This is a genomic window from Bosea sp. BIWAKO-01 (assembly GCF_001748145.1).
In the GTDB taxonomy this organism is placed as follows: Bacteria; Pseudomonadota; Alphaproteobacteria; order Rhizobiales; family Beijerinckiaceae; genus Allobosea.
Genome location: NZ_BCQA01000001.1, coordinates 111,657 through 167,851, shown reverse-complemented (window position 1 = coordinate 167,851; position 56,195 = coordinate 111,657). Strand labels below are relative to the sequence as shown.

Here is a 56,195-nt window from a genome sequence, read left to right as displayed (position 1 = left end):
GGTCACTGTCTCCTCCTTCGCAATGGGTTCGATCTCTGCAGCCTTCGACTGTGGCGCGATGCGGCGCTCGGGGCGCCCGAGGCCCGAATTTACCGCTTCAACCTACCGGTTCAGCGCCTTCGAAGTCCACCGGCGAGCCAGCGCAAGCGAGCGCGAAGCCGATCACCTTCGCGTCATGACCTGGCCTGCTCTCCACGCGAAAGGTCAGGAATGGCGCGCCGAAACCGGGGCGGCCGCGACGCGTCGACGGGCCGGCGCCTGGCTGTCGGGATGCGAGGTTTCGCTCCGAAAACCCCCGCGGAAAGCCAGGCGCGGGGGCGTTCGAGACATGGCGGACGCTGGACCGCCGTGAGCGCGCTTTGCCTATGGCTGCGGCCCGACGAGCCGTGATCGCTCGGGATGGGGCGCTCTGGAAGGCCCCGCTTCGCCCCTTTGGCGAAGCGTGCGCAACTGGCGTTCGAGAAGCATCAGCCGGATGCCGTGCTGTTTCTGAATGCGGCACATGTCTTCGAGTATGGCCAGCAACTGTGCCATATTGGTACTGGCTGGAGCTGGCTCGGGATCAAGGCCAAGCCGCTGAAACAGTGAGGTATTTTCGACCAGGCGAGGCATATCCGGCATGGTGTGATCCTCGTTTCCGGTGCCCAATGGGCTGTCTTCACGGCATCGAGCTGTTCCATTCCGGGAACAGCTCACGCCCACGCACCGGGCCTCGCAAGAAAGCCGCCAGGCATGGCTGGCCTGTCGCGCGAACCTTCGGCTCAGGACTGCGTTCCGATTGAACGGGGCCAAGGCGCCTGCCGGGAACCAGCCTGCGCAATCCTGGTTCAGCCCAAGGCGCATCAAGCGAGGATGGATCTATGACACGCACGATCATCCGCTCATTCGACGACCCTGCCGATGCCGAGACTGCCATCACGAGACTTGAGGCAGCAGGCTTGCCGCCAGATGACATCAGCATCATTCGCTCCCCCCCAGGGACCATCAGCAAGGATGCCTCCCGGGGAGCCGAGGTCGGCGGCGCTGTCGGCGCGGGGGCAGGCCTTCTGGCCGGGGTGGCAGCGCTCCCCCTGCCTGGCGTCGGGCCGGTTCTGGCGGCCGGGTGGCTGCTCGGCACATTGGCCGTCGGCACCACGGCCGGCGCCGTGGCCGGAGGCCTGATCGGGACGCTGACCGGCGCCGGACTGAGCGAGGACGAAGCTCATTTCTACGCAGAGACGATCCGGCGCGGCAGTACGATGGTCTCGGTCCGCACCTCCGATTCCCATGCTGCAGTCATTGAAAAAATCCTGGATGGGGCTGGTCCGATCGATGCGAAGGCGCGCCGCGGCGAATATGAGCGGGCAGGCTGGACCCGCTTCGACGAAACGACATCGCCTCCGTGAAGCAACCCGGAGCGGCGCCCTCTTAAGATGAAGAGGTCTAAGCGCGGATGCGCACGCGCCTGCGGCCCCCTGATCTTGCTTCCGCTCGCTAGGACAGGGTGGTCGCGCGCCCCGACGGCAGTTCCAGCCGCCGGGAGATGTGCGACGTCTCCAGGAATGCTTCGTCGTGGCTGACGACCACGAGTGCGCCGTCATAGGCGCGCAGCCCGGCCTCCATAGCCTCGATCGAGTCGATGTCCAGATGGTTCGTCGGCTCGTCGAGCAGGAGCAGCGGAGGAGGGGCCCTTCCACCGAGAACGCAGGCGAGGCCGGCGCGCAGCATCTGTCCGCCGCTGAGTTCTGAGACGCGCTGAAGCGCGGCATCGGCCCTGAACATGAAGCGGGCAAGCGCGGCTCGGCAGGCATTTTCGTCGGCCTGCGGATTGATCCGAAGGAAATTCTCCCTGATCGAGCGCGCTGGATCGAGCAGGCTGACGCGCTGGTCGAGCATGGCGAACCCGGTCAGGACGTGCACGCTCCCGGCCCAGGGCTGCAACTGCCCGGCGATCAGCCCAAGCAAGGTCGTCTTGCCGGAGCCGTTGGGGCCGGTGACGGCCAGGCGCTCCGGGCCGGTCACCGTCAGCGAGAGGTCGCGCAGGATCGGCCGCTCCGGCTGATGGCCTGCACTGACGCGATCGATCGTCAGCACAGTTCTGTTCGCCGGCAGCCCTGTCGAGGGCAGGGTTACGGAGAGCGGCTGCAGGATCTCGATGCGCTCGCGCGCGGCACTCGCGGCCGCCAGGGCCTGCGCGCGTCTGTCCTCGGCGAGGCGGGCATTGCCACCTCCGCTGTCTTCGCTGCGATCCTTCAGCAGGCCCAGAGCGATCCGCGGCATGCCGCCCTTCGCTCCTGCCCTGCGGCCGGCGCCGTCCTTGCGGGCCTTGCGTTCGGCTGTCGCCTGAGCCTTGCGGGCCAGTTCGGCAACATGTTTGTCGGCGTCTGCGAGAGCGTGCCGCGCGGCGGCGAGCTCCAGCGCCCTGTGCTCGCGATAGGCGCTCCAATTCCCGCCATAGCGCGTCGCGCCGAGCGAGGTCAGCTCGACAATAGCGTCCATGGTCTCCAGCAGGTCGCGATCATGGCTCACGACGATGGCACCAGTGCGCCAGTTGGCGAGGAGATCGAGCACGGCGCTCCGGCCTTCCCGGTCGAGATTGTTCGTCGGTTCGTCCAGCAGGAGGAAATCGGGTTCCGCGAAGATGAGCGCAGCGAGGCTGGCCCGCGTGCGCTGCCCGCCGGACAGTGCGGTCAGGCGCGTGTCCGGCTGCACATCGAGCCCGACCTGAGCGAGAGCTGCAGACAGGCGCGCTTCAAGCGTCCAGTCCGCTTCGCCGAGTTCGTCGATGCCAGCGTCCCCCGACGCGGCACGGCGCAAGAGCGCCAGCGCGTCCGTGGCTCGAAACAGTCCTGCGACCGTTTCGTTCGGGCTGATCTGGACGGTCTGGCGCAGAACGCCGAGCGTCCCGCTCACCGAAACGCGTCCGGATTGGGGGGAGAGTTCGCCGGCGATCAGCCGGAGAAGCGAGGTCTTTCCGATGCCGTTGCGGCCGACGAGACCAACGCGTTCCGGCCCGAAATTCAGGTCGAGGTCGGGAAGGAGGCGGCGACCGTCAGGTGCGGACAGCGTCAGATGAGACAGGATGATGGAGGCAGGCATGAACACGGATCTCCCCTAAGGCAAGGCGGACTGGCTTTGCGGTCGGGGTGAAATCCATGGCTGCAGACATCCTGTGGGAACTGGTGACCGGCGCCATCTAGCGCCGTGACCCCTTGGGATCAAGCGTCGCACGCAGCGGCAGCGGTCTGGAGGCACGATTCGCTCCGTCAGCGAACCGCCGCCAAGCGGTGAACTGCGGGAGCACGCTTGGGGCTGTCAGCTAAATGTCAGCTTGCCCGGCGTAAGCTGATCTGAGCGCGGCACATCTTCAGCCCCCCAGCTCTTGTGTCGCGCCCGCCTCGGCCCCGCCGTTTCACATGATCCGGCGGGGCTTCGCATGTCGGGGCCTTGGCCGCACTGCCCTCTGGCCTGGCTCAGGCGAAGAGCAGCCCGGGGTTCGGCGTGTAGCGGGCGAGCTTGTCCTGGTCGATGCTGACGCCCAGGCCCGGCCGGTCGGGGATCGACAGCCAGCCTTCGCCGTCGAGCACGAAGGGCTCGGCGAGGATGCCGTCGACATAGGGGCTGCCGCCGATGAACTCGACCAGATCCGCGCTCGGGAACGCAGCGGCCATCTGCAGGTCGGCCGCGAGGCCGAGCGCCGTGTTCCAGCCATGGCCGATATATTTCACGCCGAAATCATCGGCCATCCAGGCGATGCGGCGCTGCTCCGACAAGCCCCCGACCTTGGTGACGTCGGGCTGCACGATATCGACGGCGCCGCGCGCCAGCCAGGGCAGGAAGGCCTGGCGCCGCGTCAGCACCTCGCAGCCCGCGATCGGCACCGGCGAACATAGCCGCAGCTCGCGATATTCCTCGATCGCGTCGGGGCGCACCGGCTCCTCGAACCAGCCGACATCGAAATCCGCCAGCATTTCCGCGGTGCGCTTGGCCCATTTGAAGCCATGCGGCCAGAGCGCATCGCTTGCGCCAGCATCGACGAAGAGCTTGGCCTTGTCGCCGGCGGCCTCGCGCGCCGCCCGCACGATCGCTTCGTCGAGCCGGGTGTCCAGCGCCCGGCCGAACGGCCCCCAGCCGATCTTGAAGGCGGTGAAGCCCTTGTCGCGATAGGTCGCGATCACCTCGCGCATCGCCGCCGGTTCTTCCATCAGCAGCGAGCAATAGGGTTGCACCCGGCGGCGATAGCTGCCGCCGAGCAGCCGCCCGACGCTGAGCCCGGTCGCCTGGCCGAGAATGTCCCAGAGCGCGATGTCGATGCCGCTGATCGTATGGGTGAGGGTGCCGCCACGGCCCATCCAGAACGTGTTCTGGTGCAGCCGTTCGCTGAGATGGTCGGGGGAGAGCGCGTCCTCGCCGAGGAACAGCGGCTCGAGCACCTTGAGCCCGGCCTGCACCAGCCTCCCGTCCGTGAACGAGCTGCCATAGCCGATCAGCCCCTGGTCGGTATGGACGGCGATCAGTGCATGGATCGAGTCGTCGGGCCGGATCTCCGCCGACCAGCCGCCCTTCGGGCTCTCGCCGAAGAGCGGCGCGGCCTCGATCCGTGTGATCTTGAAGGTGGGGAGGGCGGTGGGCCGCGGGGTCGTCCTGGCAGGGCTTATCTCGGAAACAGTCACGCTTCGTCCCTTTCTGCACGGCGGCGGGCAATGATGGCTTCGTAATCCATGGCCTGGTTCATCACGGTGATGTGCTCGTCCAGCGCGGCGCGGATTGCCGCGATGTCGCCGGCCTCGAACACCACGAGCAGATCCTGGTGCTCCTCGACGACGCCGAGCATCGGCTTGCCGAAGGTCGCCAGGCCGAAAATGATGGTGAATTGCCTGGACAGCGTCTCCCAGAGATCGAGCGTCACGCTGTTGCCGCCGAGTTCGCAGAGCGCGCGGTGGAACAGCGTGTCGGCCGCGGCGACGCCATAGGCATCGTGGCGGGCCGCCATCAGCTCCATTTCCGCGACCGCCTTGCGTAAGGGGTCGAGATGGTGGCCGCGATTGCGCCCGGCTGCGGTCGCTCGCCCCATCGCGCTGGCTTCGAGCGCGATGCGGGTTTCGATGAGATCGGCAACCCGGTCATTCGTCACCGGGCGCAGCCGGATGCCCTTGTAGGGCTCGTTGACGACGACACCCTGGCTCTCGAGCAGCCGCAGCGCCTCGCGCACCGGCACGCGGCTGACACCGAGTTTGCGGGCGAGCTCGGCCTCGACGACCCGGTCCCCGGGCAGGATCAGGCCGGCGGCCGCGCCGGCGATGATGGCCTCTATCGCCTGGTCGACCAGGGTCTGCGGCTGCAGCGGCAGCCAGCCCGTGCCGCGCGATACCGGCTTCTGTGGCTCCGCCCTCGCAATGGTTTTTGTCTGCTGCATCCTGCCTCGCCCGGCGGCGACCTCACTTGACTAATCGTAGAATCGTATACGATCATACGATTACAAGAGCAAGGAGGGGGTGGGAATGGTGACCGTTGCCGAGAGCCGCATTCGCTGCGAGATCGATCTCGATGCGCCAGGGCGCCAGGCCGGCTACCTGAAGGCGCCGCTCTCGCGAAACACCTCCGGCTGGGGCACGGTCGAGATCCCGATCATCTGCGTGCGCAACGGCGCTGGGCCGACCGTGCTGTTTACAGGCGGCGTCCATGGCGACGAGTATGAAGGTCCGATCGCCATCTCCCGGCTCGCGCGCAGCCTGGATGCTGGCGCGATCCAGGGGCGCGTCATCATGATACCGGCGCTGAACATCCCGGCCGTGATGAACGACACGCGGCTGTCGCCGGTCGATAACCGCGACATGAACCGCTGCTTCCCCGGCAATCCGCGCGGGACCTTCTCGGAGATGCTGGCGCATTTCGTCGATGCGGTGCTGCTGCCGCATGTCGATATCTCCGTCGACCTTCACACGGCCGGCCATTCCGGCGACTCCGCCTTGTCGACCAACATGCATTACGTCGCCGATGTCGGGCTCCGGGAGCGCACCATGGCGGCGGCCGCGGCCTTCGGCGCGCCCTATAATGTCGTGTTCTGGGGCGTCGACGAGGGCGCGACGCTGACATCCTCGGTCGAGCGCCGGGGCATCCTTTCGCTCGGCACCGAGCTCGGCGGCTGGGGGCGCGTCAATGTCGAGGGCGTGCGCATCGCCGACCGTGCGCTGCTCAACATTCTCAAGCATTTCAAACTGATGGAGGGCAGCCCCGATACGCGCCAGCGCGATGGGGCGAAAGGCACCCGCCACATGATGGTCCGCAACGCCGCCGGATACAGCTTTGCGCCTTCCGGCGGCCTGTTCGAGCCGAAGAATGTCGTCGGCGATATCTGCCGGGCCGGTGAACTCGCCGGGCTGCTGCATTTCGTCGAGGATGTCGACCGGCCACCGCTCGAGGTTCGCTACCAGCTCGACGGCGTCCTGTGGATGTCGGCCGGTCCGGGCCGCGTCCAGCGCGGCGACGCCGTGGCCGTGGTGATGGAGGATTACGACGAGACCCGCGCTGCCCAGTGACGTCCTGAACAATCAAAAAGGGGAGATCAGGCATGAAAAAGCACAGCATTCTCGGCCACGCGCTTGCAGCAATCATGCTCCTGTCGATGCAGGCCGGAGCCTCCGCCCAGCAGAAGGGCGGGGACGTCGTCATCGGCATCAGCCAGGCGCCGCCTTCGCTCGATGCGCAGATCACCTCGGCGCAGGCGTCTCGGAACGTCACCCTGCATGTTTTCGAGACGCTCTATGCCCGCGACGAGAATGCCAAGCCGGTGCCGGAGCTGGCCGAGGGCGTCACCATCTCACCCGACGGCAAGACCTATGTCTTCCCGATCCGCAAGGGCGTGAAGTTCCATAACGGCAAGGAACTCGACGCCAATGACGTCGTCGCCTCGCTCGAGCGCTACCGCAAGATCGGCGCCTCGCTCGCGCTGGTTTCCGCGATCGACAGCATCAAGGCGACCGGCCCGCATGAAGTCACCATCACGCTGAAGCAGGTTCAGGCGACCTTCCTCGACAACCTCTCCTCGCCGCGGGCGCCGCTGGCGATCTATCCGGCGAGCGAGGCGGCGAAAGAGGCCGGCAAGATCGAGATCATCGGCACCGGCCCCTATAAATTCGTCGAGTACAAGCCCGACAGCCATGTGAAGCTCGCCCGCTTCGACGGCTATGTGCCCAATCCGAACGGCACGGGGCGCGACGGTTTCGCGGGCAAGAAGGAAGCCTTCCTCGACACCGTGACCTTCCGCTTCATGCCGGAGGGCGGCGCGCGCACCGCAGCGCTCGAATCCGGTCAGATCCAGTTCAACGAGACGGCGGATGGGCCGACCGCGAAGCGCCTCGGCAGCGATCCGCGCTTTTCGATCCACAAGGTGGTGCCCTTCGGCCTGCAGGTGATCAAGTTCAACCATGCCGAAGCGCCGGGCAACGACAAGAATTTCCGGCTCGCCGTCCAGGCCGCGTTGAACATGGACGACATCATGAGCATCGCCTATTCCGACATCAACCAGATGGATCCGAGCTGGCTCTATCCCGGTGCGCCTTTCTACAGCACGGCCGGCGCCGCCAAATACAACAAGGCCGATCTGGCTGAGGCCAAGGCGCTCCTGGCAAAATCCTCCTACAAGGGCGGCAAGACCACCTTCATCGTCGACAACCTGCGGGCCAATGTCGACACGGCGACCGTGCTGCAGGAGCGCCTGAAGGAGATCGGCATCACGGTCGATATCTCGATCGCCGACTGGCCGACGGTCTCGAAGATCGGCTTCACCCCGCAAGGCTGGACCTTCTGGACCCATGGCTTCGGCATCGAGCCCTTCGAGGGGCCGGCTTCCGTCATGGCGCCCTGGGTCAACGGCCTCTCGCAGCAGGCCAAGGACCCCGTCATCGACGAGTTGGCGGCGTCGCTCGGCAGCGAGATGGACGAGGCGAAGCGCAAGGCGCTGTTCGAACGCTTCCAGACCCATATGTATGACAACGCGGTTGCCATGAAGGCCGGCAATTACGGCGTCTTCCAGATCAGCACCGCCAAACTGAAGAACTTCAAGCCCTACCGGATCCCGCGCATGTGGGGCGTCTGGCTCGAGCGCTGACGCCAGCCTGCAGGCGCGCAATTCCGTGCGCCCGCCGACCGGCCCGCCGTACACAGGCCCGCCGTTGGCGGGCTGGCGGGCCGCGTGACGACGCTTTCTCCAAGCGGAAGCTCTGATGGCAAGCTTTATGATCCGGCGGATCGCCAGCGCGATCCTGGTGCTCGCGCTGGTCTCGCTGATGTCCTTCGCCCTGATCTGGCTGGTTCCCGGCGATACGGCGGCGGCCTTCCTCGACGCCTCGGCCACGCCCGAACAGGTCGCGGCGCTGCGTACGGCGCTTGGGCTGGACAAGGCGCTGCCGCTGCAGATGGCGGAATGGTACGGGCGCGTCCTCAGCGGCGATCTCGGCCAATCCGTGCTGCTGAACCGCTCCGTCGCCGGCGCCTTGCTGGAGCGCCTGCCGGTGACGCTGTCCCTTGCCACCTTCGCGCTTGCCATCGCCATCGCGCTCGGCGTGCCCGCCGGCGTCGCGGCCGCCGTCTTTCATAATCGCTGGCCGGATCAGCTCTTCATGACCACGGCGCTGCTCGGCCTTTCCGTCCCCGACTTCTGGCTCGGGCTGGTGATGGTTCTGGTCTTCGCCGTCTCGCTCGGCTGGCTGCCGAGCGGCGGTTTCACCGCTTTCGGCACCGACCCGCTCGGCTGGCTCAAGACGGTCATCCTTCCCGCCTTCACCCTCGGACTCGTGCAGGTCGGCTTCATCGCGCGCATGGCGCGCGCCTCGATGCTGGAAACGCTGAACCAGGATTTCGTCCGCACGGCCAATGCCAAGGGCCTGTCGCGCGCCTACATCGTGCTGCGCCACGGCCTGCCAAACGCGATGATCCCGATCCTGACGGTGATCGGCATCGTCGCCGGCGCGCTGCTCGGCGGCGCCGTCATCATCGAGCAGGTCTTCTCGATTCCGGGAATTGGCCGGCTGATCGTCGGCGCCATCGCCTCCCGCGACTTTCCCGTGCTCCAGGGCGGCCTGCTCTTCCTGGCGGTGGTCTATCTCCTGATCAACCTGATCGTCGATCTTCTCTACGCAGTCGTCGACCCGCGGGTGAGGCTGTCGTGAACATGACGATCGCCTTTCACAAGCCGGCCCTCAGCCCGCGACAGGCGAGCCTGCGACGGCTCGCCCGCAGCCGTTCCTTCCAGATCGGGGCCGCGATCATGCTCGCGATCGTCCTGGTCGCACTGCTGGCTGATCTGCTCTCGCCCTTCGATCCGCTGCGCAGCAATGCCCGCATGCGCCTGACGCCGCCCAACGCCACCCACTGGTTCGGCACCGACCACTTTGGCCGCGACATTCTCTCCCGCGTCATGGTCGGGGCCCGGATCTCGCTCAGCATCGGCGCGGCGACCGTCCTTCTCACCGGCCTCTTCGGCACCGTGATCGGCGCGGTCGCGGGGTTCTTCCCGCGCTTCGACAACCCGATCATGCGGCTGATGGATGCGCTGATGGCGTTCCCCTCCATCGTGCTCGCCATGGTGGTCAGCGCCGTGCTCGGCGCCTCGCTGACCAATGTCGTGATCGCCCTGTCGATCGCCACCATGCCCCACACCGCCCGCATCGTCCGTGCTTCGGTGCTGGTCGCGCGCGAGCTTGAGTATGTCGAGGCCGCCCGCTCGCTCGGCGCGGGCGAATTGTCGATCCTGTTCCGGCATGTGCTGGTCAACGCCATGGGGCCGCTGATCGTCCGGCTGACCTATGTCTTCGCCGTCGCCATCCTGGCCGAGGCCGCGCTCTCCTTTGTTGGCGCCGGGCCGCCGCCGCCCGCGCCCTCCTTCGGCGCGATCATCGCCCAGGGCCGCGATTTCATGCGCGAGGCGCCGTGGATCACGATCTTTCCGGGGCTGGCGATCGTTCTGTCCGTGCTCGGCCTCAACCTGCTCGGCGATGGCCTGCGCGACGCCCTTGATCCGCGCTCGACCCTATAGCCGCCGCCATTTCCAAGGCGGGCGCGGAGAGCCGCGCCCCGAGAGATAAACCGGAGACCAGACGTGAAACGCATCCTCATCGCCGAATGCAAGCAGGAGATCTCGTCCTTCAATCCTCTCCCGTCGGGCTACGGCAATTTCCACATCAGGCGGGGTGACGCGCTCTATGAACAGCGCGGCACCAACCAGGAGTTCGGTGGCGCGCTCGCCGTGTTCGAAGGGCGCGGGGACGTCACCGTGGTTCCGACGATCAGCGCGCGGGCCGGCAGCGCCGGCCTGCTCTCCGCCGAGGGCTGGAAGCGCCTGTCACAGGAATTCCTTGACGCCGTCTTCGCGCGTCTCGACGGGGTCGACGGCATCTATGTCTGCCTGCATGGCGCGATGGCGGCCGAGGGCGAGCTCGACCCCGAGGGCTACCTGCTCGAGGCGCTGCGCAAGCGCGTCGGGCCGGACATGCCGATCGTTATCTCGCTCGACCTTCATGGCATCCTGACCGATCGCATGCTGCGGCAGGTCAATGGTTTCGCGATCTACTGGACCTATCCGCATGTCGATTTCGCCGATACCGGGCGCCGCGCCGCGGCGCTGCTGCTGCGCCTGATGGAGGGCGGGCTTCGCCCCGTCGCCGCGCGCGTCGTCATGCCGACGCTGGTCCGCGGCGACGAACTCATCACCAAGACCGGCTGCTACGGCGATCTCCTGCGCGACTGCCGGCGTCTCGAGGAGGAGGGCAGGGCGCTCGCTGCCGGCATCATGATCGGCAACCCTTTCACCGACGTGCCGGAGCTGTGCTCGCAGGTCCTCGTGCTGACCGATGGCGACCAAGCCACGGCCGAACGCGAGGCGCTGCGCCTCGCCGAGGAATTCTGGCCGCAGCGTTTCCGGATGCAGGGCAAGCTGATCGGGCTCGAGCGCGCCATCGCCCAATCCCTGACGATGGCAGGTCCGCTGATCTTCACCGATGCGGCCGACGCCACCTCCTCGGGCGCGTCCGGCGACAGCAACGCCATCATCGCGGCTTTGCACGCAGCCGGTTACGGCGGGAAGGTGCTTGCGCCGCTGGTCGATGCCGCTGCGGCCGCTGCCGCGCACAAGGCCGGTGTCGGCGCGACGATCAAGGTCGTGCTCGGCGGCAGCATCGACCCCGCCCGCTTCACGCCGATGCAGGTCGAGGCCAAGGTCAAGCTGCTCTCGGATGGCGAGGCGTTGCTGGAAACGATGAAGGCGCCGCTTGCGGCAGGCCCGACGGCGGTGCTGACCTTCGGCCCGTTCACGATCGTGGTCATGACCCATTCGGTCAGCCTGTTCGACCGAGCGATGTATTACGCCAACGGCCTGAACCCGCAGGATTTCGACCTCGTCGTGGTCAAGTCGCCCCATACCGAGCACCACATGTTCGAGCAATGGTGCGAGCATAATTTCAACATCGATGCGCCCGGCGCGACCTCGGCCAATCTGAAAAGCCTCGGGCACAGCATCTGCGCCCGGCCGATGTATCCGCTCGAGGCCGATGCAGCCTTCGCACCGAACCCCGTCATCTACACGCTGTGAAGGACAAGCCCGTGCCGACGATCGATGCAGTCGATTTCTTCTACCTGTCCATGCCCGTGGTGACGGACGAGGCCGATGGCAGCCAGGATGCCCTGCTGGTGCGGGTGGCCGCCGGGGGGCAGATCGGCTGGGGCGAGTGCGAGGCAGCGCCGCTGCCCTCGATCGCAGCCTTCATCTGCCCGATGTCGCACGGGGTCTGCCGACCCGTCGCCGATTCCGTTCTCGGCAAGCCGCTCGACAGTCCTGCCGATATCGCGCAGATCTCGGCCGACGTCGCCTATAACTCCATGGACCTGCTGCAGGCGCCCCATACCCTCTCGGGCGTCGAAATGGCGTTGTGGGATGTGCTCGGCAAGCTGCGCGGCGAGCCGGTCTGGCGCCTGCTTGGCTATCAGCGCAGCCACCCCAAGACGCCCTATGCCTCGGTGCTGTTCGGCGACACCCCGCAGGAGACGCTGGCCCGCGCTCGCGATGCGAGAGCGCGCAACTTCCGGGCCGCCAAGTTCGGTTGGGGGCCGATCGGGCGGGGCAGCGTCGCCGCGGATGCCGAGCATTTCGTCGCCGCGCGCGAAGGGCTTGGTGCAGACGGCATCCTGCTGGTCGATACCGGCCAGATCTTCATCGAGGATGTCGAGCGCGCCGCTGCTCGGCTGCCCGCGCTGGAGAAGGCAGGTGCGCTCTGGTTCGAGGAACCGTTCCAGGCGAGCGCCGTCGACGCCTATGCGGCCCTGGCCAAGCGCAGTGCGACCGTGCGTCTCGCTGGCGGGGAGGGCGCGCATAACGTCCATATGGCGAAGCAACTGATCGATCACGGCGGTGTCGGCTATATCCAGATCGATTGCGGCCGGATCGGCGGCGTCGGTCCGTCAAAGGAGGTGGCCGATTACGCGGTCGCCAGGGGCGTGACCTTCGTCAATCACAGCTTCACCTCGCATCTGGCGCTCTCGGCCTCGATCCAGCCCTATGCCGGCCTGAAGGATCACGTCATCTGCGAATATCCGGCGATGCCCAAGCCCGTCGCGCTCGCCTTCACCCGCAACCACCTGGAAAGGGACGGGAATGGCGATATCAGCGTGCCCGACGCGCCCGGACTAGGCCTGGAGATCAACGAGGACGGGGTCCGCCAGTATCTCCAGGACGTCGAGATCAAGGTGAACGGCAAAGTGCTCTACGCGACGCCGCAGATCTGAGACGCGGGCATGACGGGCGCTAGAGGCCCGTCATTTTCAAGGCGGCTGCGGGCAAACGCTCCCCGGTCAAGGTCATGGTCGACAAGGCCTCACCGATCTCGCGCAGATCGCCCGCGGTCAGTTCGACCTGCGCCGCAGCGATATTCTCCTCGAGGCGGTGAGGCTTCGTCGTGCCGGGGATGGGAACGATCCACGGCTTTTGCGCCAGCAGCCAGGCCAGCGCGACTTGCGCCGGCGTCGCGCCCTTTCGCTCGGCGACGCGCTTTACGAGCGCGACCAAGGCTGCATTGGCCTTGCGGGCTTCCACGGAAAAGCGCGGCACTGCGTTGCGGAAATCTGTCGGTTCGAAGGTCGTGGTCTCGTCGATCTTGCCGGTCAGGAAGCCGGCGCCGAGCGGGCTGAATGGTACGAAGCCGATGCCGAGCTCTTCGAGCACAGGCAAGGTCTCCGCTTCCGCGTCGCGATAGAACAGCGAGTATTCGCTTTGGACGGCTGCGACGGGATGAACCGCATGCGCCCTGCGGATCGTCGCCGCGCCGGCCTCGGACAGCCCGAAATGCCGGACCTTGCCTTCCGCGACCAGGGCCTGGACTGCGCCGGCCACCTCCTCGATGGGAACATCGGGATCGACACGGTGCTGGTAGAAGATGTCGATGACATCGGTGCGAAGCCGCTTCAGGGAGGCCTCGGCGACCCGCCTGATATGCTCGGGTCGGCTGTTCAGCCCTGGGCGCCGTTCTCCGGTCCTCTGGTCGATGTCGAACCCGAACTTGGTCGCGATCACGACGTGCTCGCGGATCGGCGCGAGTGCCTCGCCCAGGAGCCCCTCGTTGACGAAGGGCCCATAGGATTCGGCGGTGTCGAACAAGGTCACGCCTCGGTCGAAGGCCAGGCGGATCAGTTCGATCCCGGCTTTCCCCTCGACGGCCTGGCCATAGCCATAGCTCAGGCCCATGCAGCCGAGCCCAAGCGCCGACACGCTCAGGCCGCTCTTGCCGAGTATCCGTTTCTGCATGGCTCACCTCACATTCTGAACAACAATGTTGATGGAGGGTATCTAGCGAGCGCGGCCGGCGATGATTAGGAGCTATAATCCGCAAGAGCTCATAAGGCCCCCTAATCAATGGCGCAGCCGAACTTCAACGATCTCGCCGCCTTCGCCATGGTGGCGCGGGAGCGCAGCTTCACCAAGGCCGGGGCCAAGCTGGGCGTCTCGCAATCGGCGCTGAGCCAGACGATCAAGGCGCTCGAGGAACGGCTGAAGCTGCGCCTGCTGACCCGCACGACGCGCAGTGTCGCGCCCACGGAAGCCGGCAAGAGACTGCTGGAGACCGTCGGTCCGCGCTTCGAGGAGATCGAGGCCGAGATCGCAGCGCTCGGCGAGTTGCGCGGCAAACCCGCCGGAACGGTGCGCATCACCGCCGGCGAACACGCGGCGGTTGCCATGCTGCAGCCGGCCCTGCGAAAATTCCTGCCGGATCATCCCGACATCACCGTCGAGATCATCGTCGATTACGGCCTCGTCGATATCGTGGCCGCTGGCTACGACGCAGGCGTGCGCCTTGGCGAGCAACTGGCGAAGGACATGATCGCGGTTCGCATCGGCCCGGAGATGCGGATGGCCGTGATTGGCTCGCCGGATTATTTCGCTCGCTACGGCATTCCCGAAACCCCGCAGGATCTGACCTCCCACAACTGCATCGCGTCGCGCCTGCCGACCTATGGCGGGCTTTTCGCCTGGGGGCTGGAAAAGGACGGCCGCGAGGTCAAGGTCCGTGGCGAGGGACAGCTGGTGTTCAACAGCCTCGCCATGCGGCTGAACTCGGCCTTGGACGGGTTGGGGCTCGCCTATCTGCCGGAGGATCAGGCCGTCCCGCATATCCGGGACGGGCGCCTCGTGCGCGTGCTGGAGGATTGGTGCCCGCCATTCCCCGGCTATCACCTCTATTATCCGAGCCGCCGGCATGTCTCGCCGGCCCTGGCCGTGCTGATCGACGTCCTGCGCTACCGGGATTGATTTCGCCAACCGAAGCCGGCGGTCATCGCCCTTTCACGCCTGACTCGCCTGACCGGGCTCCGCGCCCGGCAAGTCTCGTTGGCGAGCGCCGCCAAGGGGCCGGCCGGGCTGGGCGAGCTTCAGGCTGTAATAGGTGGCGACCATGAACAGCCCGGCGATCGCCGCGCAATGGATGAAGAAGCCTGCCACCGCGTCCTCGAAATTCCACCAATCCAGCGTCACCTGCATGGAAAGCCTGGTTCCGAGCCCGAGGACGGTGCAGCTCCAGGCGCCATGGATGGCGACCATCACGGCTGCTGCCCGCAGCAGGAGTGTGCGCAGCCTGCTGGGCGTTCTGATGCCGAACAGGTTGCGGGCCACGCCCATCAGCATCGGCCAGCGCAGCCCGAGATGGATCGCGACGATCACCAGGGCCCAGTAGGCGGCAAGGCTGTGGATCTGCCGAATGGTGAAGCCGCCCCAGGCAGGCAGATAGGCGGCAAGGGCATGCGAGATCAGCACGCTGGTCACGACCACCGCCAGCATCGCGATCAGGAGCGCGATGGTGACGCCGGTGTTGAACAGGCTGCGCGGCCCGTGCCGGGTCCGTGCGACGGCGCCATACCAGCGCCGGTTGAAGACGTTATGTGCGATCAGGAGCAGGAACAGCGCCGTTCCCGCGATCTCATGGATGGGGTTGCCAAGCCACCAATAGGAAAACCCGAGCAGCAGCAGGAAGGCCGCCAGGGCGTCGAGCCAGAGCCGGGATATGAAGACAGAGTTCACTTCGCGCTCCCCTGGACCTATTCGACCGGCTTGCCGTCGAAACGGGGGATGCGGTAGCCGGTGAACAGGAATTCGCTGCCCGACTGGCTTTGGTGGCAGGACTGGCAGCGGGCGGTGTTCTCGCTCGTGTTGATCGTCCGATCCGGCCAGAACCACTGGAACTGCCAGTCGCCGGTGCGGCGGCGCTCATCGTAATCCGCACCCCAGTTCTGGCCCTTCTCCATCACGAAATAGCGGAACAGCTTTCCGTCGCGATGATCGACCAGCACGAAATGCGTGCCGGCCGGGATCGGCTGACGGTTCTTCACGGCCTCGATCGCCGCGGGCGTCGTCATGATATGTTCGGTGACATTGCCGCGCCGGACGGTGGTGTAATGAACCAGCGTGCCGAGTTCGGGAAACGTCACCCTCGTGGCTTCGGCATGGACCCGCCAGCCCACCGTGAGGACGGCGGCCATGGACAGGCTTGCCAGGGCGATCTGAAGCGCAGGCGTTTTCATGAATGCGTTGTTCCTGGTCTGCTCAACGGAGACGCCCGGGGCTCATTTCGGCCTTAAGACATCGCGGGCCACCGCGACGGCCGATACGGCGTTCGGCCAGCCCGTGTAGAAGGCGAGCTGCGTGATCGCCTCGACGAGCTCCTCCTCCTTCACGCCGTTCTGCCGCGCCAGAGCGAGATGGGACCGCAACTGGTCAGGACGGTTCATGGCAATGAGAGCGCTGACGGTGACCAGGCTGCGGTCGCGCCTGGAGAGGCCGGGCCGCTCCCAGATATCGCCGAACAGGACAGTGTCGGTGAGTTCCGCCAGCTTTGGCGCGATATCGCCCATCAGCTGCTGCGCCCGGGAGGGCGGCTTCGGCGTCGCCGGCTGGGCCGGGGCTGGCGCCTGGGTTTGGGCGTGAGCGGCCGTCACCTGGCCTGCAGATAACAGGCATGCGGCGGCGAACAGGGCACGGGTGAGGGGGCTCATGGTGGGTCTTCCCTTGTCTGAATGGATGGCCGCGACAGGCATGCGCAGTCGTTGTCGTATCGGCGGGGATGCTGGGGGCGATCAGTCCAGCTGCTTGTCCGCGAGGAAGCGCGACACCTGGTCCGCGATCTCGATATTGTTCAGGTCCGAGAACGGGAAATGCGTGTTGCCGCGGATGCCGATCTCCGGCAGGTGGACCACAGTGACCTGACCGCCATGTTTGTTGACGGTGTCGCGCCAGATCCGGGCCATTTCCAGCCTGCCACGCCAGGCGTCCTGGGTCGGAACATCGGATGCTTTCACCGGAATATTGTCGCCGTAGAAGATGATGATCGGCAGCTTGGTCAGGGCCATGAAGTCCGACATCGGCACCGGCGTGCCTTCGAGCGTGTCGAACGATGTCGGCACGGGCTTCGGCAGCTCGCCTTGCGGGAAGACGAAGCCGCTGCCCGGCTCGAAGGCGACGATCGCCTTGACGTTTGGGCTCTTGATCGCGGTCAGCCAGCCTGGCCCGCCGCTCTGAGAATGCGTCATCAGGATGCCGGGGCCGATCCTGGCGAACAGCGCCGACACGCCATCCGAGATCAGGTTCGCGTCGAATGGGCCGGTATTCGGCGTCATGGCGCGGAAATACTGGTTCAGCGTCTCCGGCTTGCGGTCGAACTGGACGCCGTCGAAATAGGTCGGCCAGAGGCCGAGGCGGAACTGGCCGAACCAGAACTGCTCGTCCGGCGTCGGCTTGATGGTCGCCTCGACCGTGCTGCGGCCGGCATTGCCGCGCCGCGGCTGGTCGATGAGATAGGTCGCGAAGCGACGGCGCAGGAAGATGTTCTGAAACCCCTCGCGCCCGTCGGGCGTCGTCTCCCAGGTCTTCGAGAATTGTCCGGCCCCGTGCCACATCACGATGGGGAGTGTCCGCGGGGCGACCGGCACCTGATAGAAGGCGTAGAGGTGATCGCCATGGAAGGTCTGCCCGGCCGGCTGCAGGGGCTTCAGCGGATCGAATGTGCCCGGCGCGCTGGCGATCACGCCGCCGACGGCGAAACTGCCCTGGTCCTGAATGACCAGGGGCTCAGGCCTCCCGGCCGATTGCGAAAGCGCGGGCGTCAGACTGAGCAGGCCGGTTGCGATCAGGATGGATGGAAACTGGAATAGCCTCTCGATCGTCGGCATGCGCCCCTCGGTTGCTGCGTCAGCATTGCGGGGAACCTAGCGACCAGGCCGATATTCGATTAGGCGCAATGATCCACTAGGACAGATAAGTACTGCTAATGAATGCCGGCGACACTGCAATCGCCGACTGCGGCGCGGAAACCCAGCTTTCGGCGAGCCGGCTGCCCTTTGCTCACTCGGTCGCCGCGGAGGCCGGCAGAACGTAGCGGCGCTGCAGGATTGTCCCGCTTCTCGAGCGCGAGCTTCGCTCAACGGTGTCCAACGGGCGAAAACCGAGTTTGAGAAGGACATGTCCCGAGGCTGAGTTGTCAGCTGCATGTCCGGAGAGAAGCTGCGAGAGGCCAATGGCTCGAAAGGCAAAATCGACGACGGCCTTTGCCGCTTCCGACGCATAGCCTCGCCCCCAGCTGGCCTGCTCGAACCAGTAACCGAATTCGCCCTCGCCTTGAGATATCTCGTCGACGTCGATGACCCCGATGGCTCTGCCCTGGAGCTCGACCGCGAAACGATACGCTTCACCCGCTGCCCATTCGCGCTCATGGTCGGCGAACCATTGCGCGATTCCTGCGCGATCGGGTGGAAACGACGCCATGCGCAGCATGCGCGTCACTTCCCAGTCCGACTGGATTTCAAACGCGCGATCCGCATCCAAGGCGCTGGTCGGGCGCAGAACCAGGCGATCCGTTGTCAAACGATGCCGAGGGATAGAGGCCATATTCAACCGCCAGTTGATGTCATCGCTCCAACGCGAAGATAGGCCAGCCACTATGGCCTGCAATGGTCGATGCCGGTCTTGCCGATATCCGCAGTGCAAGGGGGCATGATTGATCCTGCCAGCGCGTGGATTGTGCTGAGCGTTAGCCCCTGGCCGTCGTACCCGCGCCGAGCGCAGCCGAGGGGAGGGGGATAAAGCCAGATCAGCCCTTGATCGGGTCCAGCCATCTAATTAACATGATAATCATGTCTCTCCCTTTCATTTGGCATCCGATGGCGGCAACCGATCTCGTTCTCTCGCGGGGCTTCACGGCGCGCGTCTGAAGCTCGCCTTGCCCGGCGGTCTGGCTCTCCACCGTCACTAAGGCCAGCCCGCGGGGCTCCATCCCCCAAGGGCGCGAGGCGATAGAAGGACCGGATTCATGCTTGCTCCCAGATTCGTCAGCTTCTCCGCTGAAAACCGCGCCGGATACGGTCTGGCCGTGGAAGCGGGTGTCATTGACCTCTCCAGCCGCTTCTCGGCCCAGTGGCCGAGCCTGAAGGAGGTCGTCACTGAGGGCGCCTTTGCGCGGCTCGTCGAGGCGGCGGCGGGGCTGTCTCCGGACCTGCCGTTCCAGGCGATCCGCTACGAGCTTCCGATTGCCGCGCCGGAAAAGATCATCTGCGTCGGCGTTAATTTTCCCGACCGTAACGCCGAGTACAAGGATGGCCAGGCGGCTCCCGCCAATCCCTCCCTGTTCCCGCGTTTTCCGCGCTCCTTTACCGGTCATGACCAGCCGCTGATCCGGCCGCCGGAAAGCGTGCAGCTCGATTATGAGGGCGAGATCGTCATCGTCATCGGCAAGCCGGGGCGCCGCATCGCCGAGCGCGACGCGCTGGACCATGTCGCGGCCTTGTCGCTTTGCAATGAAGGGACGATCCGGGACTGGGTCCGGCACGCCAAGTTCAACGTCACGCAGGGCAAGAATTTCGACCGCTCGGGCTCGATCGGGCCATGGCTCGTTCCCTTCAGCAGCGAGGCCCAGATCGCCGATATCGCGCTGACGACCCGCGTCAACGGCGAAATGCGCCAGGAAGATCGCACCAGCCGGATGGTGTTCTCCTTCCGGCGGATCATCAGCTACATCTCGACCTTCACCACGCTCGTGCCGGGTGACATCCTCGTCACCGGGACCCCGACCGGGGCAGGGGCTCGCCTGGAGCCGCCGGTCTGGCTGAAGCCCGGTGACGTCGTCGAGGTCGAGGCCGAGGGGATCGGCCTCCTGCGCAACACCATCGCCGACGAGGCCTGACCGATGCTGACATGCAATGAAATCGCCGCCGCGGCGCTGAGCCTCGACGAGGCCGAGCGGACGCGCCGCCAGACGGGGCTGATGTCGCTCAGGCACCCCGGGATGACCATGGATGACGCCTATTCCATCCAGGGCGCCTGGGTGCAGCACAAGATCGCCGCCGGCCGAAAGGACATCGGCTGGAAGATCGGCCTCACCTCGAAGGCGATGCAATACGCGCTGAATATCGACATCCCGGATTCAGGCGTGCTGTTCGACGACATGATGTTCGCCGATGGCGACACTGTGCCCAAGGACCGCTTCATCCAGCCGCGGATCGAGGCCGAGATCGCCTTCGTGATGAAGGCGCCGCTGAAGGGCCCCAATATCGGGATCTTCGATGTGCTCAATGCCACCGACTACGTCACTCCGGCGCTCGAGATCCTCGATACCCGCATCCTGCGCGTCGACCCGCAGAGCGGGAAGGCCCGCAGCATCGTCGACACGATCGCCGACAATGCCGCCAATGCCGGCATCGTCGTCGGGGGCCGCGCCATGCGGCCGGACCAGGTCGATCTTCGCTGGGTCGGCGCGATCGTCGCGCGCAATGGCCAGGTCGAGGAGACGGGGCTCGGAGCCGGCGTGCTGAACCATCCCGCCCGTGGCGTCGCCTGGCTTGCAAACCGGCTCGCCGTCTATGGCGACCATATCGCAGCCGGCCAGATCGTCCTGGCGGGCTCCTTCATCCGCCCGGTGGAAGCGCGGCACGGCGACACCATCACCGGCGATTACGGCCCGCTGGGCAGCGTCAGCTGCTTCTTCGAATAGGCAGGCGCCTGTCGCTCCCTCTGCCTTGGAGGCGAGGGGGCGGCCTTCTCGGCAGGTGGCCACGGCCCCGCGGCGCCGTGTCGCGGCGGCGCTGGCTTGTCGCGCTTGGCTCCGGTGGAGGAGTGCTGGCGCGGGCCCTGCGCTGCATGCGTTGGGCAGGGGAGCCGTCGGCTCCCCATGCAGTCCCGGTCATGGCGAAGGAGAGGGGGGCAGGAGCAAACCTGTTTCAGCCAGGTTTGCCGGCTTCGACCGTGAGTTCGACAGCCCCGATGCCGTCCAACGCGAAATTGTAGGTTTCGGTCTCGGTCGGGAAACGGGTGGTGACCAGGCTGCCGGTCATGACCACGTCGCCGGCACGCAGGGTCCGGCCTTTGGCCGCCAGCGCGTTCGCCAGCCAGGCCAAGGGCGAGAAGGGGTGGCCGAGCACATCCCTCCCGTGGCCGCGATCGATCTCGACGCCATTGCGGCTGACGACGCCGCTGACCGCGTCCAGCGCGGGCCATGCGCTGCGGAATTCGGAGAGGACGATGCCGCCGTTCCAGGAATTGTCGGCGACGAGCGAGAGCACGTCGAGCTCGGCATAGTCGGCCGCGCGATCGTCGACGATCTCGATCGCGGCACAGACGCCGCCGACATGGGCAGCAACGCTCTCGGGCGTGAAAGCGGGGCCACCGGCGGGAAGATCGTTCGCCAGTCGCACGGCGATCTCGAATTCTAGACCGATCCGCCCGTAGCCGGAAATCGCGACCTTCGCTCCGGAGTGGTGCAGCCGGTCGGCGAGGACGACTCCGGCGATCGGCTGGTCGATGCCGCACATCCTCTGCATGCGCTGAGAGGTCAGGCCGATCTTGTAGCCGATCCCGTCACCGAACCGGGTCTGGAGCAGCGAGACATAGCGATCCTGCACCCGGTAGGCATCGTCGAGCGAGGCGATGCCGCTCGCCGCGGCGAAGGGGCGGAAGCGCACCTGTTCCTCGTGCTCGCGCATCAATCTCTGCGCCACGCCATTCACATCCATCATCTCGTCCTCTCCCCGGCCGGTGCTCGCTGCGAGCCCGGCGTGAAATCCCAACTCGTCGCGGCGGCCCTGCTAGATCACGCGAAATCGTCAAAACGCAGAAAACATGATCGAATCTAATAGTTTAGAGCATGCTTTGTGCGAAAAACCGTTGCCACTTTTTCGCAGCATGCTCTAGGCCGCGGCCACGATCTCGGCAAAGCGCCGCACCGCCGGCGGAATGCGCTCGGGTGCGGTATTGCCGAAGCCGAAGATGAACCCCGTCGCGTCCTGGCTCTCCAACCGGTAGCGGGAGAGGGCCGGCACATCGATGCCGCGCTGCCGGGCGGCATCGGTGATCGCGCGGTCATCGAGCGGGCCGCGCGCATGCGCGGTCAGATGCAACCCTGCCGTCACCTCGGGAATGACCAGCCGATCACTGAGCGCCTCGCGCAGGGCTCCGACGAGGATGCCGGCCCGCTCGCGATACAGAAGCCGCATCCGCCGGACATGCCGGGCCAGCACGCCCCGGCCCATGATATCGGCCACCATCTGTTGCAGCGGCGGCGGCAAATAGCAGGAGAAGACCAGCTTGGCCCGGTAGAACAGCTCGACCAGATCGGGGGGCAGGACCAGATAGGTCAGGCCAAGCGACGGGGAGAAAATCCGGTTGATGTTGCCGATGAAGATGACGCGCTGATCGGTATCGAGCGACAGCAGGGAAGCCAGGGGCTGGCGATTGATGCCGATCGGGCTGCTGTAATCATATTCGATCACCCAGGCGTCCCGTGCGCGGGCCCAGGCCAGCAGCGAAAGCCGGCGCGCCATCGGCATCGTGGAGCCGTAGGGAAACTGATTGGTCGGAGAGGCGATCACCATCCGGGCGGTGCTGGCCTCGGCGCTGAAGCCATCGACGCAGAGCCCGTCATGATCGACCGGATGCGGCAGGACGCGGGCCCCATTCGCCACCAGCGCGGCGACGCGGGTCGGATAGCCCGGATCCTCGACGACGACGCCGTCGCCTGGGTCGAGCAGCAACTGGGCGAGAAGGATGAAGGCCTGGGTCGTGCTGGCGACGACGGCGATCTGCTCGGCCGCGCAGGGCACGCCCTCGTATTCGCCGAGATATTTCGCGATCTGCTGGCGCAGGGCGGGAAGGCCGAGGCGCTCGCTGAAGCTGAACTGGGGCCAGGGCTCCGAACCCCAGTATTCGGCGGTGCTGCGCCGGATATCGCTGAACGGCAATTCGTCGAGCGCCGGGAGCAGGGGGCTGAGATCGTAGCCGAGCTCGCGCTCACTCGGGAGCGGCAGGCCCATCAGCGCGCTGCCGCGCCGGGCCAGGATGCGCGGCTGCCGCGGCGGCCCGGCCGGAGTTGGGGCGTCCAGGCGGCGGTGCAGGTCCTCGGGCAGGTCGGTCTCGATATAGGTCCCCGCTCCGGTGCGGCCATGCGCATAGCCCTCGTTCTTCAGACGGGCATAGGCGAGCACGATCGTCGAGCGGGATACATCGAGTTCGCCCGAGAGTTTTCGCTGGGGTGGCAGCCGCGCCCCGCGGGGGATGGCGCCGGCCACGACCATCGCACGGAGTTGCGCTGCGATCTGGTCGTAGAGCGGTTCCGGCCCGTCCCGCTCCAGCGCCAGCGCATTCCAGAACGGATAGTTGAAGGCCGAATTCATGTCCTGCTGCACCCTTCGCGAGGCCGAAAGCGTGCGCGTCGCCACCTCACCCTTCACGGGGGTAGATTGAGCCGCCCTCAGGCGGCAGGGTCAAGCGGCTCGGCGCAATTGGTCTGTACCATTTGAAAAAATTGGTACTTGAGACAGCCAGGGGCCGCCGATACCGTCCCTGCCAATCGAGGTCGGACAGAGCCGATCCAGCAGTGCAAAGGGGAGGATCACGTGTCTCGACCGGAGGCGAAGACCGTCCTCACCGCGGACGCCATCCACAAGAGCTATGGCGACCTTCCCGTTCTCAAGGGTGTCAGCCTCGCGGCCCGCGAACGGGACGTGATCTGCATGATCGGCGCCAGTGGCTCGGGCAAGAGCACCTTCCTGCGCTGCATCAACCTGCTGGAAACCCCGGAATCCGGCACGATTTCCTTCGAGGGCGAGGAGATCAAGCTCCAGCGCAGCGGAACCCGCCCGCCGGTCCTGAACGCGAGGCAGATCAGCCGGATCCGCAGCCGGATGGGCATGGTGTTCCAGAGCTTCAACCTGTGGAGCCACCTGACCGTGCTCGAGAACGTCACCATCGCGCCGATCAAGGTGCTGGGCGTTGCGAAGGCCGAGGCGATCGAACGTGCCGAGGCCCTGCTGACGAAGGTCGGGCTGTTCGACAAGCGCTATCACTACCCCGCCCATATTTCCGGTGGCCAGCAGCAGCGCTGCGCCATCGCCCGCGCCCTGGCGATGGAGCCCAAGCTGCTGCTCTTCGACGAGCCGACCTCGGCGCTCGACCCCGAGCTCGTCGGTGAGGTGCTGCGCGTCATGCGCGTTCTCGCGGAGGAGGGGCGGACCATGATCGTCGTGACCCATGAGATGGCGTTCGCCCGCGAGGTCTCGAACGAGGTGCTCTTCCTTCACGAGGGCAGGATCGAGGAGCGCAACAGCCCCGATCAGATCTTCGGCAACCCGACGTCGGAGCGCTGCAGGCGCTTTCTGCAACGCGTTCTTTGAGGAGAAGAACCATGAGAAAGACCGCACTGGCCCTGATGTCCGGCGCAGCGCTGCTGCTGGCCGGCACCGCCTTCGCCCGCGAGGTGAAGATCGGCACCGACTGCACCAATCCACCCTTCAACTTCCGCACCGCCAGCGGAGAACTGGAAGGTTTCGACGTCGATATCGCCCGTGAGATCGGCAAGCGCGAAGGGTTCGACCTCAAATTCGTCTGCCAGTCGCTGGACGGCGCGATCCCGGCCCTGACGGCGCGCAAGTTCGACCTCATCCTCGCAAGCCTTTCGATCACCGAAGCGCGCCAGAAGAGCATTGACTTCAGCATCCCCTACCGGTCGTCGACCGGCCGCTTCGTCGGCCCGAAATCATCGACGCTCGCGCCGGTCACCGCCGACGGGCAGCCCAATCCCAAGGCCCTCGACGGCAAGGTCGTCGGGCTGATCCGCTCCAGCACCTATGACCGCTATTTCACCGAACTGTTCCCCGGCGTGCAGATCTCGCGCTACGAGAACTACGAGACCCTGCTCCTCGACCTCGTCTCCGGCCGCGTCGACCTGATCATGGCCGGGCCGATCAAGATGGAGGGCTTCTTCGAGGACGCCCAGGGCAAGAATTTCAAGTATATCGGCCCCGAACTCGAGAACATCAAGTATTTCGGGCCTGGTGTCGGTGTCGGACTGCGCAAGAACGAGCCTGAACTGCTCGACAAGGTCAACAATGCTCTGAAGGGCATGTTCGCCGACGGCACGTTCAAGGCGATCAACCAGAAATACTGGAAGTTCACTGTGCTCCCCAGCGTCTGGACCCAGTGACGCCCTCCGGGCGGCGCCAGCCGCTGCCCGGAACCGCCCGCGCGGCTGAAACGGCCCCGCGCGACCTTCGTCCCGACAGGACCGATCCATGACGGCAGACCTATTCCAGGGCTGGGGAACGCAGCTCTTCTGGGGCACGATGGTCACGCTCCAGGTCGCGTTCCTGTCGCTGGTGGCGGGCCTGGCGATCGGCCTTGCGGTTGCGCTGGCCAAGCTCTCCTCGTCGCGGTTCCTGCGTGCGGCGGGAGATTTCTACACGACCTGCGTCCGCGGGACGCCCGAACTGCTCATCATCCTGCTGGTCTATTTCGGCAGCACGGTTGCGCTCTCGGCGATGCTGCGCTGGATCGCGGGACCGGAGGTCTATGTCGAGATCCCGGCCATGGCAGCCGGCGTGTTCGCGCTCAGCCTCGTCTTCGGCGCCTATGCGGCCGAGATCTTCCGGGGCGCCTTTCTGGCTATCCCGCCGGGGCAGATCGAGGCGGCGAAGGCCTTCGGCATGTCGCCGCTGACGCTGTTCATCCATATCCGCATGCCGCTGATGTGGCGCTATGCCCTGCCGAGCCTCGGCAATATCTGGATCTCGCTGATCAAGAACACCTCGCTGATCTCGGTTGTCGGCCTCGAGGAGCTGATGCGCGTCAGCTATCTCGCCACCTCGGTGACGCGCAGCCCGTTCCATTTCTACCTGCTCGCGGCGGTCATCTATCTCACGCTGACCATCATCAATTCCCTCGCCATCGAATGGCTCGAGACCCGCGCGAACCGCGGCGTGCGGAGGGTCTGATCATGGACATCTCGCTCATGATCGAGAGCATCCCGCGCCTGCTCGATGGGGCGGTCGTCACCCTGCAGCTCCTTCTGCTGACCGAGATCATCGGATTCGTGCTCGCCCTGCCGCTCGGCATTCTCTACGCGAATGGCAGCAGGGGCGTGCGGGCGCCGATCTACTGCTTCGTCTATTTCTTTCGCGGCACGCCGCTGCTCGTCCAGATCTTCATCGTCTATTACGGGCTCGCGCAGTTCGAGTTCGTGCGCGAGAGCTTTCTCTGGCCGTATCTGCGCAAGCCCTTCATTTGCGCGCTGCTGGCCTGCGCGCTGCATTCCGCCGCCTACACCGCGAATATCCTGCGCGGGGCGATCCAGGCCGTGCCGGCCGGCGAGATCGAGGCGGCGCGCGCCTGCGGCATGTCGGTCTTCCAGGTCCAGCGGCTGATCGTGCTGCCGATTGCGCTGCGCCTGATGCTGCCGGCCTATAGCAACCAGGCCATCGGCATGCTGAAGGGCACGTCGCTCGCCAGCACGATCACGCTGATGGAGCTGACGGGCGTGGCCAATACCATCGTGGCCGATACGTTCTCGCCCTATGAGATCTTCATCATGGCTGCGCTGATCTATCTCTCGATCACGCTCGTCATCACCCGTTGCTTCAAATTCGCTGAATACAGCCTCAGCAAGCACCAGCGCCCGCTCAAGAACAGCGCGGCGATCCCCGGACAGGTCAGACATGCCGACTAGCGATATCAGGAATTTCATCGCCTTCGCCCAGGAGCTGGTCGAGGCGAGCGGCGAGATCATCCGCGAGGGGGCAAGGCACAACAACGCCTTCATCTCCAAGGGCGACGACAGCCCTGTCACCGAGATCGACCGGCGTGCCGAGACCGAGATCCGCCGCCGCATCGAAGCGGCCTATCCCGGCCATGGCATCCTCGGCGAGGAGTTCGGCTCGCAGGGCATGGACGAGGATTTTGTCTGGGTCATCGATCCGATCGACGGGACCAAGGCCTTCGTCGCCGGCATCCCGGTCTTCGGCACGCTCATCGCGCTGACCCATCGCGGCGTCCCGATCCTCGGTGTCATCGACCACCCGATGACCCGGGAGCGCTGGATCGGCGCGGAGGGCTTTCCGACGACGCTGAACGGCGTGCGGGTCACGACCTCGGGGCGGCATGTTCTGTCGGAGGCGGTGATGTCGACGAGCAATATCGAGCTCTATGACGCGCAGAGCCTGCCGACCTTCAAGACCCTGCGATCCTCCGTCCATTGGTGCGTCTATGGCGGCAGTTGCTATTCCTACGGACGGCTGGCCTCCGGCGCGATCGACATCGCCATCGACCGCTTCGAGAATCCGCATGACTATCTCGCGCATGTCGCCGTGATCACCCATGCCGGTGGCGTCATGACGGATTGGGACGGCGCGCCGCTGACGATCCGCTCAGGCGGGCATTGCCTGGCCGCGGCAAATCCCGCCTTGCACGCAGCCGCCCTGCACAGGATTGCGCCCTCTGACCGAACCATGCCGGCCGCCTGACAGGGCAGGCGGTGTCGCATTCCAGATCTGCGTTCGGCCAGGCTCACGCAGCCGCGCCGGGTGCAGCACTCACAATCCCCAGCCGAGATCTCGCCATGCATGACCGCACCCGTTCCAGGAGCCATATCGTCTCGTGCATGAAGGAGGCGGCGCGGATCGGCGGCGCTTCGCTGGCCAGGAATTTTGCCAGCCTTGCCGCCCTGCCGATCCTGGAAAAGGGGCCGTCGGATTTCGTCTCGGCCGCGGATATCGAATCCGAGCAGCTGATCATCGCGCATCTCAAGGCGAAGCTGCCCGATATCGCGGTGCTCGGTGAAGAGAGCGGCGAATCCGCAGGCGCCGGCGACGGTCGCAGGATCATCATCGATCCCCTCGACGGCACCAATAACTTCCTGCACGGCATCCCGCAGTTTTCGGTGTCGCTCGCCCTGATGGAGGGCGACGAGGTGACGGCGGGTGTCACCTATCATCCGCTCAGCCACGACATGTTCTGGGCCGCGAAAGGAGAGGGCGCCTTTCTCGGCGAGCAGCGCCTCACGGGCTCGAAGCGCAACTCGCTCGCCCATGCCGTCGTCGGCACCTGCTTTCCCTATCATGGCAAAGGCGACACGGAGAAAGCCGCCCGCGAAATGGCGGCGATCATGCCGCAGGTTTCAGGGATCAGGAGCCCGGGCTCCGCTGCCCTCGAGATCGCCTATGTCGCGGAAGGGCGCTTTGACGGGTTCTGGACCTCGGGAGCCAAGCTCGATCTCTGGGACCTCGCCGCGGGCGTGATCATCGCCCGCGAAGCCGGCTGCATCGCAACCGAAATCGATGGCGAGGGCGACCCGCTTCATTGCCGAAGCCTCGTCGTCGCCCCACGCCAGTTCCACAGCCAGTTCGTCGATATCTTCCGGACCGCTTCTGCCTCGAATGATATCTGCCAGGCCCGCCTGCGATAGCGCGTCCGGCGCGGTCCGTGGAGCCTCAGAACTCGATCGACGCGCTAATGATCGGCCCGTGCTGGGTGACCTTCCACTGGAAGCCACCGTCCCGATAGTCCTGGTGCAGGACGCGATAGCCGGCGCGAACCGCGATCTCTGGCGCGAACTCGGGGAGGCGGAAGCCCCGGCGAAATGATCTCTCACGTTCCCTTGTGAATCAGCCGCCAGATCGCCTGCGGGGTCGCCGGCATGTCGACATGCCGCACGCCATAGGGCGCGAGCGCATCGACGATCGCGTTCATCACCGAGGGCAGCGAGCCGGCGCAGCCGGCCTCGCCGCAGCCCTTCGCACCGACGGGATTGGTCGCGGTCGGGCTGCCCTGGCTGGCGAATGAGAAGAAGGGCAGGTCGGCTGCGCGCGGCATCGCGTAGTCCATATAGGAGCCCGTCATGAGCTGGCCGGAATCATCATAGGCCGTCATCTCGTAGAGCGCCTGGCCGATGCCCTGCGCGACGCCGCCATGCAGCTGCCCTGCGACGATCAACGGGTTCACGATCGTGCCAAAGTCGTTGACCATGACATAGCTGACCACCGCGACCTCTCCGGTCTCAGGATCGATCTCGACCTCGGCGACATGACAGCCATTGGGATAGGCCGATGGCGCCGCCTTGAAGACATGGTCGACATCCAGGCTCTGGGGCAGCTCCTTGGGCAGGTGAGGGGCCGTCCGCACCCGTTCCGCGAGCTCCATGATGCCGATCGAGCGGTCGGTCCCGGCGATCGTGAACCGGCCGCGGCCGAATTCGAGATCGGCGACGCCGGCTTCCAGGAAATGGGCGGCCAGGAGCTTGCCCTTCTCGATGACGCGGTCGCCCGCTTCCATGATCGCCGATCCGCTCGCCATGATCGACTTGGAGCCGCCGGTGCCACCACCCGCGATCAGCCGGTCGCTGTCGCCCTGCACGAGGCGGATCTTGTCGAAGGGCACGCCGAGCTTGCTCGTCAGCACCTGGGCAAAGGGTGTCCAGTGGCCCTGTCCGTAATCGAGCGTGCCGGTGACGATGGTCACGCTGCCATCCGCCTCGAAATGCAGACCGGCCATTTCATTCGTCGGAGGCGCGGTGACTTCGAGGTAGCAGCCGATGCCGCGGCCGCGGAGCTTGCCGGCCTTCCGGCTCTGGCGCAGCCGCGCTTTATAGCCGCCCCAGTCGGCCGCCTTGAGCGCCTCTGCGAACAGGGCCGGGAAATCGCCGCTATCATAGAGCGTCCCGACCGGCGTCGCCCAGGGCAGTTGCTGCGGAGCGACGAGGTTGCGCCGCCTTAGGGCGGTCTTGTCGATGCCCATTTCCACGGCAGCGGCGTCGATCAGCCGCTCCATGAAGTAATTGCCTTCGGGCCGTCCCGCGCCGCGATAGGCGCCGATCGGCGCCGTGTTGGTGACGACGCATTTGGTCTGCACCTCGACGAGCGGAGTGCGGTACATGCCGATGCTGTTCTTGCCGATATTCGTCGTCGCCATCATCGGCCCGACCGGCGAGAGATAACCGCCCATATTGCCGATGCCGCTGAAGCGCGTCGCCAGGAACCGGCCGCGCGCATCGAGCGCCAGCTCTGCCTCGAACACCATGTCGCGGCCATGATAGTCGGAGACGAAGCTCTCGGAGCGCTGGTCGGTCCATTTGACCGGCTTCTTCAGGAGCCGGGCCGCATGCAGCAGCACGACATATTCGGGGAAGACCGAGGACTTCATCCCGAAGGAGCCGCCGACATGGCCGGTGATCAGCCGCATCCGCTCCGCCGGCACGCCCATTGCCGCGGCCAGGTTGTTGCGCATCCCGAACGCGCCCTGGCTCGGCGCATGCAGCGTGTAGCGCTTGGTCTTGCGGTCAAAAGTTCCGACCGCAGCGCGTGGCTCGATCGGGTTCACCACGATGCGGCTGTTGACGATGCGCAGTTTCGTGACATGGGCTGCGCTGGCAAATGCCGCCGCAACCTTGCCGGCATCGCCGAAATGATAGTCGAGGACGACGTTGCCGGGAACGTCGTCATAGAGCTGCGGAGCGCCTGGGGCGACGGCGTCTTCGCCGGCCGTGACGGCGGGCAGGATCTCGATGTCGAGCAGCACGGCCTCGGCCGCATCGCGCGCCTGGACGGCCGTGCGGGCCACGACCATCGCGACGGGGTCACCGACAAAGCGGACCTTGTCGGTCGCCAGGGCATTGCGGGCCGGCTTCCTGATCGGGCTGCCGTCACGGTTCGGCAGCTCGACGATGCATTTCAGCAATCCGTAGCCCTGGCCCGCGAGGTCCTCGCCCCGATAGATCGCGACGACGCCCTTCATCGCCTCGGCCTGCGAGACATCGAGGCCGCGGATTACGCCATGCGCATGCGGGCTGCGGACGAAGGCGGCGTAGAGTTGCCCCTCCAGCGAGACATCATCGGTATAGCGCCCCTCGCCACGCACGAGCACGGGGTCCTCGTTGCGCGGGACGGGCTGGCCGACCTCGAATGGCATCGTCGAAAGCTCCGCTGAGGGCGTGTGCTTATTCATCAGGAGGCACCGTGAGTAACGTGCGAGCCGACCGGCTGGCAACGCGGCTAGACTGACCCAAAATGGCGGCGCGCGCCCTGCAGATGTCGCATGGGCGGTATCCTCAGGCGGAGCAGGCCGAAATCTCAGCCGCCCTGGGGGCAGGTTCAGGTTCCGGGCGCGATCCGAAGCGGCGCGCGCCGAACGATGAGAGCGGCACGGGCGCTTTATCCGGATCGGCGTCGGCCCAGAGCAAGAGATGCGCCGCGATCGGGGATCGCGGCGCATCATGGTGGACGCAGCGTGCGGGCGGATAAATCGCCGGGCTCTGGCCCCGGCCCTTACTTCACGACGGTAAGCCACATCCGCGGCTTGTTGTCCGAGTTCTGCACCAGGGACACGATGCGCGACCGGGCGGCCCAGGCCATGGGCTGCTGATGCATAGGCAGGAACATGTGCTGGTCCTTGGCGATTTTCATCGCCGCGGTCAGCATGGCGGTGCGCTTGGTAGCATCGTTCTCGACAGCGGCCTGGGCGTTCAGGGTGTCGATCCTGTCATCGCCCCATTCGCCCCAGTTGAAGACGCCAGCCGCTGCATCCTTCTTGTGGATCACCTGCGTCAGCAGCGAGGACGAATCCAGGGTGGGCTCATTGGCCCAGCCGAAGGCGACGACGTCGAACTCGCCGCGAACACGCTTCGGCGTCTGCTGGCTGCGCGGCGCAATGCTGAGATTGGGCCGCAGGCCGATGCGCGACCACATCGAGGCGACGGCCTGGCAGAATTCCTCCTCGTTGATGAGTGCGTCGCTGGCGCAGTTCATCAGGAAGGAGAAGCCGTTCGGATATCCGGCCTCGGTCAGGAGCCGGCGCGCTTCGGCGGCGTCGAAGGGCAGGCGCTGGTCGAGTTCGGGCGTGAAGCCTGGTATCGATGGCGCGACAAGGGCACCGGTGGTGCGAGACAGGCCACGCATGGCGCGCGATTGGATCGCGGCAGCGTCGATGCCGCGATACATGGCTTCCCGCACGCGGATGTCGCGCAGCGGATTCTTGTCCTGGACATCGCTTTCCACGAGCCGCTGCCGCCAATTGAATCCGAAGAATGTCGAGCGCACCTCGTTCGCCTGGAGGACCTTGATATCCGGCGAGGCCGAGAGACGGCTCAGGTCCTGGAGCGGAGCGGAATTTGTGAAATCGATCTCGCCCGACAGCATGGCCGCGACGCGGGTCGCCGCCGATGTAATCGGCACGAACTCGATGCGCTCCAGATTATGGACGGGCTTGTCCCACCAGGCAGCGTTCCTGACGAAGACCGTCTGGGTGTCCCGTCGCCGTGAGACGACCTTGAACGGGCCGGTGCCGTTCGTGTTGTTTGTGGCGAAACCTTCGACGCCCTTGCCGGCATCGGTGGGCAGAAGGCTGTTATTCGCGACCAGCCAGGCCTTGTTGAAGATGTGGACATTGGTCAGGTCGTTCAGGAGCAGCGGATTGGGGCTGTCGAGCTCGATCTCGATGACGGAAGCGTCGAGCTTTCGCGCGCTCTTGTAGCCGTGCAGCTCGCCCCGCATGGGCGAGGTCGGATGGGTGATCCGCTCCAGCGACGCGATGACGTCATCCGCACCGAAGGGGGCGCCGTCGTGGAAGGTGACGCCCTGGCGCAAGGTGAAGCGCCAGATCGTCGGTGAGACGACCGTCCAGGCAGTGGCGAGCGCAGGCTCGATCTGCTGCTTGCCACTGTAGCGAACCAGCCCCTCATAGACATGGTTCAGCACCGACAGGGCGTAGGTATCTCCATAGGAATAGGGGTCGAGCGAGCCGATCTCACGGGGTGAACCCCATTTCAGGGTCTGCGCTTCGGCGCCCCCCATCGCGGTATGTCCGACGCCCGCCGCGAAAGCGGCTGCCATCACCATCGAAAGCAAACGGCGCATCCATTCCCTCCCTCGTTGTCGTGCGAGATCGCACTGTCGACAATAAGAGGATACGATATGGTTCTATAATCGTATGCAATAGCGATGTTGGATTGTGCCGTATTTTTAAGCATGACTGTATGCAATGTTGTGCTAGCGTCACGGCGGTGAAGCAAAAACGGCAGGCACAGATGACAACCCGTCGCGTGGTTCTTCAGCTCAATCAGCAGCAGAGCGAGTTGCTCGGCCGCGCGCTCGCCGCGACCGGGGAGCGCGACGTGCAGGCGCTCGTGAAGCTCGCCCTGCGCGAGGCGGCCGCGAAGCGGGCCTCGGCCAATGGCGGGAGCGCACGGCAATGAGGACGGAGATCGCAAGGTTCCGGCTCGAGCCCGGCACGGGCAAGGCCATTGAGGTCAAGGCCGGCCAGATTCTGCGTATCCAGCAGATCGAGGGCCAGCAATGCGTCGACTTCAACTGCTTCAATCTTCACGATTACAAGGAATTCATGCATTGCGGGCGCACGCGCACGGTGCACGGCTTCAATCCCAGCAAGGGCACCTTCCTCTGGTCCGCGCCGCCGCGCGAGCGGGCGATGCTCTATATTCTTGAAGATACCTACGGCCGGAACGATGTGCTCTTCCCGCGTTGCAGCGCCTATCTCTATGAGAGCGCGTATGGCTTCGCACGGCACACCAATTGCCACGACATCCAGGCCGAGGCGCAGCGCGAATACGGGCTGACGCCGGACGACGTGCATGACAGCTTCAACCTGTTCATGTGCACGGAGATTACCGAAGACGGATCGGCAACCATCACGCGACAGGCTTCGCGGGCCGGCGACTATGTCGATCTCCTGGCCCTGATGGATGTCCTGGCGGTGCCGAATGTCTGCGGCGCCGATATCATGCGCACGAGCAATTTCGCGCTGAAGCCGGTCGAGGTCATCATTCTCGCATCGACGGAGGAGGATCGCGCGCGCGTTCCGCGCACGCCGATCCTGTCCAGCCAGCGCACACCGCGCGACTTCAGGAATCCGACAATCAAGGCCGACCGGGAGCTGAGCCGCGATCCGGCCTACAAGCCGGAATTCACCAATGTCCCGTTGCAGCAGGTCCAGATCGAGGTCGATCTGACGGAAGAGGACATCGCGCGCCTCGAGCTGTTGCGCCACGCTGTTCACGGCGACGACGACGGGGCAGCGCTGCGCGACATCGTCTTCTCCTGGTGGGAGGCGCGCTTCCTGGCTGCGAAGAGCGGCGCTCCTGCTGTCGACGGAGCTTGAGGATGCAGGTCGCTCCAACGGGTTCGCTGCTCATCAGGCAGGTCCGCCTCTGGCGAGGCCGGGGCCTCCCTCTCTCGCCGCCGCAGGACATCCTGATCCGGGAGGGCAGGGTTGCCGCGACCGGCGACGGGCTTGCGGCGCCCGAAGGGAGCGCCGTGGAGGAGGGGCGCGGCAGGATCGTCATCCCCGGACTCGTCGAAGCCCATACCCATCTCGGCTACTCCTTGCTCGGGCTGCCCTGGTTCCGAAATGAGGTCGGTCCGGCCCTGGCCGACAAGATCCAGGCCGAGAAAGATGAACTGCGTCGGCGAAGGATCGACCCGGAGAAGCAATCGACGCGCCAGCTTGTCCGGTCGGCGGAATTGGGGTCGACCCTACTTCGCGGCCATGTCGCGATCGACACCGATGTCGGCCTGGCGCCGCTGGAAGGCGTGCTGAGATCACGGAAAGCATGCCGTGGGACGATCGAGGTGCAGACGGTTGCCTTCCCGCAGGCCGGCCTGCTCTCGCGGCCCGGCACGCTCGAACTGATGGAGGAGGCCCTTCGGCTCGGGGCGGATATCGTCGGCGGCCTCGACCCCAGCCAGATCGATCGTGACCCGCGCGGCAGCCTGGACATGACATTCGGCCTTGCCGAGCGTTCAGCCAAGCCGATCGACATCCATCTGCACGAGCCCGGAGAGCTCGGAGCCTTCAGTATCGAACTGATCCTCGAGCGCACGCGGGCGCTCGGCCTTCAGGGGCGCGTGATGATCAGCCACGCCTTCTGCCTGGGCGACATCGGCCCCGCCTATGCCGGGCGTCTGGGCGAGATGCTGGCGCGCGAGCAGGTCGCGATCATGACGACGGCGCCTCTTGCGAGGGCGTGCCCGAGCCTTGCCCTGCTGAGCTCGCTCGGCGTCATCGTCTGCTCCGGGTCGGACGGCGTCCGCGACACCTGGGGCCCCTTCAACAATGCCGATATGCTGGAACGCGCGATGCTGCTTGCTCAGCGCAACGGCTTTCGCCGCGACGATGATCTCGAGTTGGCGCTTGATAGCTGCACCTTCGGTGGAGCCCGGGCTCTGGGCGTCGCAGATTACGGGCTGCATGAAGGCGCGCGGGCCGACCTGGTTCTGCTGACGGGCGAGACACTCGCCGATGCGATCGTCTCGCGCTCGCCGAACCGGACAGTTGTCAGGCAGGGCAGGGTGATCGCGCGCCACAGCGAGATCACTGCCGCCGCCGCTGCGTAGAGGGGGGGCGGCCTCGTCCTGCGCGAGGCGGCGCGTCTCCCCGCGGCCGCCGCCGTCGTCAGCGAGCGGCTGCCCGGAAATCGCGGAAACTAGCGCCGCGCGTTGAAGCTGCGATAGGCCTCCGCCGTGGACGGCAGCGGCCAGTCCGCATAGAAGGCGCGCAGAAGCGGGTCGAGCGCCTTGACGAGAGCGCGCCGTGCCGTCTCGGCCTCGCTCGGAGGCCGCTGCCGCCGGCGACATCATCGACATGGCGACGATCGAGGCCGCTTCGGTGCTCGGAATCGACGACATCGCCGGATCGCTTGAGCCCGGCAAGGCCGCTGACATCGTCGTGCTGGATGGAAGCGGTCCGCATCTGATGTCGATGCAGCATCTCTCGAGCGAACTGCTGCGTCATGCCAGCCGGGCCGAGGTCACGAGCACGATCGTTGCGGGCAAGGTGCTCTATTCCAACGGTGCTTTCACGACGATCGATATCGACAGGCTTCGCGGCGAGGCACGGGCCGGCCCCGACCATGTCCGCGAGATCGTTGCCGGGCGTCGCTACAAGCCATTGCCGCAATGGTAGCTGCTGGCCGCAAAGCCAGACCCTGAAGCGTATCGGCGGGGGAGGCCGCAATCGCCGTCGCCGGCATCGGGCGCCTGCTCGAAGTGCATCGCGAAGCGAGCGGCGGGCGTTGTGACGCCACCTGCTCGTCGCGTGGATGTCCTGCCCCTGACTGTGGCAGAAGATGCGCTGCGAGTGGCGTGGTTATGTACCGCCGTTCAGCGCAAACCCTTGGAACGCTGCGCTACCCCAACGCCTCGCGCCGCTTCAACAGCGCGTTCAGCCGGTCCTGCTGTTCGTTGATCCGGTTCGCGATGGCTTCTTCTGCGCCCGATCCCGAGGTCGCGGTGGCCTGCTCCATCAGATCGGCGATATTCCGCCGCGCGATCGCAATCTGGTCGTCGAGATCCTGCTTGGACGCGTTCTCAGGCATTGGCTGAACCTCCGGCCCTCTGCATGCCTCGATGTCAGGTTCCGGGCCGCTGGAACCCTGCTCGCGGCGCTGACGTTAGCTGATTGTGGTCCTCCGTGTGAGGCGAAATCGCGCTGGAGGAAACCGATGAATTCAAACCCCATGCGAGCGTTCCTCTTCGGGACGGCACTGACCGCCTTGCTGTGCGCTGCCGAAGCCCGGGCCCAGTCCGCACCATCTCCTTCGATGGCCGGGCCTGAACACAAGGAGGGCACCGGGACCGGCTCGGGATCGTCGGGAATGGCGCCGCAGCAGGGCACTGGCAGCGGCGCGACACAGCATGCGCCAGGCGCCAATCGCCCCGAGCCGGGCAGGCCGCCCTCGGCCGCCGACAGCCAGCAGAACCGCGACTATGGACGGGACACGAGCCCTGGCGGACAACCGATGCATCAAAGCAACCCCAGCGGTGGCGCCGCGAAGCCCAACTGATTGCCGCACCATCGAGGTGGACCCGGAATGGACGATCCCGCCCGCGCCTGAACGAGGGCCGTGCTCGTGCCGCGCGCTCCACCGGATCTGTGTGCGCAGCTCGCAAGCGAGGCAATGCGACAGCTCGTCCCCGCAGCTATGTGATACCACGCGGACATCGACTTGAGGCGTCTCTCCCGCATGCGTAGAGTTCGCGCATCTGTTGCCGCCTGCGGTGGTGAATGTCGAATCCGGTCAATGTCCTGAGTGCGAAGGCCGCCCTGGACAACAATTATGTACTGGTCCTGACGACGAACTCCGTCGAGCGGACGGCAGTCGACCGCCTGTTCCAGGAACGGACCGTCGCAAGAATTGAACACCCGCATAACGGATCGACGCTTGGCCGGATTGGAAACCGCTTCTGTCTTCACCTGACCGGCGAAGCTGGCGCCCAGGGGGACAAATCGATCGGGCGCCTGGCGCGGCACGTTACGGGGTCATTCCTTCCGAAGCCGGCTCTCGTGGTGATCGTCGGGTTTGCCTGGGGAAATCCGGCGAAAGTGGCGCCTGGCGAGGTCGTCATCTCCCGGGAAGTCTGGGCGATCAACCGTGTGCGAATGACGGAGCAGGGCGAGGAAAGGCTTCGTATTCCCCGCGAAAGTCCGCTCGGCGACCTGAGTGATCAGGCAGAACGGCTTTTGGAGATGGGAGTAACCGGGGTGCGTGCCGGGATTCTCGCCTCATGCGAAACCTATTTTAGCCAGGATGAAGCCAGGGACCGTGTCCTTGCGCAGTATCCGGAGGTGATGGGCGGTGAGATGGAGGCCTACGACTTCGTCGCCGACCTGGGAGTGCCCTGGTTTCTTATCAAGGGGATCTCCGATGATGCTGGCAACGGGGTCAATCGAGATCGGCAGCGCGCGGCGGCAGCGGCTGCTGCTGATCTCCTCCTTCCTCTGATCGGCGATCTTGAATCCCAGGGCGCAATCCCGCCGCCTACCGAGAGCTGGGACGTGGAGCGCCTGACCGATGCGGTGATCGGCCAGGCCATACGCATCTCGCCCCCCAGCCAGGGCCGCGACGCGATTACCGACTACATCAACGACAACATGGGGCCTCGAATTGTCAGGAGGCTATGCCGCTATACCTCCGATGCCGACGCCGATGGCGGCCTGCCGGAGTGCCTGGGGGTTCTCATCATGGAAATTGCGCAAAACGCGCTTGTCCATGGCGGAGCCAGTCACGTGACCTGCGCCTTCACCGAAACATCGGTGACTGTGAGCGACGATGGCCGCCCGTTCGACCTGACGATGCTGGCGGGCAAGCGCGGCGGAGCCATCGCGTGGGACAAATTCCGGAAGCGCTATCCCGGCAGCGAACTGATTGATTTCACGCAGAGTTTCAGCGAGCGTAAGGGCAATCATTATAGTTTCAAGATGAAGAAGCTTTCCAAGGCGATACGGGATGCCCGTGAGAATTGCATGCTCGTCAGTTCGGGAGAATACGGCAGAAAGCTGAACGGGAGATTTGTATTCAACGCTGATTGTGAATGGATCTATTATGATGCGACCGAGCTTTATATGCGGTCAAAGAGCATAAATGTGACGCGGGAATTGTGTGATCTGCTCGACAATGGCAAAGGGTTGTTCATTGCCTGCCGCAACCAGGATCAGGTCCAGGATTTTGAGGGGGAGTTGAGCCAACACGCCGGGCCAAACCTCAGGGTCTTTGTCGCGAGCCGGGTCTGATGAAGACCAGACGGTGAGGATTCAGCGACTGCCCGCCTGTCCCACCCGGTAGCGTGGAGAGCGGGGTCCAGCCGTGAGACCCGGTCCGCGCCGCCTGGAACATGGTCCGTCGGCAATTTGCCGAGTTCCTCTCCGACCTCGTCGAGGGAAAGCCCGGCGCATAGCGCAAATACGGTTCTTCGCCATCGCGGTCTGGAGCACGACATTCGTCGGCGGAACCGCGATCGGCCCGGTGCTCGGCGGGGGCCTGCGCGAGCCACTTCTGGTGGGGATCGGTCTTCCTGATCAATCTTCCCGTCATGCTGCTCCTGCTGATCGCGGGGGCCGGTGGGCCGTAGCGATGCCGCCGGACGGCTCGAGATCGTCAGCGCAGCTCTGTTCCTGCCGACGATCCTTTCAGGGATCCTTGCGATCAGGCAGCTTCCGACGGCGGGGGCCCCATGCCACGGCCCTGGTCGCGGCGCTCTATCGCCCAGAGATAGGATCGGGCTGGTGCCAGCTCGCGCGCTGCCGACATTGGCGCAGCGCTGGGGCGCCGCTGCCAATGCCTCCAAAATCGAGCAGACGGTGGTCGCCTGGCTGGCGACCGCTTCTTCAGTTGAAGCGCGTTGCGTTGTGCAATGCAAACAACATCAGGGTGGCCCTTTGCGGGGCAGCGTGTTCGCGCTGGGTCAAATCCAGCCTGGCCGCGCCGCAGGGCCGCCCGCACGTCGCCGGATCAGCGACGTCGTCATGCGAGCTAGCTCCAGAAGCCTTCCTGATAGGCGCGGGGCGAGAAATCCGTCTCGTCCTGCTGCTCCTCGTGGTCCTCTTGGTGCTCGCGTTCTGTCTCGACTACGCAGTCGGAACCGTGCCTGTCCAGCATCGAATCTCTCCTTTCAGATTGTGAGGGAGGGTGCTTGGGCAGCCCCTATATGGCCATTTATGCTGCGATGCACAAGGCAGGGCGACGCGTCCTGCATGCGTTCAACGCAGGAACAAATCAGTTACAACCGTGTTGCTATGATTCTCCCGCAATGCGGAGTTGTTGTGTTTTGCCGCGATGCGGCCTTGAAGATTGGATCCGAGATGAACCGAAAGACCTTCCTTGCGAGCGTGCTGGGTGCGATCGCGATCGCAGGTGCAGCCGTTGCCTCTCCCACGCCCGCCAGTGCTGAAGCTCTGCCGGCCGGCCTGGCCGCCGGCCTCGACCAGCAGCCCGTCGAATACAGCATGACCGCCGCCAAGCAGCGCCGGCTGATGATGATGCAGGAAGCCAACCGCCAGCAGCGCTATGGTCGCGGCGGCTATAGCAATGGTCGCGGCTACGGACCGGGATACGGGCGTGGCTACGGCCCGCGGCCGGGTTACGGCCCTGGCTATGGTCCGCGCCCTGGCTATGGTCCGCGTCCCGGCTATGGCCCGCGCCCAGGTTATGGCCCGCGTCCCGGATATTACGAACGCTGGTGATGCAGAGCCTGACCGGACACGCATGTTCCGGACAGGCCTGATCATCCTCCAGGCGGAAACTCCCTATCCGCCTTGCCGATCATGGCCCGCCGTTTCCTAGGGAATGGCGGGCCTTGCATGTCCAGGCTGCTTACCGCCGCGCACCTTCCCCGGATTTCGCTGAGTTCGCTCTCTGCCCACGCTCTGCTTGATGGTCCGCCGGGCGGCAAAGGGGCTGGTTCGAACGCTCAGGGATGGGCAGGCGTGCAGCGCTGATGTCGCCGCCCGCTTATTTCAGTCTGTGACCGTGGCGGCAGTGGCGGCCGATAACCTCTGATCGGTTTGCGGACTAGCCAGGCAGCCCATTAGGGTGACGCAGGGTTTCATGTTCCGGTGACACGATGCGACCGCTCATCATATTCGCCGCCGCCATGGCCCTCGGCATCGCACTGACCATCCTGCTCGCCTTGGCGGTGAGTTTCAGCGTGGGCGCGGCTTATGTGGTTGCAGTCAAGGGCTTGCCTCTCTTCAGCACCAGCGGAAGTATCATTCCGCCTTGGTTTCAGGGAGGGGACGGGTTCGCTGCCAGCACCGTGGGATTCGTGATCGGCGCAGCACTTGGAATGCTGACATGGCGGCCGATCTGGAGGGCGAGCCTGGCCGGCTGGTAGGTCGATCGGCCGAGATTAGACAATTCCGGGCCCGGTGCCCTAAGTGTCGGGGGCGAACGACTTAAGGTTGAGGGCCTGCCTTGGAAGCTCTGGTGATTCTCGGCCTTGCCGTCATTGGCTTCCTCATCGCCGTTCCCTGGGCCGCCTTCTCCTCCCTCTCGCGCGCCAATCGCGCGCTGGCCCTGGCCGCGAAGCAGCAGGAGGAGATCGACCAGCTCCGGCTTGCCCTCTCCACGCTGCGCGAAGCCCGCGGGGAAACCGGCCAGGCTGAGGCCGATGACGACGTCGTCGTTGCGGAGCCGTTGCATCGCGAGCTTGCCCCAGCGGAGGATACAGCCCTCACAAGCGAGGCGGCACATCCGGCGGCGCTGGAGTTCGAATCCGAAGCCATCGTCGCGTCCCGGCTGCCTGCCGACACGCTCGCTGCAGAGGCGCTCCGACCGGAGCAGGCCGCCGCGACGACGGAACTGGCGCGGGACGTTGAGACCGAAGCACCGCCGCTGGATACCATCGCAGCGCCGGACCCCGTGCCGGCCGCACCCCGCCGCGATTTCGAGGAGGCCATCGGCTCGCGCTGGGCCGTCTGGGGCGGCGGCATTGCGCTCGCCTTCGGCGGGCTCTTCCTGGTCCGCTATTCCATAGAGGCGGGGGTTTTCGGCCCCGGCATGCGGCTGCTGTTGGGGGCGGTTTTTTCGCTCGTCGCGGCCGCGGCCAGCGAATATCTCAGGCGGAGCGATCGGCTCGCCGATCTCGGCGAGAGGCCGGGCGCGCTCGGCCGGCTCGGCGGGGCCAATATCCCCGCGGTTCTTGCCGGCGTCAGCGTGCTCAGCGGCTTCGGCGTCGTCTATGCCGCCCATGCGATCCATGGATTCATCGGGCCGGGCCTCGCTTTCACGCTGATGGGGCTGATCGGGCTTGCTGCGCTCGCGGCATCCCTGCTGCACGGCCCGGTGCTCGGCCTGTTCGGCCTGGTCGGCTCCTATGCGACGCCGCTGCTGGTCGCGAGTTCCGCGCCGAATTTTTCCGCGCTCTCCCTGTTCCTCACGCTGGTCACGGCCGTCGCCTTTCTCCTGCATGCAAGGCAGCCGAGCCGCGTGGTGACGCTGGGCGCCGTCGCCGGCCACGGCGTCTGGACCGCCCTGATCGGGTTGTCCGGGGAGAGCCCGACCTGGTCCTCCCTCCTGCTCGTTGCGGGTGCGGTGCTGGCGCTTGGGCTGCTGAAGGAATGGCCGAAACTGAGGGGCAGCACAGCCCGGAGCGCCTGGCCCGTTGCGGGCTTCGACGGCATCGGCCTTGCCGCGATCGCGACCCCGCTGGTCCTGTCCGGGGTTCTGTGGACGGCCCAGGGCGGCCCCGTGCTGCTGCATCTCGCCATCCTGACGACCGTGCTGGTCGCCATTGTCGCTGCCGTCCGGCACGGCGATCTTGCCCCGCTGGCGCCGCTTGCCGCGGCCGCCGCTGCCGGCATGGTGCTGCTCTGGCCGAGCGTGCAGGGCGCCTTCGGTCTCTCGCCGGATCTCGTCCTCGACATCGTCCGGCTGAGCATCACCGGCAATGCCGGGCCGGGCATCCGGTGGACGGCGGCGCTGCTCGCCCTGATCGTCGGCGGCTTGCCCTTTTACGCACTGCTCCTGCGCAAGGGCGCTGGCGCCGGCGGCTTCATCATCCGCGGCTGCCTCGCCTTCGCCTCCGCGCTTGGGCCGATCTGCCTGCTGCTGGCGACGGCGCTGCGCAGCAATGGCTTCGAGCGCTCGCCCGGTTTTGCGGCGCTCTCGCTTCTGCTGGCCGTCGCCCTGTTTGCCGCCTCCGAAATGCTGCTGCCGGTCGAGCGGCGCAGCACGCGCTCCCGCACAAACCCGCTGGCCCTGATCGGCTCGGCGGCTTACGCCGCCGGCGGCGCGATCGCGCTTGGCCTCGCCGTCGCCTTTGCCCTGCGCGAGACCTGGCTCGTGGTCGGGCTTGCCGTTGCCGCGGCCGGCGTCGCGATCATCGCCAGCCTGCGCCCGATCCCGCTTCTGCGCAGCATGTCCGCAGCCCTGGCGACGGCCGCGCTCGCGCGCCTGGTCTGGCAGCCGATTGTCTCCGACATGGGCTCCTGGCCTCTCGTCAACTGGGTCATCCCCGCCTATGCCGGGCCGGCCCTGTGCTTTGCCATCGGCGCGCTGGCGCTGCGTGGCAAGCAGGACCGGCCGCGCAGCGTCTTTGAGGCCCTGGCGGCCATTTTCGGCGCGGCCTTCATCCTGCTCGAGATCCGGCAGTTCTTCGCCGGCCCCGAGCTCGTCCCGGATATCAGGCTGATCGCCGGCCATTACTCCGGCCTGCCGCGAAACCGCCTGTTCGAGGAGGCTGTCGCCCATCTCGTGGCGCTCGGCCTGATCGGCGCCGGCCTGCAAGCCCTGGCGCGCCGCCTGGGCGGGCGCGTCTTTGGGCCGGCGGCCGATATCACGGCGGCCCTCCTGCTCCTCCTCAGCCTCGCCGGGCTCTGCGGCCTGCTCAACCCGCTCTTCGACGGCACGTCGGTGCTTGGGCCACCGATCTTCAACCGGCTCCTGCTCTATGTGCTGGCCGGCGGCGCGCTCGGCCTGCTCGGCTTCCGGCTCGATCGCGGGCAGGTGCGCTCGCGCATCGGCGAATGCCTGACCGCCTGCGCGGCGGTGCTGGTCTCGCTCGGCGCGGTCCTGATCGTCCGGCAGGCCTTTGCCGGCCCGGAACTGGCGCCGCGCTCGGTCGAGACGGTCGGCTTCATCGAGGCGGTCATCGTGACGATCACGCTGCTCGCCCTGGCTGCAGCCGCGCGCATCTGGCACGAGGCGGCCCAGAACCGCGTCACCCGGCTGGTCCTGCGCGTGCTCGCCTTCGCCGCGATCGGCTGGGCTGCCCTGGCGCTCGGCATCGTCCGCAACCCGCTGTTCGACCAGAGTGGCGTCTCCGGCCCGGTCATCTTCAACCGGATCCTGTGGGGCTATGGCGCGGTCGTCCTCGTCTTTGCCGGCGCAGCCTTCTGGCTGCGCGATGCCCGGCCCGCAATCAGCCGGGCCTTCGCCAGGACGGCATGGGCGGGCGCGGCGCTCTGTGCTTTCCTGCTGCTGCGCCACGGCTTCCATGGGCCGCTGCTGGTCTCGGGCGAACCGGTCACGCTGGCCGAAGCCGGCTGCTACGCCGCGATCGGTTTCATCATGGCGATTACCGCGATGATCGCCGGCACGGTCACGATCCAGGGGCGCGCTGTGCCCTTGCGCCCGGAGAGTGCGGCGATCGCCTCCTGCGCCGTCTTCGCGGTTCTCTCGGGCGTCGTCGCCAATCCGCTGCTGAGCGAGGTCCCGCTGGCCGGCCTGTTCATCCTGGACAATGCCCTGGTCGGCTATCTCATGCCGGCGCTGCTTGCTTTCGCTGCGGCGCGCTGGACGCGCGAATTCGTTCCAGCCGCGCTGCCGCGGCGGATCTTTGGCGCGACTGCGATCATCGGTGCGCTTGCCTATGTGCTGATCGAGGTGCGGCGCTGGTTCGTCGGTCCCGATCTCCTGGCCGATGGCATCGGCGCAACCGAGCTCTACGTCTATTCGGCCGCGATCCTGCTTTATGGCGTTGCGCTGCTGGCGCTCGGCTTCCGCCTGCAATCGAAGGATCTGCGCCTGGCCTCGCTCGCGGTCGTCACCATTGCGATCTGCAAGGCTTTCCTGGTCGACATGGCCGGGCTGGAAGGGCTGTTGCGGGCGCTCTCCTTCATCGGCCTCGGCGCGAGCCTCGTCGGCATCGGGCTGGCCTACCAGCGCCTGTTGCGGCGGGAGAATGCGCAGCAGGCTCGGGCAATCCGGGAGAGCGCAGCTGCGACCGAAGCGTCGGCGAGCGGCTGATCCTGCCGTCGCTCACAAGACAGGGAGCCGTGATCTCGTCACGACTCCCTTTGGAGCCTCCGGATGGGAGCGCCTGATCGGGGGATCAGGCGACCTTGACGAGATCAGCCTGCGAACGCTGCCGCCAGAACCGCAGGAGCGGGAAGAGGAGCAGCGCTAGCGCCAGGCTGAGAAGGATCGCCGCGACCGGCGACGAAACCAGGACCAGCGGGTCACCCTGTCCAATCGCCAGAGCGCGGCGCAACTGGAGTTCCGCCATCGGTCCCAGGATCAGGCCGATCAGCGCGGGCGCGATCGGCACCGAGCAGCAGCGGAAGCCGTAGCCGACAAGGCCGAGCAGGCCGAGGATCAGGAGATCGACCCAGGACTGCGACAACCCCCAGACCCCGACCAGCGAGAAGATCAGGATCCCCGCATAGAGATGGGGTTTGGGGATGGCGAGCAGCTTCACCCAGACCCGCGCCATCGGCAGGTTGAGAACCAGCAGCATGATATTGCCGATATAGAGCGAGGCGATCACGCCCCAGACCAGCTCGGGATTGCTGGTGAACAGGGTCGGGCCCGGTGTCAGGCCGTAGTTCTGAAAGGCGGCGAGCATGACGGCCGCGGTCGCCGAGGTCGGCAGGCCGAGCGTGAGCAGCGGCACCATGACACCGGCGACAGCTGCGTTGTTGGCGGCTTCCGGCCCGGCGACACCTTCGATGGCGCCATGTCCGAACTCTTCGGGATTCTCGGAAAGACGCCGCTCCAGTGTGTAGGAGAGAAGCGTCGGGATTTCCGATCCTCCCGCCGGCATGACGCCGATCGGAAAGCCGATGGCCGCCCCGCGCAGCCATGGTTTCCAAGATCGCCTCCAGTCCTCCCGGGTCATCGCGATCCGGCCCTTGACCTCGATCAGCTTCTGGGGCTCCCGGCTGAGGCGGCTTGCGACGAAGAGGATCTCGCCGACGGCAAACATCGCGACGAGCACGATGGTGATGCCGACGCCATCGGCCAGTTCGGGAACGCCGAGCGTCAGGCGCGGCAGGCCCGACTGGAAATCCGTGCCGATGACCGCGAGGAAGAGCCCGAAGAAGAGCGAGACCAGCCCGCGCAGGATCGAGGTGCCGAGCACGACCGAGACGGAGGTGAAGGCGAGCACGGCGAGGGCAAAATACTCCGCAGGCCCGAAGACGAAGGCGATCTCGGAGATCGCCGGAGCAGCGATCGTCAGCAGCATGGTGCCGATGGTCCCGGCCACGAAGGAGCCGATCGCGGCCGTTGCCAGCGCGGCTGCGCCGCGGCCGTTCTTGGCCATCTTGTTGCCTTCCAGCGCCGTGATCATCGAGCCGGATTCACCGGGCGTATTGATCAGGATCGACGTGGTCGAGCCGCCATACATGGCGCCATAGAAGACGCCTGCGAAAATGATGAAGGCTGCTGTCGGCGACAGCGTCACCGTCACGGGCAGCAGAAGCGTGATGGTCAAGGCCGGGCCGATGCCGGGCAGCACACCGATCGCAGTTCCGAGCGCGCAGCCGACGAGCGCCCAAAGCAGGTTCATCGGTTGCGCGGCGACGGCAAAGCCATGAATCAGCGCATCGAGAACGGACATCACAGCCCTCCGAGCGGAAAGAAGCCGCCGAGCTGCACGCCCAGTTTCGTGAAGGCGAACCAGGTAGCGGTCGATACGGCGAGACCGATCGCGAGGTCGGCGAGCGGCCGTCGCGAGCCATAGGCGCGGGTGACGAAGGCGTAGGCGACCGCGCCGGCGAGCGGGAACCCTGCATAGCTGATCAGTCCGACGGGCAGAAAGACCCCGGCGGCGGCGGTCAGGAAGCCGGTCCACGACATCGGCTGCGTCAGGTCTGCGCCCTCGGTCTCCTCGGCTTCGAAGCGGGCGCCCCGCGCCACCTGATACCCGAGCGCGCCTCCAAGCGCTGTCAGCACGAGCCCAACCGCAAGGACGAAGAAGCCCGGCCCGATGCCGGCATAGGCCTGGGTCAGAGGCAGGTGCGCGGCATCCGTGAGCACCGCGACACCAAGACCGGCCACGGCGAGCGGAAGTCCCCAGCGCAGCAATCGCTGCGCCGGGGCCGTCGAACCCATCGCTGGCTTCACTTCGCCACCCCCAGCTCTTCGAGGATCGGCCGGATGCGGGCGTTTTCCTCCGCGATGAAGGCGCCAAACTTGCTGCCTCCGAGGAAGGCATTCTGCAGGCCGCTCTTGGCGAGTTCCGCCTTCCATTCCGGCTGGGCGGTCATGCGCTCCAGCCGCTCGACCCAGTTCTGCTGCGCCGCAGCCGACATGCCGGGAGCGCCGACGATGCCGCGCCAGTTGCCCATCGCAACATCGACGCCCGCTTCCTTAAGGGTCGGCGCTTCGACCTCCGGCAGCCGTTCCGGCGAGGTGACGGCGATGATCCGGACGCGGCCGGCATCGGCAAGGCCCTTCAGCTCGGACGCCCCGGAAACCAGGACGGCGATCTTGCCGCCGGCGAGCTGGGTGACGGCCTCGGCGCCCCCGCCATAGGCGATATAGTTGATCCGTGCGGGAGCAACCCCGGCGCTCCTGGCGATCATGCCGGCAATGATGTGGTCGACACCGCCGGCAGAGCCGCCGCCGAACGATACGGCGCCCGGATTGGCCTTCAGCGCATCCGTCAGGTCCTTGACGGTCTTGAAGGGCGAGGTCGTCGGGACGGCGAGCCCGTTATATTCAAAGGTCAGCCGCGCGACCGGTGTCGTGTCGGTGATCGGCAGGGATCCCTTGGTCGCCATGATCGAGCCGAGCAGGATCACGCCCATGCCCATCAGGGCATTGTCCTGCCCCTTGCTCGTCCGGATGAACTCACCCAGCCCCAAAGTGCCGCCGGCACCGGGCTTGTTGGTGAAGACCGCCCCATCCTTGAACAGCCCTGCCTTGTCGAGCATGCCGAGCGCGAGACGGGTCGTGGTGTCATAGCCGCCGCCGGCCCCTGCCGGGACCATGACCTTGGCCGGCTCGGCGAGCGCCGCCCCGGAAACGCTAACCGCCATAGCGATCGAGATGAATGTTCTGCGCAGCATGGTGTCCTCCCCGTGGTGATCAAGATTGTATTTTGGATATCCGTAACTCTTGTTTTTTAGATAATCAAGATATAATCAAAGCCGACACGCAAGGGAGGATCGTATGCCCGTGGACGCCAGGATCGCTGCGCTGAGCAGCGGCTCGCAGAGGCTGAATTATGTTCCGATCGCCGGGGCGGAAGGCATCGATCGCTTGCCGTTCTCGCTGCGGATCGTGCTGGAAAACCTGCTGCGGCAGCAGGTCGTCGAGGGACGCGACACCAGCGTGCAGGTCGACGCCTTGCTGAGGCGGGAGACCGGGGCTGCGCTGAACTTCAAGCCGACCCGGATCTTCGGTCAGGACATCCTGGCCAAGGTCATGCTGGTCGACATGGCCGCATTGCGCGATGCCCTGGCCGCGGCCGGGCGTGATCCCCGTCGCGTCAATCCAGCCGTTCCGGTCGATATCGTCGTCGACCACTCGCTTCAGGTCGACTATTTCGGCACGCGCGACGCGCCGCGGCTGAATCTCGACATGGAGTACCGCCGCAACGCTGAACGCTTCGCCTTCCTGCGCTGGTGCTCGGAGAGCTTCGACCGTGTCCGCGTGGTGCCCCCCGGCAAGGGCATCATGCACCAGCTCCATCTCGAGAAGATCGGTCAGGTCGTCTGGACGGAGGCGTTCGAGGGGGGCGTACTGGCCTCGCCGGACACCTGCGTCGGCACTGACAGCCATACCCCGATGATCAACGGCCTCGGCATTCTCGGCTGGGGCGTCGGCGGGATCGAGGCCGAGGCCGTGATGCTGGGCAAGGGGGTCGTGATCGCCTTGCCGCGCGTGATCGGCGTTCAGGTCACGGGCCGCCTGCGCGACGGCGTCATGCCCACCGATCTCGTCCTGACGATCACCGAGCGCCTGCGCCAGGTCGGCGTCGTCGGAGAATTCGTGGAGTTCTTCGGTCCGGGCGTGGCGGCGTTGTCGGTCGCCGACCGCGGAACCATCGCCAACATGGCGCCCGAATATGGCGCGACCGCCGTCTATTTCCCGATCGACCGGCGTTCGATCGAGTATCTCGCGATGACGGCTCGTTCGGACGAGCATATTGCATTGATCGAAGCCTATGCGCGCGCCCAAAAACTCTGGCGCGACGAGGCGACACCCGCACCGAGCTACGATCTCGTCATCGACATCGATCTGGCCGAGATCGAGCCCTCCATGGCGGGGCCGAAGAATCCGGAGGATCGTTTCGACCTCTCGGTGGCGGCGACCGCCTTCGCCGGACATTGCCGGGAGATCGCGGGGCACAACCCCTCCGCCGAGCGCTTTCCGGTGGCTGGGACGGAGTTCGGAATCAGGGATGGCGACGTCGCCATTGCCGCGATCACCAGTTGCACGAACACCTCGAACCCTGTCGGGATGATCGCGGCCGGCCTCGTCGCCCGCAATGCCGTGCTCAGGGGCCTGACGTCAAAACCCTGGGTCAAGACCTCGCTTGCACCCGGCAGCCATGTCGTCGCCGAAATCCTGGAACGCTGCGGTCTTCAGCGTGACTTCGATGCCCTTGGCTTTCAGGTCGTCGGCTTCGGCTGCACCACCTGCAATGGCGGTTCGGGCCCGCTTCTCCCGCCGATTGCCGATGCGATCGAGCAGGGCGGCGTCCTGGCGACAGCGGTCCTCTCCGGAAACCGCAACTTCCAGGGCCGGATCCACCCCAATGTCCGGGCGGCCTATCTCGCTTCGCCCGCACTCGTCGTCGCCTATGCGATCGCGGGATCGCTGACCATCGATATCACCAGCGAGCCGCTCGGCATTGATTCAAACGGCCAACCGGTCTTCCTTGCCGATATATGGCCGAGCTCAGCCGAGATCGATGCGCTGGTCGAGAGCGCCTATACGCCTGATGTGTTTGCGGAAAAATATGTCGACCTGTTCGATGGCGGGGAGCCCTGGGCTCGTCTCGCGACACGGCCATCGGCGCTGTTCGACTGGCAGGCCGACAGCACCTATGTGCGCCGGCCACCCTACTTTGAGGGACTGAGTGCGGAGCCGTCGCGGCAGTTCGACATTTCCGGCGCACGCCCGCTTGCGATTCTCGGCGACTCCATCACGACGGACGACATCTCGCCATCCGGCGCCATCAGCCTTGGCACGCCGTCTGCGGATTTTCTCATCGCGCATGGGGTGATGAAGGCCGATTTCAACAATTACACGACCAGGCGCGGAAACCATGACGTCGCGGTGCGGGCGACCTTCGCCAATATCCGGCTGCGTAACCGTATCGTTCCCGGAGTGGAGGGCGGCTTCACCCGGCTGATGCCCGAGGGCGAGCAGATGCGGATATTCGAGGCGGCCCAGGACTATCTCAGGCGCGGCACGCCGCTCGTCGTCATCGCCGGGAAGAACTACGGCTGCGGCTCCTCGCGCGACTGGGCGGCGAAGGGCGTGGCCCTGCTTGGCGTCAAGGCGGTGATCGCGGAGGGGTTCGAACGGATCCACCGAACCAACCTCGTCGGGATGGGCGTGCTGCCGCTGCAGTTCCAGAACGGGATATCGGCGGAAACGCTTGGGCTCGACGGCACCGAGACCTTCGATATTGCAGGGCTCGACGGCGATTTCGGCGTCCGTGCTACCGTCATCTGCCGGGTCACGCGCCAGACCGGCGAAACGCTCGATTGTCCCCTGACGATCCGGCTCGATACGCCCGAGGATATCACCTATTGGCGCCATGGCGGCATTCTGCCCTTCGTCTGGCGTGACTATATGGGCGCCGACCTGCCGATCGCGAGGACCGCATGAGCCAGCACTTCATTCCCGCCGTGTTCTACCGGGGCGGAACCAGCAAGGGCGTGTTCTTCAGCGCGAGCCAGCTGCCCACGGACCGGGACCGGTGCAGCGCGATCCTGCTGGCGGCGCTCGGCAGTCCGGACCCTTACGGCCGCCAGCTCGATGGGATGGGCGGCGGGATCTCCTCCCTGTCGAAAGCGGTCATCATCGGTCCGTCCACGCATCCCGATGCCGATGTCGACTACACCTTCGTTCAGATCGCGGTCGACGAACCGGTTGCCGACTGGAGCAATAATTGCGGCAACCTCTCCTCTGCCGTCGGGCATTTCGCCGTCGATGAGGGCCTTGTGCCGGCCTCCGACGGCGAGGTTCTGGTCCGCATTCACCAGACCAACACGAAAAAGCTGATCCACTCCCGCTTCCAGGTCCGGGCTGGCAAGGCCGAAACCGCGGGAGATTATGTCATTGCCGGCGTTGCCGGCGCAGCCTCGCGGATCAGGCTCGACTTCCTTGAGCCGGCCGGCGCTGTCACGGGAAAGCTGCTGCCGAGCGGCCGCGTTCTCGACCATGCCGACCTTGGCAGCGAGGGCCGTTTCGAGCTGTCGATCGTCGATGCCACCTCGCTGATCGTCTATGTCGATGCCACGGCTTTCGGGTTCGACGGATCGGAGACGCCCGATGAGATCGAGGCGCGGCCGGGTGTCATGGCCATTCTCGAAAAGCTGCGCCGCTACGCTGGCGTCATGATCGGACTGGGACCGACGCCTGATAGCATAGGGCTCCAGACCCCCCGCATCGCGATGGTGGCCGCGCCCAGGCCCTTCACCGGACTCGATGGCGAGCGCCATGGCGAGGATGCCTTCGACATCGCCACGCGCATGATCTCGATGCAGCGGGCGCACCGGGCGATCCCCGGGACCGGCGGCCTCAATCTCGGCGTGGCGACGCAGATTGAGGGAACCCTACCCAACCGGTTGTCGCGCCCCGCCAACACGGCAGGCGAGGTGAGGGTTGCCAATCCGTCCGGGCTGGTGTCGGTAGGTGCGGTTGTCCGGCATGCCGGCGATGGCTGGATGGCAGACAGCGCTGTCCTGTTCCGCACTGCGCGCCGGCTGATGCAGGGCGAAATCGCAGTGCCCTCGTCGCTTGCCAGGTGAATGGCCAGATGGATTGCAGAGGAATCGAATGACGGCTGCGCCGACGTCCCTCCAGATCAAGCTCGCCAGCCAGATCCTGTCGCATGCGCGGCTGTCGGGCTGGCAGAGTGGCCATCACCTGACCGAGGATTCGCTGCTGCCGGTGCTGGGCGCCTCGCGGACGCCGATCCGTGCCGCGATGGCGCATCTGGCCGAGGCAGGCGTGCTGGAGAAGCGCCCGAACAAGGGGTTCTTTCTCAAGGATACGTCGGCAACGGCGGAGAGCCAGCCGGCGACGGAGGGGGAGGATGACGACGCCGGCGTCTACCTCGCCATCGCCATGGACCGCTTGAACCAGGTTCTTCCCGACACGGTGAGCGAGAACGAGCTGATCCGCCGCTACGACCTCTCGCGGGCACGGTTGCGCAATGTGCTGGCGAGGATCGCATCCGAGGGCTGGATCGAGCGCCGGCAAGGGCGAGGCTGGGCGTTTCAGCCGCTGATCGACACGATCGATGCCTATCGCGAGAACTATCGTTTCCGGCAGATGATGGAGCCGACCGCCATGCGCTCCGAAGAGTTCGTGCCGGACCGACCCCGCCTCATCGTCCTGGCCGAGCAGCAGCGTTTCGTGCGCGACAGCGGCTATGGCAGCCTGAGCCAGGTCGAGCTGTTCGAGATCAACTCCACCTTCCACGAAACGCTGGCGGCGATGTCAGGCAACCGTTTCGTCGTGCAGACGCTGACACGCCTCAACCATCTGCGCCGCCTGATCGAATATGGCCGCCCGCTCGATCGCGAGCGCGTGCGCCGTGTCTGCGACGAACATCTCGCCATCCTTGCCCCGCTGCTGTCGGGCGACAAGGCAACCGCCGCGACCGAGCTTGAACGACATCTCTCGGGCGCTGCGCAGGAAAAGGCGGTCGTCGGCGAGCCCGCTTCGTCCGCGAACGGACGCCGGGAATGAATCTGGCCGAGGTTCTTGCGCCCGGCGGCAAGCTGCGCGCCGCGATCAATCTCGGCAATCCCGTGCTGGCGCAGCGTTTCCCGGGGAGCGGCGAACTTGGTGGCGTCAGTGTTGCGCTGGCGCGGGAACTCGCGGGCGCCCTCGCTATCGATCTGGAACTCCAGCCTTACGACTCGGCGGCTCGTGTCGTCGAAGCCTGCCAGGGCGGGGCCTGGGATATCGCCTTTCTGGCGATCGATCCGCAGCGCGCAAGGCAGATTGCCTTCAGCGATCCCTATATCGTCATCGAGGGCGTTTTTGTCGTGAAGCGGGACGCTCCCTGGCAACGCCCAGGCGAGCTCGACCGGCCGGGTCATCGCATCGCGGTCGGCCGTGGCGCGGCCTATGATCTTCATCTCGGCCGGATGCTGCGCCACGCGGAGCTCGTCCGCGTGCCGACCTCCGCCGAAGCCTTGCCGCATTTCCTGGAGGCAGGGCTGGAGGCCGGCGCCGGCATCCGCCAGCCGTCGCAGGCTTTCGTTGCGTCCCATCCAGGGCTTCGTTTCATCGAGGAGCCGTTCATGGAGATCCGGCAGGCGATGGCGGTCTCCATCGCGCGGGCGCATGCAATGCCGGCGCTGTCGCAGTTCCTGCGCAGGGCTACCGAGCTCCCGGCGATCAAGGATGCGCTCGCGAGCCTTGCGACATCATAGGGTAGGCGCGGGCGGCAAGCGCGCTCTGCCGATCAAGGGCTTTCCCTCGCGGGTCGGTTTCGGTCAGATTGGCCGCGTCGCTTGCGAGGTCGAACCGTGGCCCAATTCAACTATCCGGCCTGGAACCTGATCCAGCTTGCCCGCGAGAGTGAGAAGCCGCTCTACGAACAGATCTTCGCTCAGTTCCGCGAAAGCATCATGGACGGGCGGCTGGCGCGGGGCACGCGCCTTCCGCCCAGCCGCATGCTGGCCAGGGAGCTCTCGCTCGCCCGCAACACGGTGATCCAGTCCTATGACAAGCTCGAAGCCGAAGGCTATGTCAGGCGCATCCGTGGCTCCGGCACCTTCGTCGACCGGGTCCTGCCCGAAGACCATCGCGTCTCGGTTGCTCACGCTCCGAACAGCCCCGAGCGGCCTGTTCCGGCTCTTTCGGCCCGCGCCGAGCGGCTGATCGGGATCGGCCTGCCGCCTGAGCGCTCGGAAGCGCTCGATCTCAGCCCGGGCGTCCCGGCGCTGGACGAGTTCCCCTACGAGGTCTTCAGCCAGATAGCGGCACGGCACTGGCGTTCCCGGGCGATGTCGCAGACCGGTTATGGCTCTGCGGGGCATGGCCCGAGCCTGGCGGCCCAGATCGCGACCTATCTCGCCGAGACGCGCGGCGTTTCCTGTCAGCCCGGGCAGATCATCGTAGTCGGCAGCACGCTGCAGACCGCTGCGCTCGTCGCCCATGTCCTGCTCGATCCCGGCGACGAGGTCATCGTCGAGGATCCCGGGCACGTGACGCAGCTCGCGACCTTCTCGCTCTGTGGCTTGAAGACGACCTCTGTCCCTGTCGACGCGGATGGCCTCGATGCCGCGCGCATCCCCTGCGACCCGGACGGTGGCGCGCCGGCGAAACTGATCGTCGTCACGCCGGTGGAGCAGTTCCCGTTCGGCTCTTCGATGCCGGCGGAACGTCGGCGAGCCGTCCTCGACTGGGCCCATGCCCATGACGCATGGGTCATGGAGGATGACTTCAACAGCGAGATCCGCTGGTCCGGACAGGCGCAGCCATCGCTCTTCGCCGAGGATCGCCATCGCCGCGTAATCTATACGAGTTCGTTCAACCGCGCGCTCGCGCCCGGACTGCGCCTGGCCTATCTCGTGGTGCCGCCCGACCTCGTCGAGGCCTTCACGCTGGCTCAGCGGGCGCTGTCGCATTATGCGCCGCAGCCCGATCAGGCGCTCGTCGCCGCCTTCATGCAGGAAGGCCATCTCGCCGCGCATCTGCGCCGCATGCGCGCGATCTATCGCGAGCGCTCGCTGCTTCTGGCCGATTGCCTGCTGCAGAGACTGGGCGAGCGCTTCACCATTCCCCATGTCACCGCCGGCCTGCACATGACCCTTCACCCAAACGGGCCGTTCGACGACATCGCCGTCGCCAGCGCCCTGTCCCGACGCGGTTTTGATTGCCCGGCGCTGTCGCTGTACTGCCGGGGGGCCGTCCGGCAAGGCCTGATCCTCGGCTTCGGCAACACGCGCACGGAGAAGATCCCGGCGCGAGCGACAACGGTCGCCGACGTCATTCTGGAGGTCTCCGCACGGCAAGGCGAAGCCCGGGCAGCCGGCTGAAGAGCACGGGGCGCCAATCCCGCCGGCATACTGCCCAGCGCGTGAGCGGCGCGCAGGATTGGACCATGACGAAACCTGAGAATTGGACCTTGGGGCGCGTGCGGCGCCTTCGCATCATCCCGGACAGCAGCGGGGTCCCATGATCGCCAAACCAATCAACTGCGCCGAACCGAGCAACGTCCTGGACGTCAAAGGCATTCGCAAGCAGTTCGGAGGGCTCTTGGTCCTCAAGGGGCTGGACCTGACGGCGCGGGCCCATGACGTCATCACGATGATCGGCGCCAGCGGCTCGGGCAAGAGCACCTTCCTGCGCTGCATCAATCTTCTCGAACTGCCCGATGCCGGCACCATCGCCTTCGACGGCGAGATGATCCGGCTGGAACAGGGCAGGGGTGGCGCGCGCCTCGACCGGCGCCAGATCAATCGGATGCGCAGCCGCATCGGCATGGTCTTCCAGAGCTTCAATCTCTGGACCCATCTGACCGTTCTGGAGAATGTCAGCGTCGCCCCGATCAAGGTGCTGGGTCTCGGCCGGCGCGAAGCGACGGAGCGCGCCGAGGCCTATCTCGAGAAGGTCGGCCTGATCGACAAGCGCAATTCCTACCCCCAGCATATCTCCGGCGGCCAGCAGCAGCGCGTCGGCATCGCCCGGGCTCTCGCCATGGAGCCGGCCCTCCTGCTCTTCGACGAGCCGACCTCGGCGCTGGACCCCGAGCTGGTCGGTGAGGTGCTTACCGTGATGCGGGCGCTCGCCGCGGAAGGCCGCACGATGATCATCGTCACCCATGAGATGGGCTTTGCCCGCGAGATCTCCGGCGAAGTCCTGTTCCTGCATCAGGGGGTGGTCGAGGAGCGCGGCCCTCCCGAGCAGGTTCTCGGCAACCCGAACTCGGAGCGCTGCCGCTCCTTCCTGCAGCGGGTCCTGTGATTACGACCGTCAACGAAAAGGGGAGTCTGATGCTCAAGCATCTCGTCATAGCGGCCGGCCTCGTCGGCGCATTCGCCTCCGCCGCATTGGCGCGCGACATCAAAGTCGGCAGCGAATGCACCTATCCGCCCTTCAATTTCCGCGACGCCAAGGGCGAACTCCAGGGCTTCGACATCGATGTCGCCCGCGAGATCGGCAAGCGTCTCAACGCCAATCTGATCTTCGTCTGCCAGCAATGGGACGGCATGATACCGGCTCTGCTGGCGGGCAAATTCGACCTCCTGCTGGCCAGCATGTCGATCACCGAGGACCGTAAGAAGACCATCGATTTCAGCGTGCCTTACCGCTCCTCCACGGCCCGCTTCATCGGGTCGAAGGCGCTCAAGGTTTCGCCGGTCGCGGCTGACGGCAAACCCAACCCGGCCGGCCTTGCCGGCAAGACCGTCGGCATCCAGCGCTCCTCGACCTATGAGCAATACATGACCAAGGAATTCGCGGGCGCCAAGGTCGCGCAATACGACACGGTCGACAACATGCTGCTCGATCTGCAGTCGAACCGGATCGACCTCGTCTTCGCCGGGCCGATCAAGCTCGATGGCGATTTCCTGCAGAAGCCGCGCGGCGAGAAGTTCACCTTCATCGGTCCCGAGATCAACGACGTGTCCTATTTCGGCCCGGGCGTCGGTGTCGGCATCCGCAAGGCCGACAGCGCGCTGCGCGACGAAGTCGACGCGGCGCTTACCGCATCGTTCAAGG

Annotated in this window: 52 protein-coding genes (2 of these 52 cut by a window edge); 33 read left to right on the top strand and 19 right to left on the bottom strand. The window is 66.0% G+C overall.

The features are described 5' to 3' along the window. Positions 1 to 6: the 5' portion of a peptidase associated/transthyretin-like domain-containing protein gene (locus BIWAKO_RS00790; protein WP_069876918.1), read on the bottom strand. It extends 525 nt beyond the left edge of the window; only the first 6 of its 531 coding nucleotides appear in the window; its start codon is at positions 4 to 6; its stop codon lies beyond the left edge, outside the window. 426 nt (positions 7 to 432) lie between these two features. Between BIWAKO_RS00790 and BIWAKO_RS35825 the strand changes: the two genes are divergently transcribed. Together BIWAKO_RS35825 and BIWAKO_RS00785 are read left to right on the top strand one after the other, a co-directional pair. Further along, entirely contained in the window at positions 433 to 588 is a 156-nt protein-coding gene (locus BIWAKO_RS35825; RefSeq protein ID WP_176733233.1) for a hypothetical protein, read from the top strand. A gap of 272 nt (positions 589 to 860) precedes the next feature. Beyond that, entirely contained in the window at positions 861 to 1,385 is a 525-nt protein-coding gene (locus tag BIWAKO_RS00785) for a hypothetical protein (protein WP_069876917.1), read from the top strand. An 88-nt stretch (positions 1,386 to 1,473) separates the two neighbouring features. Here BIWAKO_RS00785 and BIWAKO_RS00780 read toward each other — a convergent pair whose 3' ends face one another. From BIWAKO_RS00780 to BIWAKO_RS00770, 3 genes are all read right to left on the bottom strand, one after another. After that, the gene (locus BIWAKO_RS00780) at positions 1,474 to 3,078 is read right to left on the bottom strand and encodes an ABC-F family ATP-binding cassette domain-containing protein (RefSeq protein ID WP_069876916.1); all 1,605 of its coding nucleotides are present in this window, start codon (positions 3,076 to 3,078) and stop codon (positions 1,474 to 1,476) included. Positions 3,079 to 3,452: 374 nt separating this feature from the next. Beyond that, on the bottom strand, positions 3,453 to 4,652 hold the full coding sequence (locus BIWAKO_RS00775) for a mandelate racemase/muconate lactonizing enzyme family protein (RefSeq protein WP_244523331.1): 1,200 nt from the start codon (positions 4,650 to 4,652) through the stop codon (positions 3,453 to 3,455). Next, entirely contained in the window at positions 4,649 to 5,395 is a 747-nt protein-coding gene (locus BIWAKO_RS00770) for a GntR family transcriptional regulator (protein ID WP_084651091.1), read from the bottom strand. Before BIWAKO_RS00770 ends, BIWAKO_RS00775 begins: the two co-directional genes overlap by 4 nt. Positions 5,396 to 5,480: 85 nt before the next feature. Here BIWAKO_RS00770 and BIWAKO_RS00765 point away from each other — a divergent pair, with 85 nt between their 5' ends. The 6 genes from BIWAKO_RS00765 (at position 5,481) to BIWAKO_RS00740 (ending at position 12,756) form a co-directional block, all read left to right on the top strand. Further along, positions 5,481 to 6,518, top strand: coding sequence for a succinylglutamate desuccinylase/aspartoacylase family protein (locus BIWAKO_RS00765; protein WP_069876915.1), 1,038 nt, complete (start codon positions 5,481 to 5,483; stop codon positions 6,516 to 6,518). Positions 6,519 to 6,550: 32 nt separating this feature from the next. Continuing rightward, positions 6,551 to 8,089 (top strand): ABC transporter substrate-binding protein, encoded by a 1,539-nt coding sequence (locus BIWAKO_RS00760; RefSeq protein ID WP_069876914.1) that lies wholly within the window; start codon positions 6,551 to 6,553, stop codon positions 8,087 to 8,089. A gap of 115 nt (positions 8,090 to 8,204) precedes the next feature. Then, entirely contained in the window at positions 8,205 to 9,149 is a 945-nt protein-coding gene (locus BIWAKO_RS00755; RefSeq protein ID WP_069876913.1) for an ABC transporter permease, read from the top strand. Positions 9,150 to 9,151: 2 nt separating this feature from the next. Beyond that, the gene (locus BIWAKO_RS00750; RefSeq protein WP_069882046.1) at positions 9,152 to 10,015 is read left to right on the top strand and encodes an ABC transporter permease; all 864 of its coding nucleotides are present in this window, start codon (positions 9,152 to 9,154) and stop codon (positions 10,013 to 10,015) included. Between the two features lie 63 nt (positions 10,016 to 10,078). Then, complete coding sequence (locus BIWAKO_RS00745) at positions 10,079 to 11,566, top strand: M81 family metallopeptidase (protein WP_069876912.1); 1,488 nt, start codon at positions 10,079 to 10,081, stop codon at positions 11,564 to 11,566. 11 nt (positions 11,567 to 11,577) lie between these two features. Next, complete coding sequence (locus tag BIWAKO_RS00740; protein WP_244523330.1) at positions 11,578 to 12,756, top strand: mandelate racemase/muconate lactonizing enzyme family protein; 1,179 nt, start codon at positions 11,578 to 11,580, stop codon at positions 12,754 to 12,756. A 19-nt stretch (positions 12,757 to 12,775) separates the two neighbouring features. On the opposite strand, the gene BIWAKO_RS00735 is transcribed toward BIWAKO_RS00740, so the two are convergent. Further along, a complete protein-coding gene (locus BIWAKO_RS00735; RefSeq protein ID WP_069876911.1) occupies positions 12,776 to 13,771 on the bottom strand; it encodes an aldo/keto reductase in 996 nt (331 codons plus the stop codon). Between the two features lie 108 nt (positions 13,772 to 13,879). On the opposite strand from BIWAKO_RS00735, the gene BIWAKO_RS00730 reads away from it, so the two are divergent. Continuing rightward, a complete protein-coding gene (locus BIWAKO_RS00730) occupies positions 13,880 to 14,773 on the top strand; it encodes a LysR family transcriptional regulator (RefSeq protein WP_069876910.1) in 894 nt (297 codons plus the stop codon). Between the two features lie 33 nt (positions 14,774 to 14,806). On the opposite strand, the gene BIWAKO_RS00725 is transcribed toward BIWAKO_RS00730, so the two are convergent. The 5 genes from BIWAKO_RS00725 to BIWAKO_RS00705 form a co-directional block, all read right to left on the bottom strand. Continuing rightward, complete coding sequence (locus BIWAKO_RS00725; protein WP_069876909.1) at positions 14,807 to 15,538, bottom strand: DUF4405 domain-containing protein; 732 nt, start codon at positions 15,536 to 15,538, stop codon at positions 14,807 to 14,809. 17 nt (positions 15,539 to 15,555) lie between these two features. Further along, the gene (locus BIWAKO_RS00720) at positions 15,556 to 16,038 is read right to left on the bottom strand and encodes a cytochrome P460 family protein (RefSeq protein ID WP_069876908.1); all 483 of its coding nucleotides are present in this window, start codon (positions 16,036 to 16,038) and stop codon (positions 15,556 to 15,558) included. A 42-nt stretch (positions 16,039 to 16,080) separates the two neighbouring features. After that, a complete protein-coding gene (locus tag BIWAKO_RS00715; protein WP_084652109.1) occupies positions 16,081 to 16,509 on the bottom strand; it encodes a carboxymuconolactone decarboxylase family protein in 429 nt (142 codons plus the stop codon). A gap of 81 nt (positions 16,510 to 16,590) precedes the next feature. Continuing rightward, positions 16,591 to 17,682, bottom strand: coding sequence for an alpha/beta hydrolase (locus BIWAKO_RS00710; RefSeq protein WP_069876907.1), 1,092 nt, complete (start codon positions 17,680 to 17,682; stop codon positions 16,591 to 16,593). A gap of 172 nt (positions 17,683 to 17,854) precedes the next feature. Further along, a complete protein-coding gene (locus tag BIWAKO_RS00705; RefSeq protein ID WP_244523329.1) occupies positions 17,855 to 18,448 on the bottom strand; it encodes a GNAT family N-acetyltransferase in 594 nt (197 codons plus the stop codon). A gap of 370 nt (positions 18,449 to 18,818) precedes the next feature. On the opposite strand from BIWAKO_RS00705, the gene BIWAKO_RS00695 reads away from it, so the two are divergent. Together BIWAKO_RS00695 and hpaH are read left to right on the top strand one after the other, a co-directional pair. Further along, positions 18,819 to 19,688 carry a fumarylacetoacetate hydrolase family protein gene (locus tag BIWAKO_RS00695; RefSeq protein WP_069876904.1) on the top strand — a complete coding sequence of 290 codons (870 nt, stop codon included), beginning with the start codon at positions 18,819 to 18,821 and terminating at the stop codon, positions 19,686 to 19,688. A 3-nt stretch (positions 19,689 to 19,691) separates the two neighbouring features. Next, positions 19,692 to 20,495 carry a 2-oxo-hept-4-ene-1,7-dioate hydratase gene (gene hpaH, locus BIWAKO_RS00690; protein WP_069876903.1) on the top strand — a complete coding sequence of 268 codons (804 nt, stop codon included), beginning with the start codon at positions 19,692 to 19,694 and terminating at the stop codon, positions 20,493 to 20,495. 226 nt (positions 20,496 to 20,721) lie between these two features. On the opposite strand, the gene BIWAKO_RS00685 is transcribed toward hpaH, so the two are convergent. Beyond that, entirely contained in the window at positions 20,722 to 21,516 is a 795-nt protein-coding gene (locus BIWAKO_RS00685) for a 2-keto-4-pentenoate hydratase (RefSeq protein WP_141739924.1), read from the bottom strand. Positions 21,517 to 21,687: 171 nt separating this feature from the next. Next, positions 21,688 to 23,214 carry a MocR-like pyridoxine biosynthesis transcription factor PdxR gene (gene pdxR, locus BIWAKO_RS00680; RefSeq protein ID WP_141739923.1) on the bottom strand — a complete coding sequence of 509 codons (1,527 nt, stop codon included), beginning with the start codon at positions 23,212 to 23,214 and terminating at the stop codon, positions 21,688 to 21,690. A gap of 177 nt (positions 23,215 to 23,391) precedes the next feature. Here pdxR (BIWAKO_RS00680) and BIWAKO_RS00675 point away from each other — a divergent pair, with 177 nt between their 5' ends. The 6 genes from BIWAKO_RS00675 to BIWAKO_RS00650 all read left to right on the top strand — a co-directional run bounded on the left by BIWAKO_RS00675 (position 23,392) and on the right by BIWAKO_RS00650 (position 28,229). Further along, on the top strand, positions 23,392 to 24,168 hold the full coding sequence (locus BIWAKO_RS00675) for an ABC transporter ATP-binding protein (protein ID WP_069876901.1): 777 nt from the start codon (positions 23,392 to 23,394) through the stop codon (positions 24,166 to 24,168). Positions 24,169 to 24,179: 11 nt separating this feature from the next. Beyond that, positions 24,180 to 24,977, top strand: coding sequence for a transporter substrate-binding domain-containing protein (locus BIWAKO_RS00670; RefSeq protein ID WP_069876900.1), 798 nt, complete (start codon positions 24,180 to 24,182; stop codon positions 24,975 to 24,977). Between the two features lie 88 nt (positions 24,978 to 25,065). Then, positions 25,066 to 25,764, top strand: a complete 699-nt coding sequence (locus tag BIWAKO_RS00665; protein ID WP_069876899.1) for an ABC transporter permease — start codon at positions 25,066 to 25,068, stop codon at positions 25,762 to 25,764. A 2-nt stretch (positions 25,765 to 25,766) separates the two neighbouring features. Beyond that, on the top strand, positions 25,767 to 26,495 hold the full coding sequence (locus tag BIWAKO_RS00660) for an ABC transporter permease (RefSeq protein ID WP_069882042.1): 729 nt from the start codon (positions 25,767 to 25,769) through the stop codon (positions 26,493 to 26,495). Beyond that, on the top strand, positions 26,485 to 27,288 hold the full coding sequence (locus BIWAKO_RS00655; protein ID WP_069876897.1) for an inositol monophosphatase family protein: 804 nt from the start codon (positions 26,485 to 26,487) through the stop codon (positions 27,286 to 27,288). The genes BIWAKO_RS00660 and BIWAKO_RS00655 overlap by 11 nt, the downstream gene beginning before the upstream one ends. 95 nt (positions 27,289 to 27,383) lie before the next feature. Then, positions 27,384 to 28,229, top strand: coding sequence for an inositol monophosphatase family protein (locus tag BIWAKO_RS00650; protein WP_069876895.1), 846 nt, complete (start codon positions 27,384 to 27,386; stop codon positions 28,227 to 28,229). Between the two features lie 182 nt (positions 28,230 to 28,411). Here BIWAKO_RS00650 and BIWAKO_RS00645 read toward each other — a convergent pair whose 3' ends face one another. Next, positions 28,412 to 30,763 carry a xanthine dehydrogenase family protein molybdopterin-binding subunit gene (locus tag BIWAKO_RS00645; protein WP_069876893.1) on the bottom strand — a complete coding sequence of 784 codons (2,352 nt, stop codon included), beginning with the start codon at positions 30,761 to 30,763 and terminating at the stop codon, positions 28,412 to 28,414. Positions 30,764 to 31,083: 320 nt separating this feature from the next. Then, positions 31,084 to 32,652: an ABC transporter substrate-binding protein gene (locus BIWAKO_RS00640; RefSeq protein ID WP_465247422.1), complete on the bottom strand. Its 1,569-nt coding sequence runs from the start codon at positions 32,650 to 32,652 to the stop codon at positions 31,084 to 31,086. Between the two features lie 188 nt (positions 32,653 to 32,840). Here BIWAKO_RS00640 and BIWAKO_RS35820 point away from each other — a divergent pair, with 188 nt between their 5' ends. The 4 genes from BIWAKO_RS35820 (at position 32,841) to BIWAKO_RS00625 (ending at position 35,734) form a co-directional block, all read left to right on the top strand. Then, positions 32,841 to 33,008, top strand: a complete 168-nt coding sequence (locus BIWAKO_RS35820; RefSeq protein WP_176733232.1) for a hypothetical protein — start codon at positions 32,841 to 32,843, stop codon at positions 33,006 to 33,008. Further along, entirely contained in the window at positions 33,005 to 33,931 is a 927-nt protein-coding gene (locus BIWAKO_RS00635; RefSeq protein ID WP_069876890.1) for a DUF1989 domain-containing protein, read from the top strand. Before BIWAKO_RS35820 ends, BIWAKO_RS00635 begins: the two co-directional genes overlap by 4 nt. A gap of 2 nt (positions 33,932 to 33,933) precedes the next feature. Continuing rightward, positions 33,934 to 35,166: an amidohydrolase family protein gene (locus BIWAKO_RS00630; protein WP_084651089.1), complete on the top strand. Its 1,233-nt coding sequence runs from the start codon at positions 33,934 to 33,936 to the stop codon at positions 35,164 to 35,166. Between the two features lie 196 nt (positions 35,167 to 35,362). Next, complete coding sequence (locus tag BIWAKO_RS00625; RefSeq protein WP_141739922.1) at positions 35,363 to 35,734, top strand: amidohydrolase family protein; 372 nt, start codon at positions 35,363 to 35,365, stop codon at positions 35,732 to 35,734. A 223-nt stretch (positions 35,735 to 35,957) separates the two neighbouring features. On the opposite strand, the gene BIWAKO_RS00620 is transcribed toward BIWAKO_RS00625, so the two are convergent. After that, positions 35,958 to 36,146 carry a hypothetical protein gene (locus BIWAKO_RS00620; protein ID WP_069876886.1) on the bottom strand — a complete coding sequence of 63 codons (189 nt, stop codon included), beginning with the start codon at positions 36,144 to 36,146 and terminating at the stop codon, positions 35,958 to 35,960. Positions 36,147 to 36,272: 126 nt separating this feature from the next. On the opposite strand from BIWAKO_RS00620, the gene BIWAKO_RS35150 reads away from it, so the two are divergent. Further along, the gene (locus tag BIWAKO_RS35150; protein WP_141739921.1) at positions 36,273 to 36,614 is read left to right on the top strand and encodes a hypothetical protein; all 342 of its coding nucleotides are present in this window, start codon (positions 36,273 to 36,275) and stop codon (positions 36,612 to 36,614) included. A gap of 221 nt (positions 36,615 to 36,835) precedes the next feature. Next, positions 36,836 to 38,341 carry a phosphorylase family protein gene (locus BIWAKO_RS00610; RefSeq protein WP_069876882.1) on the top strand — a complete coding sequence of 502 codons (1,506 nt, stop codon included), beginning with the start codon at positions 36,836 to 36,838 and terminating at the stop codon, positions 38,339 to 38,341. A 739-nt stretch (positions 38,342 to 39,080) separates the two neighbouring features. On the opposite strand, the gene BIWAKO_RS37060 is transcribed toward BIWAKO_RS00610, so the two are convergent. After that, positions 39,081 to 39,206 carry a hypothetical protein gene (locus tag BIWAKO_RS37060; RefSeq protein WP_274533570.1) on the bottom strand — a complete coding sequence of 42 codons (126 nt, stop codon included), beginning with the start codon at positions 39,204 to 39,206 and terminating at the stop codon, positions 39,081 to 39,083. Between the two features lie 203 nt (positions 39,207 to 39,409). Between BIWAKO_RS37060 and BIWAKO_RS35815 the strand changes: the two genes are divergently transcribed. From BIWAKO_RS35815 to BIWAKO_RS00595, 3 genes are all read left to right on the top strand, one after another. After that, positions 39,410 to 39,790 (top strand): hypothetical protein, encoded by a 381-nt coding sequence (locus tag BIWAKO_RS35815; RefSeq protein ID WP_176733231.1) that lies wholly within the window; start codon positions 39,410 to 39,412, stop codon positions 39,788 to 39,790. A 380-nt stretch (positions 39,791 to 40,170) separates the two neighbouring features. Further along, positions 40,171 to 40,440, top strand: coding sequence for a hypothetical protein (locus BIWAKO_RS00600; protein ID WP_069876878.1), 270 nt, complete (start codon positions 40,171 to 40,173; stop codon positions 40,438 to 40,440). A gap of 80 nt (positions 40,441 to 40,520) precedes the next feature. Further along, positions 40,521 to 44,294 (top strand): DUF2339 domain-containing protein, encoded by a 3,774-nt coding sequence (locus BIWAKO_RS00595; RefSeq protein ID WP_069876876.1) that lies wholly within the window; start codon positions 40,521 to 40,523, stop codon positions 44,292 to 44,294. Positions 44,295 to 44,379: 85 nt separating this feature from the next. On the opposite strand, the gene BIWAKO_RS00590 is transcribed toward BIWAKO_RS00595, so the two are convergent. Genes BIWAKO_RS00590 through BIWAKO_RS00580 form a run of 3 tightly spaced genes read right to left on the bottom strand, consistent with a single transcriptional unit; the run spans position 44,380 to position 47,341 of the window. Continuing rightward, complete coding sequence (locus BIWAKO_RS00590) at positions 44,380 to 45,888, bottom strand: tripartite tricarboxylate transporter permease (RefSeq protein WP_069876874.1); 1,509 nt, start codon at positions 45,886 to 45,888, stop codon at positions 44,380 to 44,382. Continuing rightward, on the bottom strand, positions 45,888 to 46,382 hold the full coding sequence (locus BIWAKO_RS00585) for a tripartite tricarboxylate transporter TctB family protein (protein ID WP_069876872.1): 495 nt from the start codon (positions 46,380 to 46,382) through the stop codon (positions 45,888 to 45,890). The genes BIWAKO_RS00590 and BIWAKO_RS00585 overlap by 1 nt, the downstream gene beginning before the upstream one ends. A gap of 8 nt (positions 46,383 to 46,390) precedes the next feature. Next, positions 46,391 to 47,341: a Bug family tripartite tricarboxylate transporter substrate binding protein gene (locus BIWAKO_RS00580; protein ID WP_069876871.1), complete on the bottom strand. Its 951-nt coding sequence runs from the start codon at positions 47,339 to 47,341 to the stop codon at positions 46,391 to 46,393. A gap of 103 nt (positions 47,342 to 47,444) precedes the next feature. Here BIWAKO_RS00580 and acnA point away from each other — a divergent pair, with 103 nt between their 5' ends. From acnA to BIWAKO_RS00545, 7 genes are all read left to right on the top strand, one after another. Then, entirely contained in the window at positions 47,445 to 50,117 is a 2,673-nt protein-coding gene (acnA, locus tag BIWAKO_RS00575) for an aconitate hydratase AcnA (RefSeq protein WP_069876869.1), read from the top strand. After that, complete coding sequence (locus tag BIWAKO_RS00570; protein WP_069876868.1) at positions 50,114 to 51,262, top strand: 2-methylaconitate cis-trans isomerase PrpF family protein; 1,149 nt, start codon at positions 50,114 to 50,116, stop codon at positions 51,260 to 51,262. Before acnA ends, BIWAKO_RS00570 begins: the two co-directional genes overlap by 4 nt. A 28-nt stretch (positions 51,263 to 51,290) precedes the next feature. Then, positions 51,291 to 52,208: a GntR family transcriptional regulator gene (locus BIWAKO_RS00565; RefSeq protein WP_069876867.1), complete on the top strand. Its 918-nt coding sequence runs from the start codon at positions 51,291 to 51,293 to the stop codon at positions 52,206 to 52,208. Further along, positions 52,205 to 52,900: a transporter substrate-binding domain-containing protein gene (locus BIWAKO_RS00560; RefSeq protein ID WP_069876866.1), complete on the top strand. Its 696-nt coding sequence runs from the start codon at positions 52,205 to 52,207 to the stop codon at positions 52,898 to 52,900. The genes BIWAKO_RS00565 and BIWAKO_RS00560 overlap by 4 nt, the downstream gene beginning before the upstream one ends. A gap of 96 nt (positions 52,901 to 52,996) precedes the next feature. Beyond that, positions 52,997 to 54,511 carry a MocR-like pyridoxine biosynthesis transcription factor PdxR gene (gene pdxR / locus BIWAKO_RS00555; protein WP_069876865.1) on the top strand — a complete coding sequence of 505 codons (1,515 nt, stop codon included), beginning with the start codon at positions 52,997 to 52,999 and terminating at the stop codon, positions 54,509 to 54,511. Between the two features lie 139 nt (positions 54,512 to 54,650). Further along, complete coding sequence (locus BIWAKO_RS00550) at positions 54,651 to 55,439, top strand: ABC transporter ATP-binding protein (RefSeq protein WP_069876864.1); 789 nt, start codon at positions 54,651 to 54,653, stop codon at positions 55,437 to 55,439. A gap of 29 nt (positions 55,440 to 55,468) precedes the next feature. Then, a protein-coding gene (locus BIWAKO_RS00545; protein ID WP_069876862.1) for a transporter substrate-binding domain-containing protein crosses the window boundary here: on the top strand, positions 55,469 to 56,195 show its 5' portion. The gene runs 56 nt beyond the window's last position; only the first 727 of its 783 coding nucleotides appear in the window; its start codon is at positions 55,469 to 55,471; its stop codon lies beyond the right edge, outside the window.

Coding starts and splice junctions, on each gene's coding strand:
- BIWAKO_RS00720 (WP_069876908.1), bottom strand. CDS start 16,038: ATGAAAACGCCTGCGCTTCAGATCGCCCTGGCAAGCCTGTCCATGGCC.
- BIWAKO_RS00560 (WP_069876866.1), top strand. CDS start 52,205: ATGAATCTGGCCGAGGTTCTTGCGCCCGGCGGCAAGCTGCGCGCCGCG.
- BIWAKO_RS00580 (WP_069876871.1), bottom strand. CDS start 47,341: ATGCTGCGCAGAACATTCATCTCGATCGCTATGGCGGTTAGCGTTTCC.
- BIWAKO_RS00780 (WP_069876916.1), bottom strand. CDS start 3,078: ATGCCTGCCTCCATCATCCTGTCTCATCTGACGCTGTCCGCACCTGAC.
- BIWAKO_RS00645 (WP_069876893.1), bottom strand. CDS start 30,763: ATGAATAAGCACACGCCCTCAGCGGAGCTTTCGACGATGCCATTCGAG.
- BIWAKO_RS00755 (WP_069876913.1), top strand. CDS start 8,205: ATGGCAAGCTTTATGATCCGGCGGATCGCCAGCGCGATCCTGGTGCTC.
- BIWAKO_RS00600 (WP_069876878.1), top strand. CDS start 40,171: ATGCGACCGCTCATCATATTCGCCGCCGCCATGGCCCTCGGCATCGCA.
- BIWAKO_RS00715 (WP_084652109.1), bottom strand. CDS start 16,509: ATGAGCCCCCTCACCCGTGCCCTGTTCGCCGCCGCATGCCTGTTATCT.
- BIWAKO_RS00750 (WP_069882046.1), top strand. CDS start 9,152: ATGACGATCGCCTTTCACAAGCCGGCCCTCAGCCCGCGACAGGCGAGC.
- BIWAKO_RS00670 (WP_069876900.1), top strand. CDS start 24,180: ATGAGAAAGACCGCACTGGCCCTGATGTCCGGCGCAGCGCTGCTGCTG.
- BIWAKO_RS37060 (WP_274533570.1), bottom strand. CDS start 39,206: ATGCTGGACAGGCACGGTTCCGACTGCGTAGTCGAGACAGAACGCGAG.
- BIWAKO_RS00650 (WP_069876895.1), top strand. CDS start 27,384: ATGCATGACCGCACCCGTTCCAGGAGCCATATCGTCTCGTGCATGAAG.
- BIWAKO_RS00735 (WP_069876911.1), bottom strand. CDS start 13,771: ATGCAGAAACGGATACTCGGCAAGAGCGGCCTGAGCGTGTCGGCGCTT.
- BIWAKO_RS00685 (WP_141739924.1), bottom strand. CDS start 21,516: ATGATGGATGTGAATGGCGTGGCGCAGAGATTGATGCGCGAGCACGAG.
- BIWAKO_RS00770 (WP_084651091.1), bottom strand. CDS start 5,395: ATGCAGCAGACAAAAACCATTGCGAGGGCGGAGCCACAGAAGCCGGTA.
- hpaH (WP_069876903.1), top strand. CDS start 19,692: ATGCTGACATGCAATGAAATCGCCGCCGCGGCGCTGAGCCTCGACGAG.
- BIWAKO_RS00585 (WP_069876872.1), bottom strand. CDS start 46,382: ATGGGTTCGACGGCCCCGGCGCAGCGATTGCTGCGCTGGGGACTTCCG.
- BIWAKO_RS00635 (WP_069876890.1), top strand. CDS start 33,005: ATGAGGACGGAGATCGCAAGGTTCCGGCTCGAGCCCGGCACGGGCAAG.
- BIWAKO_RS00610 (WP_069876882.1), top strand. CDS start 36,836: ATGTCGAATCCGGTCAATGTCCTGAGTGCGAAGGCCGCCCTGGACAAC.
- BIWAKO_RS00655 (WP_069876897.1), top strand. CDS start 26,485: ATGCCGACTAGCGATATCAGGAATTTCATCGCCTTCGCCCAGGAGCTG.
- BIWAKO_RS00620 (WP_069876886.1), bottom strand. CDS start 36,146: ATGCCTGAGAACGCGTCCAAGCAGGATCTCGACGACCAGATTGCGATC.
- BIWAKO_RS00695 (WP_069876904.1), top strand. CDS start 18,819: ATGCTTGCTCCCAGATTCGTCAGCTTCTCCGCTGAAAACCGCGCCGGA.
- BIWAKO_RS35150 (WP_141739921.1), top strand. CDS start 36,273: ATGAATTCAAACCCCATGCGAGCGTTCCTCTTCGGGACGGCACTGACC.
- BIWAKO_RS00660 (WP_069882042.1), top strand. CDS start 25,767: ATGGACATCTCGCTCATGATCGAGAGCATCCCGCGCCTGCTCGATGGG.
- BIWAKO_RS35815 (WP_176733231.1), top strand. CDS start 39,410: ATGAACCGAAAGACCTTCCTTGCGAGCGTGCTGGGTGCGATCGCGATC.
- BIWAKO_RS00590 (WP_069876874.1), bottom strand. CDS start 45,888: ATGTCCGTTCTCGATGCGCTGATTCATGGCTTTGCCGTCGCCGCGCAA.
- BIWAKO_RS00760 (WP_069876914.1), top strand. CDS start 6,551: ATGAAAAAGCACAGCATTCTCGGCCACGCGCTTGCAGCAATCATGCTC.
- BIWAKO_RS00765 (WP_069876915.1), top strand. CDS start 5,481: ATGGTGACCGTTGCCGAGAGCCGCATTCGCTGCGAGATCGATCTCGAT.
- BIWAKO_RS00665 (WP_069876899.1), top strand. CDS start 25,066: ATGACGGCAGACCTATTCCAGGGCTGGGGAACGCAGCTCTTCTGGGGC.
- BIWAKO_RS35820 (WP_176733232.1), top strand. CDS start 32,841: ATGACAACCCGTCGCGTGGTTCTTCAGCTCAATCAGCAGCAGAGCGAG.
- BIWAKO_RS00630 (WP_084651089.1), top strand. CDS start 33,934: ATGCAGGTCGCTCCAACGGGTTCGCTGCTCATCAGGCAGGTCCGCCTC.
- BIWAKO_RS00565 (WP_069876867.1), top strand. CDS start 51,291: ATGACGGCTGCGCCGACGTCCCTCCAGATCAAGCTCGCCAGCCAGATC.
- BIWAKO_RS00550 (WP_069876864.1), top strand. CDS start 54,651: ATGATCGCCAAACCAATCAACTGCGCCGAACCGAGCAACGTCCTGGAC.
- BIWAKO_RS00570 (WP_069876868.1), top strand. CDS start 50,114: ATGAGCCAGCACTTCATTCCCGCCGTGTTCTACCGGGGCGGAACCAGC.
- BIWAKO_RS00710 (WP_069876907.1), bottom strand. CDS start 17,682: ATGCCGACGATCGAGAGGCTATTCCAGTTTCCATCCATCCTGATCGCA.
- BIWAKO_RS00640 (WP_465247422.1), bottom strand. CDS start 32,652: ATGGTGATGGCAGCCGCTTTCGCGGCGGGCGTCGGACATACCGCGATG.
- BIWAKO_RS00785 (WP_069876917.1), top strand. CDS start 861: ATGACACGCACGATCATCCGCTCATTCGACGACCCTGCCGATGCCGAG.
- acnA (WP_069876869.1), top strand. CDS start 47,445: ATGCCCGTGGACGCCAGGATCGCTGCGCTGAGCAGCGGCTCGCAGAGG.
- BIWAKO_RS00730 (WP_069876910.1), top strand. CDS start 13,880: ATGGCGCAGCCGAACTTCAACGATCTCGCCGCCTTCGCCATGGTGGCG.